Here is a 56,118-nt window from a genome sequence, read left to right as displayed (position 1 = left end):
TCCGGCGGCTCTACGCCTTCCTGCCGGTCACCTGGAACGCCAGGTTCGCCCGGCACTTCCACGCGGTGATCGAGGCGTACGACAGGGAATTCCACAACCGCACCCGCGGAATCGTGCCCGGCGTCGAGGACTACCTCGAACTGCGCCGGCTCACCTTCGCGCACTGGATCTGGACCGACCTGCTGGAGCCGAGTTCGGGCTGCGAACTCCCCGACGCCGTCCGGAAACACCCGGCATATCGCCGGGCGGCGCTGCTGAGTCAGGAATTCGCCGCCTGGTACAACGACCTCTGCTCGCTGCCGAAGGAAATAGCGGGTGACGAGGTCCACAATCTCGGCATCAGTCTCATCACCCACCATTCACTCACGCTGGAAGAAGCCATCACAGAAGTCCGGCGGCGCGTCGAGGAATGCATCACCGAATTCCTGGCGGCGGAGCGGGAGGCGTTACGTTTCGCCGACTCGCTCGCCGACGGAACCGTACGCGGAAAGGAACTGAGCGGCGCCGTGCGGGCCAACGTCGGCAATATGCGGAACTGGTTCAGTTCCGTCTACTGGTTCCACCACGAGTCCGGCCGCTACATGGTCGACAGCTGGGACGACCGGTCCACGCCCCCGTACGTCAACAACGAAGCGGCAGGTGAGAAATGACCGTCGAGTCCGTCAATCCCGCAACCGGCGCACCGGAGGCACCGGAGCTGCGTGAACCGCCCGTCGCGGGCGGCGGCGTGCCACTGCTCGGCCACGGCTGGCGGCTGGCCCGCGATCCGCTGGCCTTCATGTCCCAGCTGCGCGACCACGGCGACATCGTGCGCATCAAGCTCGGCCCCAAGACCGTCTACGCGGTCACGAACCCGGAGCTGACCGGCGCCCTCGCCCTGAACCCCGACTACCACATCGCCGGTCCGCTGTGGGAGTCGCTGGAGGGCCTGCTCGGCAAGGAGGGCGTGGCCACCGCCAACGGCCCGCTCCACCGCCGCCAGCGGCGCACCATCCAGCCGGCGTTCCGGCTCGACGCCATCCCGGCCTACGGGCCGATCATGGAGGAGGAGGCGCACGCGCTCACCGAGCGCTGGCAGCCGGGGCGGACCGTCGACGCCACCTCCGAGTCCTTCCGGGTCGCCGTGCGCGTCGCGGCCCGCTGCCTGCTGCGCGGGCAGTACATGGACGAGCGGGCCGAGCGGCTGTGCGTCGCGCTCGCCACCGTCTTCCGGGGCATGTACCGGCGCATGGTGGTCCCGCTCGGACCCCTGTACCGGCTGCCGCTTCCGGCCAACCGCCAATTCAACAACGCGTTGGCCGATCTGCATCTGCTGGTCGACGAGATCATCGCCGAGCGCCGCGCATCCGGTCAAAAGCCGGACGATTTGCTCACGGCATTGCTGGAGGCGAAGGACGACAATGGCGACCCGATCGGGGAACAGGAGATCCACGACCAGGTCGTCGCGATACTCACCCCCGGCAGTGAAACCATCGCGTCCACGATCATGTGGTTGCTCCAGGCACTTGCCGACCATCCGGAACATGCCGACCGCATACGCGACGAAGTCGAAGCGGTCACCGGCGGGCGCCCCGTGGCATTCGAGGACGTGCGCGGGCTCACACACACCGGCAATGTCATCATGGAAGCCATGCGTTTGCGCCCAGCCGTATGGGTATTGACGCGGCGCGCGGTGGCCGAGAGCGAACTCGGTGGCTATCGCATTCCGGCCGGTGCGGACATCATCTACAGTCCGTACGCAATCCAACGCGATCCGAAGTCGTACGACGACAACCTGGAGTTCGATCCGGACCGATGGCTCCCGGAACGCGCGAAGAATGTGCCGAAATACGCCATGAAACCGTTCAGTGCGGGCAAGCGGAAGTGCCCCAGCGACCACTTCTCGATGGCCCAGCTCACGCTGATCACGGCCGCGCTCGCCACCAAGTACCGCTTCGAGCAGGTGGCGGGCTCCAACGACGCGGTCCGGGTCGGCATCACGCTGCGCCCGCACGACCTGCTGGTCAGGCCCGTGGCGCGGTGACGACCCGGACGGGTCAGGCGGCGGCCTCCGGGCCCCGGAAGGTGCGCCGGTAGGCGTGCGGGGTGGTGCCCAGGGCCCTGGTGAACTGGTGCCTCAGGGCCGCCGCCGTGCCGAAGCCGGCGCGCCAGGCGATGGTGTCCATCGTCTCGTCCGTCGCCTCCAGCAGCCGCTGGGCCAGCAGCACCCGCTGGCGCAGGACCCAGCGGTAGGGAGTCGTACCCGTCTCCTGCTGGAAGCGGCGGGCGAAGGTGCGCGGGGACATGTGCGCCCGGGCCGCGAGCTGTTCGACGGTGACCTCCTCGTCGAGGTGCTGCTCCATCCAGGCCAGCACCTCGCCGACGGTGTCGCAGGAGGAGCGCGGCAGCGGCCGCTCGATGTACTGGGCCTGCCCGCCGTCCCGGTGCGGGGGCACCACCATGCGCCGGGCGATCCGGTTGGCGACCTCCGGTCCCTGCTCCTTGCGCACGATGTGCAGGCAGGCGTCGATGCCGGCGGCGGTCCCGGCGGAGGTGATCACCGGGTCCTCGTCGACGTAGAGCACGTCCGGCGCGACCTCGGCCCGCGGATACTGCCGGCTCAGCTCGGCCGCGTGGTGCCAGTGCACCGCGCATCGCCGCCCGTCCAGCAGTCCGGCGGCGCCCAGCACGAAGGCGCCGGAGCACACGCTCAGCACGCGTGTGCCCCGGTCCGTCGCCCTGCGCAGGGCATCAAGCAGCTCGGGCGGGTACTCCCGGCGGACGAAGTCGCTGCCCGCCGGCACCGCGATCAGGTCGGCCTCCTCCAGCCGCTCGAGACCGTACGGCGTGGAGACGGTCAGCCCACCGACGTGCGTGCCCAGCGTGGGGCCCTCCGCGGAGACCACCGCGAAGTCGTACCCCGGCAGGCCCTCGTCGCTCCGGTCGATGCCGAAGACCTCGCAGATCACGCCGAGTTCGAAGGGATGCGCGCCGTCCAGCAGGACGGCGGCCACGTTGCGCAACATGCCGCCAGTGTGCCTTGCCGGTGGCAGGAAATCGAGGTCTTACGGCAGTCCTGCCACTCCCGGTAAGGAGTATCCGGCGTGACAGTGGTGTCATGACCGGAAACCAGATTGAAGGCCTTGTCGGAATGCTCGCGACCTTCGGACTCCTCGTCCTCATGGTCCTCCCCTCGGTGATCGGCATCGTGCGCGACCGGCGCATCGACCGCCAGATCAGGGAGGCCCAGGAGGGGAGGGGCCGTGGAAAGGAGACTCAGGAGGCTGCGGGGACTCAGAAGTCCTCGGACAGGTCGACGGTGCCCTCCACCGCCACCTGGTACGCCGAGGGGCGCCGCTCGAAGAAGTTGGTCAACTCCTGAACGCCCTGCAGCTCCATGAAGGAGAAGGGGTTCTCGGAGCCGTACACCGGGGCGAAGCCGAGCCGGGTCAGACGCTGGTCGGCCACGCACTCCAGGTACTGCCGCATCGAGTCGGTGTTCATGCCCGGGAGGCCGTCACCGCACAGGTCGCGCGCGAACTGCAGCTCGGCCTCGACGGCCTCCCGCAGCATGTCGGTGACCTGCTCCTGGAGCCGGTCGTCGAACAGCTCCGGCTCCTCCTTGCGCACGGTGTCGACGACGTCGAACGCGAAGGACATGTGCATGGTCTCGTCCCGGAACACCCAGTTGGTGCCGGTGGCCAGACCGTGCAGCAGGCCCCGGCTGCGGAACCAGTAGACGTAGGCGAAGGCGCCGTAGAAGAACAGGCCCTCGATGCACGCGGCGAAGCAGACGAGGTTCAGCAGGAACCGGCGCCGGTCGGCCTTGGACTCCAGCCGGTCGATCGACTCGACCGAGTCCATCCACTTGAAGCAGAACTCGGCCTTCTCCCGGATGGACGGGATGTTCTCCACGGCCGCGAAGGCGGCGGCGCGGTCCTCCGGGTCCGGCAGGTAGGTGTCCAGCAGCGTCAGATAGAACTGGACGTGGACGGCCTCCTCGAAGAGCTGGCGGGACAGGTACAGCCGCGCCTCGGGGGAGTTGATGTGCTTGTAGAGCGTCAGCACCAGGTTGTTCGCGACGATCGAGTCACCGGTGGCGAAGAACGCCACGAGCCGGCCGATCAGGTGCTGCTCCATGGGGCTGAGCTTCGCCAGGTCGGCGACGTCCGAGTGGAGGTCGACCTCCTCCACGTGCCAGGTGTTCTTGATGGCGTCCCGGTAGCGCTCGTAGAAGTCGGGGTAGCGCATGGGGCGCAGGGTCAGCTCGAAGCCGGGGTCGAGCAGGTTCTTCGTGGTCGGGTTCGCCGGGGTCTCGGTGGTCATTACTGGCAGGCCTCGCAGGACTCGGGGTTTTCCAGGGAGCAGGCGACCGCTTCGGGGTCCGGGGTGGCCTGCACGGGGACGGTGGTGGCTCGGCCCGCGGCGCGGGCGATCCGGGTCGCCGGGCGCGAGCGCAGGTAGTACGTGGTCTTCAGGCCCTGCTTCCAGGCGTACGCGTACATCGAGGAGAGCTTCCCGATGGTCGGCGTCTCCAGGAACAGGTTCAGCGACTGGGCCTGGTCGAGGTACGGGGTGCGGGCCGCGGCCATGTCGATCAGGCCGCGCTGCGGGATCTCCCAGGCGGTGCGGTACAGCGCGCGCACGTCCTCGGGGATCCAGGAGAAGCCCTGCACCGAGCCGTTGGCCTCGCGCAGCGCCTCACGGGTGCGCGCGTCCCACACGCCGAGCCGCTTGAGGTCGTCCACCAGGTACGAGTTGACCTGCAGGAACTCACCCGACAGCGTCTCGCGCTTGAAGAGGTTGGACACCTGCGGCTCGATGCACTCGTAGACACCGGCGATCGAGGCGATGGTCGCGGTCGGCGCGATGGCCAGGAGCAGGGAGTTGCGCAGGCCGGTCGTCGCCATGCGCTCGCGCAGTGCGGCCCAGCGCTCCGGCCAGGCGGGCTCGACGCCGTAGTGGTCCGGGTGCAGCACTCCCTTGGCCGTGCGGGTCTTCTCCCAGGCCGGCAGCGGGCCGTTGCGCTCGGCGAGGCCGGCGGAGGTCTCGTACGCGGCGAGCATGATCCGCTCGGCGATGCGGGTGGACAGGGCCTTCGCCTCGGGCGAGTCGAAGGGCAGGCGCAGCTGGAAGAAGACGTCCTGGAGGCCCATCGCGCCGAGGCCGACCGGGCGCCAGCGGGCGTTGGAGCGGCCCGCCTGCTCGGTCGGGTAGAAGTTGACGTCGACGACCCGGTCCAGGAAGGTGACGGCGGTGCGGACGGTGGCGTCCAGGCGCTCCCAGTCCATGTCGTCCCTCGCGGGGTCGACGAACGCGCCGAGGTTGACCGAGCCCAGGTTGCAGACCGCCGTCTCCCCGTCGTCGGTGACCTCCAGGATCTCCGTGCAGAGGTTGGAGGAGTGGACGACGTGACCGGGGACCGCGGTCTGGTTCGCCGTGCGGTTGGCGGTGTCCTTGAAGGTCATCCAGCCGTTGCCGGTCTGCGCGAGGGTGCGCATCATCCGGCCGTACAGCTCGCGGGCGGGCAGCGACTTGCGGGCGAGCCCCGCCTCCTCCGCCCTGCGGTAGGCGGCGTCGAACTCCTCGCCCCACAGGTCGGTCAGCTCCGGGACGTCGGCGGGGGAGAACAGCGACCAGGTCCCGTCGGCGTCCACGCGGCGCATGAACTCGTCCGGGATCCAGTGCGCGAGGTTCAGGTTGTGGGTACGGCGGGCGTCCTCACCGGTGTTGTCCCGCAGCTCCAGGAACTCCTCGACGTCCGCGTGCCAGGTCTCCAGGTAGACCGCCGCCGCGCCCTTGCGCCGGCCGCCCTGGTTCACGGCGGCGACCGAGGCGTCCAGCGTCTTCAGGAACGGGACGATGCCGTTGGAGTGCCCGTTGGTGCCGCGGATCAGGGAGCCGCGGGAGCGGACGCGGGAGTAGGCGATGCCGATGCCGCCGGCGTGCTTGGACAGGCGGGCGACCTGGTGGAGGCGGTCGTAGAGGGAGTCCAGCTCGTCCTTGGGGGAGTCCAGGAGGTAGCAGGAGGACATCTGGGCGTGCCGGGTGCCGGAGTTGAAGAGGGTGGGGGAGGAGGGCAGGTAGTCCAGGCGGCTCATCAGGCCGTACAGGGCGGCAACCTCCTCCGCCGCGCGGACCGTGTCGTCCTCGGCGAGTCCGGCGGCGACGCGCAGCATGAAGTGCTGGGGCGTCTCGACGACCTTCCGGGTGATCGGGTGGCGCAGCAGGTAACGGCTGTACAGGGTGCGCAGCCCGAAGTAGCCGAAGCGGTCGTCGGCGTCCGGGTCGACCAGCGCGTCGAGCCGGACCGCGTGCAGCCGTACGAAGGCGGCGGTGCGGTCGGCGATCAGGCCCTCGCGGTGACCGGTGGCGACGGAGTCGGTGAAGGCGACGACGCCCTGGGAGGCGGCCTCGGCGCGGATGCCGCTGGTCAGGAGCCGGGCGGCCAGCCGGGAGTAGACCGGGTCCTCGGAGATCAGGCCGGCGGCCGCCTCCGTGGCCAGCTCGCGCAGCTCGGCCTCGTCGGCGTGGGCGGACCGGCCGCGCAGTGCGGCGGCGGCCACCCGGCCGGCGTCGGCGCCGGGGAGGTCGGCGGTCAGTCCGGTCAGGGTCCGCAGCAGGGCGGCACCGGGGCCGTCGGGTTCCCCGGTCGCCGTCACCCGGGTCGCTGAAGCCGGATCTGCTGGCGCGATGGTCACGTGGAGCACTCCCTCGCTCGGCACGGGGCCTGGCGGAGGGCAGGGGGGCTCACGAGCGCGCACGGCGTCGCGTCCACCGGCCCACTCCACGAGGCCCGGACGTCATGGCACCCGGACCGGGACGGCCGGGCGCACTGTCGGCAGGTCCTCGGACTGGACAGGCGTGCGCGCACGTGCGAAAACGTGCGGACACACGCAAGTACACCGTTGCGGGACAGTTCCGGATTCGCACCGGATTCCCCTGCGGGCGACAGCGAGCACGAGCATACATCTAGTGCCGGGTGGCGGGAGCACCCCCACATCTTGTGTTGCCGTCGTGTCGTGCCGGTGTCAGAGCGTCAGTTCGTAGGTGAGCAGAGTGATGTCGTCCAGCTCCGGCAGCGGGTTCCAGTCGCGGTCGGGCGTGCGGACGAAGCCCAGACGCTCGTAGAGGCGGTGGGCGGTGACCATGGTGCGCTGGGTGGACAGCACCACGCTCACGCAGCCCGGCACGGCCCGGGCGCGGTCGACGCAGGCCCGCACGAGGGCCTCGCCGGCCCCGCGGCCGCGAGCCTCCCGGGCGACGGCGAGCATGCGTATCTCGGCCTCGCCGGGGCGCGCGATGTCCGCCATGGGGCCGCCGGACGGCACGAAGGTCACGCCGCCGAGCACCGGGCCGTCGGCCGCGGCGACCAGCACCTCGGCGTCCGCCGCCCGCTTGCCCACGTCGCGCAGCTCGTCCAGGTACGCGTCGCTCTCCCCGAAGTCGAGGAGGCCGTCGCGCAGATAGGCCTGCGCGGTGATCTCGCCGAGGGTGTCGTACTCCTCGGCCGTCGCCCGCCGGATCACGAAGTCCATGACGCCGAGTGTGCCCCACGGGTACGACAACGGGCCGCCGGATTTCTCCGACGGCCCGCTGAACAGGACCGCTAGTGCGAGCTGCCCGCCGTGGCCGGCGGCAGTTCCACCTGGACGCCGGGGTCGCCGGCGTCCGCCGTGTAGTCGCTCGGCCGGGTCTCGTCGACGCCGTCGGGCGCCTTGACCGCCTTCAGGACGAAGGTCAGGACCACGGTGACCAGGACGTTCAGCACGAAGGCGGTGAGGCCGATGTAGCCGATCTCGCCGATGCCGGGGATCTCGTCGGAGGAGCCGCCGAAGTGCGCCTGCGTCGGCGAGGCGACACCGTAGGCGGCGACCGTGCCGTAGACCATGCCGACCGCCCAGCCGCCGAGCAGCGCCCAGCGGTGGAACCAGCGGGTGAACAGGCCGCCGACCAGGGCCGGGAAGGTCTGCAGGATCCAGATGCCGCCCAGCAGCTGGAAGTTGATCGCGACGGTCTTGTCCATGCCCAGGACGAAGATCAGCGCGCCCACCTTCACCAGCAGCGACACCAGCTTGGAGACCTTGGTCTCCTGCTGCGGCGTGGCGTCCGGCTTGATGAAGTCCTTGTAGATGTTGCGGGTGAAGAGGTTCGCGGCGGCGATCGACATGATCGCCGCCGGGACCAGGGCGCCGATGCCGATGGCCGCGAAGGCGACGCCCGCGAACCAGTCCGGGAACATGTTCTCGAACAGCTGGGGGATGGCCAGCTGGCCGTTCTTGACCTGGATCCCGGCGGCGATCGCCATGAAGCCGAGCAGCGCCAGCAGGCCCAGCATCAGCGAGTACAGCGGCAGGATCGTGGTGTTGCGGCGGATCACCTCACGGCTGCGCGAGGACAGCGTGGCGGTGATCGAGTGCGGGTACATGAAGAGCGCCAGGGCCGAGCCGAGCGCGAGGGTCGCGTACGTCCACTGGCCCCCCGCTGCCGGTACCACCCCGCCCGCACCCGCCTCGGTGAACTTGTCGTTCGCCGCCGCGAAGATGTCGTCGAAGCCGCCCAGCTTGATCGGGATGTAGATGATCGCCACCGCGATGACGATGTAGATGAGCGCGTCCTTCACGAACGCGATCAGCGCGGGCGCGCGCAGCCCCGACGAGTAGGTGTACGCCGCCAGCACGCCGAAGGCGATCAGCAGCGGCAGGTCCTTGACGAACCAGTTGGTGTCCTCGCCGCCGCCGACGCCCATCACGTCGAGGACGGCCTGGATGCCGACCAACTGGAGCGCGATGTACGGCATGGTCGCCAGGATGCCGGTGACGGCCACCGCCAGCGACAGGCCCTTGGAGCCGAACCGGCCGCGCACGAAGTCCGAGGTCGTCACGTACCCGTGCTTGTGCGAGACCGACCACAGGCGGGGCAGGAAGGTGAAGATCAGCGGGTAGACCAGGATCGTGTACGGCACCGCGAAGAACCCGGACGCGCCCGCCGCGTAGATCGCCGCCGGGACGGCCACGAAGGTGTACGCGGTGTACAGGTCGCCGCCCAGCAGGAACCAGGTGACCCAGGTGCCGAACGAGCGGCCGCCGAGGCCCCACTCGTCGAGGCTGTGCTCGTTCTCGGCCTTGCGCCAGCGGGCGGCCAGGAAGCCCATGGCGGTGACGAGGACGAAGAAGAAGATGAAGACGGCGAGTGCGACGCCGTTCACGCCGTCGTTCATCGCGACTCACCGCCCTTCGCGGTGGAGTGGGCGGCGGCGGAGTGGGCGGCGCGTCCGCGCTGGTCGCGCTGCCACAGCTTGTACGCGGTCACCGTCAGCAGGGTGGAGATCAGCACCCAGGCCATCTGGTACCAGTAGAAGAACGGGATGCCGATGAAGGTCGGGTCCGTCTTCGTGTACGAACCGACCCACAGCATGGCGACGAACGGTGCGACGAGACAGAGCCCGATGACGACGCGCACCGGCGTCACCACCGGCTCTCTGCTCACTTCTGTGTCTTCCGACATGCGCGGCTCCGTCCCCTCGCTGATCACCTCGTGCAGTGCGCACGAAATGTAGGTGACGGTGTCAAGACAGCGGAAGACCTCGTCCGTATATCGGTCCTCAACTGCAACTTCGCGCCCGCGCGCGGGGAGGTATGCCGGGTATGTACTAGTCCTGGGGGCGCTTGAGGCGGGCCACGAACTTGTAGCGGTCACCCCGGTAGACCGAGCGCACCCACTCCACCGGCTCACCGGTGCGGTCCTGCGAGTGCCGGGAGAGCATCAGCATCGGCAGGCCCACGTCGGTGCCGAGCAGACCGGCCTCGCGCGGGGTGGCCAGGGAGGTCTCGATGGTCTCCTCGGCCTCGGCGAGGTGGACGTCGTACACCTCGGCGAGCGCGGTGTAGAGGGACGTGTACTTCACCAGGGAGCGGCGCAGTGCCGGGAAGCGCTTCGCGCTGAGGTGGGTGGTCTCGATGGCCATCGGCTCGCCGTTGGCCATGCGCAGCCGCTCGATGCGCAGCACCCGGCCGCCGGCCGTGATGTCCAGCAGTCCGGCGAGCCGGTCGTCGGCGGTGATGTAGCCGATGTCCAGCAGCTGCGAGGTGGGTTCGAGGCCCTGGGCCCGCATGTCCTCGGTGTACGAGGTGAGTTGCAGCGCCTGCGAGACCTTGGGCTTGGCGACGAAGGTGCCCTTGCCCTGGATGCGCTCCAGGCGGCCCTCGACGACCAGCTCCTGCAGGGCCTGGCGCACCGTCGTGCGCGAGGTGTCGAACTCGGCGGCCAGGGTGCGCTCGGGCGGGACCGGCGTGCCCGGCGTCTGGGTCCGGGTCATGTCGAGCAGATGCTTCTTCAGGCGGTAGTACTTGGGCACGCGCGCGGTACGGACGGTCGCCCCACCCTCGTTCTCCGCACTGCTGACGTCGGTGCTCATGCTCTGCCTTCCCGGCTCCGGGTGCCGAAGCGACCGCTTCCCTGTCGGCCACGGCTCACATCGTGGCACGGCTTCGCGCCGGGATGGCCCCCGCACGCTCCGTGATCCCTTCTGTATACCCGCGGGAACACCCTTGGTCTAGTCCACAGGGCGGTCGGACGTCGCTGGTACGCGCGTTCGGCGCCCTGTCGGCACGTCATTCGGTGGGGGGTGGTACACCCGGTCCCGGTCCGCCCGTTCTGTCGCTTGCGCAATGAAAGGTCCCTGCATATCTCGGTCCCATCACGGACGGACTGACGGAGTTTGAACACCCTTGACAGGCCTATTGGTCTGGGCCAAGCTCCCCGTACTGGTCTACACCATTGGTCCAGGTCCCGGCCCCGAGGGCGGTCCGCGTCGACGAGCAACCGCGGGGAGGCAGGGGGGTTGTGTGGCATCCCTGAGGAGGGTTGGCGTGAAGCGCAAGCTTATAGCCGCGATCGGTATCGCGGGCATGATGGTCTCGATCGCCGCATGCGGGGGCGACAGCGGTGACGACGACAAGAAGGCCGGGGCCGACGGGTACGCCGGCGAGACGCTCACCGTGTGGGTGATGGACGGCTCCTCGCCGGACGACTGGCAGGCCGACCTCGCCAAGGAGTTCGAGGCGAAGACCAAGGCCAAGGTCAAGTTCGAGATCCAGAAGTGGAACGGTATCCAGCAGAAGCTGACCACCGCTCTCTCCGAGGAGAACCCGCCCGACGTCTTCGAGATCGGCAACACCCAGACCCCGGCCTACGCCAAGACCGGCGGCCTCGCCGACCTGAGCGACCTCAAGGGCGAGATCGGCACCGACTGGTCCGAGTCCCTCAACAAGTCCGCCGTTTTCGACGGCAAGCAGTACGCGGCCCCGTGGTTCGTGGTCAACCGCGTCGTCGTCTACAACAAGAAGATCTGGGCGGACGCGGGCATCAAGGAACTGCCCAAGACCCGCGACGAGTTCTACAACGACCTCAAGACGATCGGCGAGAAGACCGACGCCGAGCCGATCTACCTGCCCGGCCAGAACTGGTACCACTTCGTGGGCCTGGTCATCGGCGAGGGCGGCGAGCTGGTCAAGAAGGACGGCGACAAGTACGTCTCCAACCTGTCCGACCCGAAGGTCGCCGCGGCCACCGAGACCTACAAGAAGTTCCAGGCCCTCTCCAAGGCCCCCAAGGACAAGGACGAGGCCACCCCGCAGCAGGGCGAGATCTTCGCCAAGGGCAAGACCGGCTCCTTCATCGGCATGGGCTGGGAGGGTGCCACGGCGATCACCACCAACCCGGCGATCGAGAAGGACCTCGGCTACTTCACCATTCCGGGTGCCGCGGCGGACAAGCCCGAGGGCGTCTTCCTCGGCGGCTCCAACCTGGCCGTCGCCGCGGGCAGCAAGAAGCAGGAGCTCGCCAGGGAGTTCCTGAAGCTCGCGCTCTCCGACAAGTTCGAGGGCGGGCTGGCCAAGGCCAACGGCGTCATCCCGAACAAGGAGGCGCTGCAGGGCAACCTGAAGGGCAACGCCGCCGCCGAGGCCGCCGCGCCGGCCGCCGGTACCGGTGACACCACGCCGCTGATCCCGGAGTGGGCCGCGGTCGAGAACGACCCGAACCCGATCAAGACGTACCTGACGGCCGTCATGAAGGGCAAGTCCCCGGCCGAGGCCGCCAAGCAGGTCGAGGGCGAGTTCAACAAGCGCCTGGCGCAGCAGCAGTAGCACTGGGCGAGCCGGGGCGGGGGCTGAGACACGACGGCCCCCGCCCCGGCATCGAGGTGAACAGGTCGAGAAGAGAGAGACCGCGAGCATGACCGTGCAGACCGAACGGCCGCCCTCAGGCCCGTCGGACGTCCGCAAGGCGGACGGTGGGGGAACCGGCGGGCCGAGAGCGAGAGCCGCGTCGCGCGCCGGCGCGCTGGCCCCGTATCTGCTGCTGCTGCCCGCCGCCGCGGCCACCGTGCTGCTGCTCGGCTGGCCGCTGGTGAAGGACGGACTGCTGTCCTTCCAGAACCTCAACATGGCGCAGCTGATCCAGCACGTCACCGAGTGGACCGGCTTCGACAACTACAAGGAGGTCCTCACCGGCGAGGACTTCTGGCGCGTCACCGTCCGTTCCATCGTCTTCACCGCGGTCAACGTCGTCCTCACCATGGTGGTGGGCGGTCTGATCGGCCTGCTGCTCGCCCGCCTCGGCAGGACGATGCGGTTCGTGCTGATGATGGGCCTGGTGCTGGCGTGGGCCATGCCGGTCGTCGCCGCGACCACCGTCTACCAGTGGCTCTTCGCCCAGCGCTTCGGCGTCGTCAACTGGGTGCTCGACAAGCTCGGCTGGCACTCCATGGCCGACTACAGCTGGACCGGCAGCCAGTTCTCGACCTTCTTCGTCGTCACCGTGCTGATCGTCTGGATGTCCGTCCCGTTCGTCGCGATCAACCTGTACGCGGCGACCACCACGATCCCGGGCGAGCTGTACGAGGCCGCCGCCCTCGACGGAGCCGGCGTGTGGCGCAGCTTCACCTCGGTCACCATGCCGTTCCTGCGCCCGTTCCTCTACGCGACGACGTTCCTGGAGGTCATCTGGATCTTCAAGGCCTTCGTCCAGGTCTACACGTTCAACGGCGGCGGACCGGACCGTCTCACCGAGATCCTGCCCGTCTACGCCTACATCGAGGGCGTCGGCAACCAGCACTACGGCATGGGTGCGGCGATCGCGGTCCTGACCATCCTGATCCTGCTCGGCCTCACCGCCTACTACCTCAGGATCGTGCTCAAGCAAGAGGAGGACGAGCTGTGAAGCGCTCGCTCTACGGCCGCCTGTGGCCCAACGTCACGGCCGTCGTCCTGTTCGTCGGCCTCGTCTTCCCCGTCTACTGGATGTTCTCCACGGCCTTCAAGCCGACCGGCGACATCATCTCGGAGAACCCGGTCTGGTTCCCGACCGACGTCACCTTCCAGCACTTCAAGACCGCGACCGAAGCCGACCACTTCTGGACGTACGTCGGCAACTCGTTCATCGTCACCGTCTGCGCGGTCGTCTTCTCGCTGATCATCGCCCTGGCCGGGTCCTTCGCCCTGGCGCGGATGCGGTTCAAGGGGCGGCGCGGCTTCATCGTCGGCTTCATGCTCGCCCAGATGGCCCCCTGGGAGGTCATGGTCATCGCGATCTACATGATCGTGCGCGACGCGTCGATGCTGAACAGCCTGGTGCCGCTCACCCTCTTCTACATGATGATGATCCTGCCCTTCACCATCCTGACGCTGCGCGGCTTCGTCGCCGCCGTGCCGAAGGAGCTGGAGGAGTCGGCGATGGTCGACGGCTGCACCCGCATCCAGGCCTTCCGCCGCGTCATCCTGCCGCTGCTCGCCCCGGGCCTGATGTCCACCTCGATGTTCGGCTTCATCACCGCCTGGAACGAGCTGCCGCTCGTCCTGGTCGTCAACAAGGAGGCGGAGTCCCAGACCCTGCCGCTGTGGCTGACCAGCTTCCAGACCGTCTTCGGCGACGACTGGGGCGCGACCATGGCCGCCTCCTCCCTGTTCGCCGTCCCGATCCTGATCCTCTTCGTCTACCTCCAGCGCAAGGCCGTCAGTGGCCTGACCGCCGGCGCCGTGAAGGGATGACGCCACCCATGACGACCATCGCCAAGGCCACCGACACCCTCACGCGCGACGCGCTCACCGTCCTCCAGCCCGGCTTCGCCGGCACCACCGCACCCGACTGGCTGCTGCGCCGACTCGGCGAAGGGCTGGCCTCCGTCGCCCTCTTCGGGCGCAACGTCACCTCGCCCGAGCAGGTGGCGGCCCTGACCGCGCAGCTGCGCGCCGAGCGCGAGGACGTGCTGGTCGCGATCGACGAGGAGGGCGGCGACGTCACCCGCCTGGAGGTGCGCACCGGCTCCTCCTTCCCCGGCAACCACGCCCTCGGCGCGGTGGACGACGTCGGGCTCACCCGGGCGGTGGCCGCGGAACTGGGCCGCCGGCTCGCCGCCGCGGGCGTCGACTTCAACTGGGCGCCGTCCGCCGACGTGAACTCCAACCCGGACAACCCGGTCATCGGCGTGCGGGCCTTCGGCGCCGACACCGACCTGGTCGCCCGGCACACCGCGGCCTACGTCACCGGGATGCAGTCGGCCGGCGTGGCCACCTGCACCAAGCACTTCCCGGGCCACGGCGACACGGGCATCGACTCACACCACGCCATGCCGCGCATCGACGTGGACGCCGGCGTGCTGGCCGAGCGCGATCTGGTCCCGTTCCGCGCGGCCGTCGCCGCCGGCACCCGTGCGGTGATGAGCGCCCACATCCTGGTCCCGGCCCTGGACCCGGACCGTCCGGCAACGTTGTCCCGCCGCATCCTGACCGACCTGCTCCGGGGCGAACTGGGCTACGACGGGCTCATCGTCACCGACGGCATCGAGATGAAGGCCATCGCCGGCACCTACGGCATCGAACGCGGCACCGCCATGGCCATCGCGGCCGGTGCCGACGCGATCTGCGTGGGCGGCGGCCTCTGCGACGAGGGCACCGTACGGCGGCTGAGCGACGCGCTGGTCGAGGCCGTGCGGGCGGGCGAGCTGCCCGAGGAGCGCCTGGCAGACGCGGCGGAGCGGGTCAGGGCACTGGCCCGCTGGACCGCGGCGAACCGGCCGGGCGACGGGGCCTCGGACACCGCGGACGGCGATGTCGGCCTGCGTGCGGCCCGCCGCGCGCTGCGGGTCACCGTCGCGGGGGAGTCCGCGCCGCTCACCGAGCCGCCGTACGTCGCCGCGCTCACCCCGGTGGCGAACATCGCGGTCGGCGACGAGACCCCCTGGGGCGTGGCCGCCGAGCTGGGCCGCCTGCTCCCGGGGACGGAGACCGGCAGCTTCAACGGGGCCGACGCGGGCCGCGAGGCGCTGGCCGCGGCGGGCTCCCGGCGTATCGTCGCCGTCGTCCGCGACGAGCACCGCCACCCGTGGATGGCGGCCGCCCTCGACGTCCTGCTGGCGGCCCGGCCCGACACGATCGTCGTCGAGATGGGCGTCCCGCGCGCGGAGCCGCGCGGCGCCCTGCACCTGGCCACCCACGGCGCGGCCCGCGTCTGCGGCCGGGCGGCGGCGGAGGCCGTCGCGGGCGTCTGACACACACTGCCGCCACACCGAAGGCGCCGGTCCCGTGACGGGCCGGCGCCCTCGGCATGCCGGGCGGCGCAGAGGCGCGGCACGGTCCGTGCGGTTGTGGGCGCGGCACCGGACAGACGAAGGCGCCGGGTCCCGCAAGGGATCCGGCGCCGTTGACGCGCAAGTGTCCGTCCCGCGGGGCTCCGCGGGACGGGACCGGTCAGATGCCCTGCCAGTCCGGCTTGTGGGCGAAGGTGTGCCGGAAGTAGTCGGCGAGCTTCAGCTTGGACGCGGCGGCCTCGTCGACGACCACCGTGGCGTGCGGATGCAGCTGCAGCGCCGAGGCCGGGCACACCGCCGCGACCGGGCCCTCGACGCTGGCGGCGACCGCGTCGGCCTTGCCCTCGCCGGTGGCGAGCAGCACCACGTGCCGCGCCTCCAGGATGGTGCCGATGCCCTGCGTGATGACGTGGTGCGGCACCTGCTCGATGTCACCGTCGAAGAAGCGCGCGTTGTCGACGCGGGTCTGCTCGGTCAGGGTCTTGATCCGCGTCCGCGAGGCCAGCGAAGAGCACGGCTCGTTGAAGCCGATGTGCCCGTCGGTGCCGATGCCCAGCAGCTGGAGGTCGACCCCGCCGGCCCCGCTCAGCGCCCGGTCGTAGGCCTCGCACGCGCCCTGCACGTCCGTGGCCGTCCCGTCGGGGCCCATGAAGGCGTCCATGCCGATGCCCAGCGGCTCGAGCACCTCGCGCCGCAGCACCGAGCGGTACGACTCCGGGTGCTTCGCGGGCAGCCCCACGTACTCGTCGAGCTGGGCGATCCGTGCCCGCGCGGTCTCCACGGCACCCGAACGCACCTTGGCCGCCAGCGCCTCGTACACGGGCAGCGGCGTCGAGCCGGTGGCCACCCCGAGCAGGGCGTCGGGCTTGCGCCGGAGCAGCTGCGCCATGGCTTCGGCTATGAGTTCGCCGCCCGCCTTGGCATCGGGAACGATGACAACTTCCACGCTGGCCTGCCGTTTCGAAGAGAGGACTCACCCGGGGCCCGGGACTGGCTATGTGGTTTAGACCAATCTAACAGAGCGGGTCCCCGAGGGCGCGGCGAATCGGTCGGGCGGGTGGCACCGTCGCGTCGGTGGTGTCAGGTCAGTGAACCTCCCGTGGCGTCCACCCAGCTTCCCGTGACCCACCGGCCCCCGTGCGAGGCGAGGAACGCGACCACGTCGGCCACCTCGGCCGGCGCCCCCACCCCGCCCAGCGCCGAGAACGCCGCCGCCTGCTCCCAGCCGTCCGGCCTGCCGTGCAGCAGCGCGGCCGTGTTGTCCGTGTCGATGATGCCGGGCGCAACCGAGTTCACCGTGATGCCGCGGGCACCCAGCACCTTGGAGAGGTCGCGTGAGAAGACGTCGAGTGCGCCCTTCGTCATCGCGTACGCCATGTTGTCCGGCATCACGGCCGTGCGGGCCAGGCCCGACGAGATGTTGACGACCCGGCCGCCGTCGCGCAGCCGGCCCATGCCGTGCTTGAGGATGAAGAACGGCGCCTTCACGTTGACCGTGAAGACCGCGTCGTACTCCGCCTCCCCTGTCTCCCCGATGGGGCGGGTGCTGCCGATCCCCGCGTTGTTGACCAGGATGTCCAGCCCGTCGGCGTGTCTGTCGAACTCCTCCCACAGTGCCTCGGCGGCGCCGGGTGCGCCCAGGTCCGCCCGGATGGTGAACGCCGATCCGCCCGCCGCCTCGATAGCGGCGGCCGTGTCCTTCGCCGCCGCCCCGTTGCTCCCGTAGTGCACCGCGACCCGGGCGCCGTCTCGGCCCAGTCGCTCCGCGATGCCCCGCCCGATGCCCCTGCTCGCTCCCGTGACGAGTGCCGTCCTGCCCGCAAGCACGCCCATCCCGGCGCCCCCTTCTAGTTTGCTAGCGGTCGCTACAGAAATGACCGTACAACAGGCCGGAGACTTTTATCTAGTGGCCGCTATAAAATGCACTCCATGGTGAGCGGCGAGAAGACCGAGCAGTCCGAAGTCCCTGCCCGGGGCGGAGCGGCCAGGACCCGCGGACGCCCGCGCTCCTTCGACCGGGCGACGGCGCTGGAGGCTGCGCTCCTGGCGTTCTGGGAGCACGGGTACGAGGCCACCTCCGTCTCCGACCTGACGCGGGTCATGGACATCGGCGCCCCGAGCCTCTACGCCGCCTTCGGCGACAAGCGCTCGCTGTTCGAGGAGGTCGTCCGGGAGTACGGAGTGCGGTACGGCTCGTTCGGCGACCGCGCACTCGCCGAGGAGCCGACCGCGCGCGCCGGCATAGAGCGGATGCTGCGCGAGGCCGCCGCCGAGTACACGGCCCCCGGCCGGCCGCACGGATGCCTCGTCGTCCACGCGGCCGCCAACTGCTCGACCGCCGAGGTCGGGGAGTCCCTGCGGGAGCGGCGCAACGCCAACATCGCCGCCATCGAGAGCCGGATCGAGGCCGACGTGGACCAGGGCGTGCTGCCGCCGGACACCGACGCCGCCGCCCTCGCCCGGTACACCGGCGCGATGATCCAGGGCATGTCCCAGCAGGCGCGCGACGGCGCGAGCCGGGCGGAACTGGAGGCGCTCGCGGAAATTGCCCTGGCGGTCTGGCCCCGAGGCTGAGCCAACAGGGTTAGGCTTCTGGCGGCTGCCGGACGGGGGTGCAGCCGGCGCCGGCCGCCAACAACAAAGGACGTCCACCGCATGGACACGGTTAGTGGTCTAGTCCACAATGGACGCTGAGGCACCGACGGTGTCGCTCACGCAAGGTGATCGCCAGGCTTCCGTCCTCCCCGCACAGGAGGACGGACCGAGGAACCGGAGCTCTCTGCCCTGACTGCCCCGGCTCCTCATCCTTCGGCCGACCGGGACCGCACACCCCACGGCCGATGTTGCTCCGGGCTGCGGTGCCGGGAGGGTTGAGGGTCCCTCTCAGGCGCCGCGGCCCGCGGGTGTTTCCGGGGTCCGTCCGGTCCGCGTCGGGGACGGGGGAGCAGTGGCCGGCGGCTGGTTTCGATCGCTGTCCGTACCGCCAGGTACGCTCAGCCCCGTGCCCTCCATGAACGAACTCGTACGCCAGCACACCGCGCTCGACGACTCCGACCTCGAGTGGCTCCATCTGCTGGTCTCGGAGTGGCAGCTGCTGTCCGACCTCTCCTTCGCCGACCTGGTCCTGTGGGTCCCCACCCGCGACGGCACGCGCTATGTCTCCGTCGCCCAGATGCGCCCCAACACCGGCCCCACCTCGTACCAGGACGACATGGTCGGCCACCTCGTCCCGCGCGGCCGGCGCCCCATGCTGGACGCCGCCCTGGACGAGGGCCGCATCGTGCGCGAGGGCGACCCCGAGTGGCGCGAGGAGGTCCCGGTCCGCGTCGAGTCCATTCCGGTACGCCGTCAGGGACGCGTCCTCGGGGTCATCGCCCGCAACACCAACCTGCTCACGGTGCGTACACCGAGCCGCCTCGAACTCACCTACCTGCAAAGCGCGTCCGACCTCGCCCAGATGATCGCGGCCGGCGCCTTCCCGTTCGAGAACCAGCAGGTCGACATGGACGCCTCGCCCCGTGTCGGCGACGGCCTGATCCGGGTCGACGGGGACGGCATCGTCCAGTACGCCTCCCCGAACGCGCTGTCGGCCTATCACCGCATGGGTCTGGCCGCCGACCTGGTCGGCCATCACCTGGGCCGGACCACCGCCGAACTCGCCCCGTCCCGCGGGCCGGTGGACGAAGCGCTCGCCAAGGTGGCCAGCGGCTGGGCACCGCGCGAGTTCGAGATCGAGGCGCACGACGGGGTGATCCAGTTCCGCGCCATCCCGCTCAAGCCCAAGGGGACCCGCATCGGTTCACTGGTGCTCCTGCGCGACGTGACGGAACTGCGTCGTCGCGAGCGCGAGTTGATCACCAAGGACGCCACCATCCGGGAGATCCACCACCGGGTGAAGAACAACCTCCAGACGGTGGCGGCCCTGCTGCGCCTGCAGGCCCGGCGCATCGAGTCCGACCGGGGCCGCGAGGCGCTGGAGGAGGCCGTGCGCCGGGTTGGTTCGATCGCGATCGTGCACGAGACGCTCTCCCAGAACCTGGACGAGCGCGTGGAGTTCGACGAGATCGCCGACCGTGTGCTGGCGATGGTGGCCGAGATCTCCCCGGGCAGGGTCACCGGCCGGCGCACCGGACGCTTCGGCATCCTCGACGCCGAGGTCGCCACCCCGCTGTCCATGGTGCTGACCGAGGTGCTGCAGAACGCCCTGGAGCACGGCTTCCGGGACAGCGACACCGGCACGGTCGAGGTCTCGGCGGTCCGTGGCGGCACGACCAAGGAGGCCCGGCTGCTGGTCACCGTCCAGGACGACGGCGTCGGCCTGCCCGACGACTTCGACCCGCACCGCTCCGGCAACCTGGGGCTCCAGATCGTCCGCACCCTCGTGGAGGGTGAACTGGGCGGCACCTTCGACATGGTTCCCGCCGCGGAGCAGGGTTGCCGGGTGATCCTCGACATTCCGGTGCCCGCCGGGAAGTAGCAGCCGTCGGGTGGTGGGCACAGCAAAAAGCCCCGGACCGGTGAAGGTCCGAGGCCTGTGCTCGTGCGCTACATCGTCCGATGCGCATCGGGGGTACTGCGCGCTGCGGCTCGGGAGCGGGGGATGCGTACTCGCTGTACGCGCCGCCAAGCTGAGGCTGTCAGTAGGGGTGGGTTGTCAGGCGGAGGCCTGACGAGCCCGGTTGCGGGCGGCACGGCGCTTCATTGCGCGGCGCTCGTCCTCGCTGAGACCACCCCAGACGCCGGAGTCCTGGCCGGACTCGAGCGCCCACTGCAGGCACTGCTCCATGACGGGGCAGCGACGGCAGACGGCCTTGGCTTCCTCGATCTGCAGCAGCGCGGGACCGGTGTTGCCGATGGGGAAGAAGAGCTCGGGGTCTTCCTCGCGGCAAACGGCGCGGTGACGCCAGTCCATGGCTGCTACCTCTCCTTGGTATTACATGCTGGGATGCTTGTGAATGTGAACGCTTTCACGAATCCCTCAACAAGGGAAGGGCCTAGCGCCAGGTTCCCTGGCGTGGTCCTGTGGTTTGAAGAGGGGTTCCGGTGATCTGTGGATGCCGGTCCTGCGGGCTGTCCCGATCGCCAAGAAGAGACTCGCAAACCTCGGCGGCGGATACAACCCCTTCCGGAAAGTTTTTTTTGATTCTTCGGTGTCGACTAGGTCACAGCCGTACTTCCATGGGGTGGATCCTGGTCTAAACGTTCGAGTGAAAGGACTTTCGCCCCTTCTGCTCACACAATCACACGCAGTGCACGGCGTACGCCTGTGAACGCGACGCTGGTGCGCAACCCCAGGTGGTCACCGTCCATCTGAAGGGGCAGGGGCACCTTCGAATGCAAGGTGAAGTCCGTCAGATCGTGCAGGGCGACCGCGTGCCGGCCGCGCGGTCCGCGCTCGGGGGACGAAGTGAGCAACTGGGTGCCATACCGGGCAACCGCGGCCGTCGACAGCCGGCTGAGGCCGAAGACGTCGAGCGCGGTGTCGAACGACGCCTGGGGAGAGGCGTAGATCGGACGGTTGCCGAGGAACGTCCAGGGACAGGTGTTCGAGACTATGGACAGCACCAGATCCGTGACCGGATCCTCGCCCGCCCGCTCCAGAGTGATCGTCCCGCTGCGGCGGTGCGGTTCGCCGATGAGCTGGCGAACCACCTGGCGGACATAGAGGGCGTGCGTCGACTTCCTGCCGCGCTCGCGGTGCTGCTCGACACGGCCGACCACGCCGGCGTCGAAGCCCAGGCCGGCGTTGAAGGTGAACCAGCGGGCCGGGACCGCCTCGTCCTCCGAACCCGGGGTACCGGACGCCAGTCCGAGGCCGACGGTCCGCTCGCTGCCCTCGCGCAGGGCGTCCAGCAGGGCCCCGGTGGCCTCCACCGCGTGGTTGGGCAGGCCCAGGGCGCGGGCGAAGACGTTGGTCGAACCACCGGGGACCACCGCGAGACCGGGCAGGTGCTCCGGGTCGGGGCCCGCGTGCAGGAGGCCGTTGACGACCTCGTTCACCGTGCCGTCGCCGCCGAGGGCCACCACCAGGTCGATGTCGTCGCTCTGTGCCGCCTGCCGGCCCAGGTCGCGCGCATGGCCGCGGTACTCGGTGGTGACCGCCTCCAGCTTCATCTCGCTCGCGAGCGCGTGGATCAGCACGTCGCGCGTACGCGCGCTCGTGGTGGTTGCCGCCGGATTGACCACGAGAAGTGCACGCATGGTGTGCAGGGTACCTACTGGGCGGTACTCGGCCCAGACCGATGTGAAGATCCCCACCGGGGACCCGCATCGCGTGATACGCCCGACACCCGGGCGGCCGGGGGCGCGGACGCGCCGAGGGCTACCCTGCAGGGGTGAGCAGTGAGCAGACCCCCGACCCCGCCTCCTCAGTCGCCGAAGAGGCAGAGCCGCGTCCCGCACGAGTGACCGCCGCGGCCGCGATCGCCGCGCTGGAGGGCCTGGCGCTCGTCGTCGGCGGCGCCTGGATGCTCGTGGGGGGCCTCACCGGGCACCCCGACGACCGGACCTCGGCCGTCACCGGCGGCATCACCCTGATCGTCCTCGCCCTGCTGCCGCTGCTCGCCGCCCGCGGACTGATCCGGCTGCGGGGCTGGAGCCGGGGCCCGGCCGTGATCACGCAGATCATGGCGCTGCCCGTCGCCTACAACATGGCGGGGGCCGACGGCCTGGCCGTCCCGGCGGGCGTCGTGCTCGGCGTCCTGGCGCTCACCGCTCTGTACCTGCTCATCAATCCCGAGACCACCCTGGCCCTCGGGATCCGGGGACCGGGCAACGCCCGGAAGTAGCCGGGAGACGCCCCGCCCGCTGCCGGGCGAGCTCGCGCTACTCCTCGACGAGCAGCTTCTCCCGCAGCTGCGCCAGCGTGCGGGCGAGCAGCCGGGAGACGTGCATCTGCGAGATCCCGACCTCCTGCGCGATCTGGGACTGGGTCATGTTGCCGAAGAAGCGCAGCAGCAGGATGCGCTTCTCCCGCGGCGGCAGGTCCTCGAGGAGCGGCTTGAGCGATTCCCGGTACTCGACCCCTTCGAGGGCCTCGTCCTCGGCGCCGAGGGTGTCGGCGACCGCGGGGGACTCGTCGTCGGTGTCCGGGACGTCCAGGGACAGCGTGGAGTACGCGTTGGCCGACTCCAGGCCCTCCAGGACCTCCTCCTCCGAGATCGCCAGCTTCTCGGCGAGCTCGTGGACCGTGGGGGAGCGGCCGTGCAGCTGGGAGAGCTCCGCCGTGGCCGTCGTCAGGGCCAGCCGCAGCTCCTGGAGCCGGCGCGGGACGCGCACCGCCCAGCCCTTGTCCCGGAAGTGCCGCTTGATCTCACCGACGACCGTGGGCGTCGCGTACGTGGAGAACTCCACCCCGCGGTCCGGGTCGAAGCGGTCCACCGACTTGATCAGGCCGATGGTGGCGACCTGGGTGAGGTCGTCCAGGGGCTCGCCGCGGTTGCGGAAGCGGCGCGCGAGGTGCTCCACGAGCGGCAGGTGCATGCGGACCAGCCGGTTGCGCAACTCCGCGTACTCCGGGCCGTCCTTCGCCAGCGTGCGCAGCTCGGCGAACAGGAGGCGCGCACCGCTGCGGTCCTGCGGGTCGTGCCGTGTGCCCTGCGTGCCCCGTGCACCCGGCGCGTGGTCGTCGGAGTGTCGCCCGTGCTCGCTCATCGTCCCGTCCGTCGCCCTTTCCCGAGCCCGCGCCTCCGCTCGGACGGGCGGGACGGGGGTGTCCCCGGTCCGCTGCCCGTCGCCCGGAGCGACGGCCTCGGGTGAGGTCTCGTCCTCCGGATGCGGCCGGGCCTGCTCGGGGATGCCGTCGATGCCGTCCGCCGTGCGTCGCGCCTCGTTCGGAGAACGTGTGCCCTCGGCCGGCAGCTCCCGTGTACCGCGCTCTTCGTCCCGCACCGGCCCGTCCCCGTCCCTCACGTCGGCCCGGGTCCCGCGCCGCGCTGTTTGTAGAGGCTGATCGAAACGGTTTTGTCCTCGTCCACGGCGGAGGAGACCTTGCCCGCGAGGGCGGAGAGCACCGTCCAGGCGAAGGTGTCCCGCGAGGGGGCGTGGCCGTCCGTGGTCGGCGCCGAGACGGTGACCTCGAGCGAGTCGTCGACGAGGCGGAAGACGCAACTGAGCACCGAGCCGGGCACGGCCTGCTGAAGCAGGATCGCGCAGGCCTCGTCGACTGCGATGCGCAGGTCCTCGATCTCGTCGAGGGTGAAGTCCAAACGAGCTGCGAGGCCGGCCGTCGCCGTACGCAGCACCGACAGGTAGGCACCCGCGGCCGGCAGCCGGACTTCGACGAAGTCCTGGGTCGCGGGCTCGCCTGCGATCTGGGACACCCTCACCTCCAAGGTGGTACAAGCGTTACAGGGCCGAGGGGGGCGCCCCTCGGGACAACGCGATACATGGTTCAGCGGTGACGTTATCGCGCTCCGAAGTTTCCTGTCCCCGAGACCCCAACCCCGTGCTGTCACTCATAGTAAACACACGAACACGTACAGTGGCTAGGGGGTCGGCGGGCTCAAATCGGAAGAGCGCGCGCCGGGTTGACGTACCCAGACGTCAGACGTTCGAACCGTCCCGGGCAGAGGTCACACGAGGACGTGGTCGACGAAGCACCAGCGCCAGCTCTCCCCGGGTTCGAAGGTCCGCATCACCGGGTGACCGGTCTCCTTGTGATGCGCCGTCGCGTGCTGCCTCGGCGAGGAGTCGCAGCAGCCGACGTGACCGCAGCTGAGGCACAGCCTCAGCTGCACCGGGTCCGTGCCCTCGGCCAGGCACTCCGGGCAGGTCTCGCCGCACGGCTCGGGTTCCGGGTGCGGCAGCGCGTCGGCGTGCGTGCACTGTTTCATGATTGCCAGGTTACGACGGGTGCGCGGACGACCGCGCGGGAAAACGAGGGCGGGCGAGGCCGATGGACGTGATGCCGCTGCTGTTGCTGGTGGCGGGCAGTGCCGCGGTCGCCGCGGCGGGACGGCGCGTGCCGGTACCGGTGCCGCTGCTGCTGGTCGCGGCGGGCTTGGCGGTGAGCTATGTCCCCGGCGTGCCCGACTACACCCTCGACCCGCACATCGTCCTGCCCCTGCTGCTGCCCCCGCTGCTCTACACGGCGGCCACCGACAGCTCCTACCTGGACCTGCGGGCGCAGGCCCGGCCCGTGGCGCTGCTGTCCGTGGGCTACGTCCTGTTCGCCACCTTCGTCGTCGGCTGCGCGGCGTACCTCGTCGTGCCGGGCCTGCCGCTGACCGCGGCCCTGGTGCTCGGCGCGGTCGTGGCACCGCCGGACGCTGTCGCGGCCACGGCGGTCGCCCGCCGCGTGGGGCTGCCCTCCCGGGTCACCACGATCCTCCAGGGCGAGTCCCTGGTGAACGACGCCACGGCGATCACCGCCTTCAAGGTGGCGCTCGCGGCGGCCGTCGGCGAGGGCGCCACCTGGGCCGGCGGGATCGGCGAGTTCCTGATCGCCGCGGTGGGCGGTGTCGGTGTCGGGCTGGTCCTGATGGTGCCGCTGCACTGGCTGCGCACCCACCTGACGGAGGCGCTGCTGCAGAACACGCTCTCCCTGCTGATCCCGTTCGTCGCGTACGCGGTGGCCGAGCAGATGCACGCCTCCGGGGTGCTCGCGGTGGTCGTCGTCGCGCTCTACCTGGGCCACCGCGCGTGGGAGGTCGATTTCGCCACCCGGCTCCAGGAGGAGGCGGTGTGGAAGATGGTCGCGTTCGTCCTGGAGTCGGCCGTGTTCGCCCTCATCGGACTCCAGTTGCCCGTCGTTCTCAAGGGACTGGGCGAGTACAAGGGTGCCGACGCCGCCTGGTACGCCCTCGCCGTCTTCCTGGTGGTCGCCGTGGCGCGGTTCGTGTGGGTGTACCCGGCGACCTTCCTGCCCCGGCTGTCGGCACGCGTACGCGCGCGTGAGGGCGACCTCTCCTGGAAGGGGCCGTTCGTGATCGGCTGGGCCGCGATGCGCGGCGTGGTCTCCCTGGCCATCGCCTTCTCCATCCCGCTCACCGTGCACGGGGGCGAGCCCTTTCCCGAGCGCAACCTCATCCTCTTCCTGACCTTCACGACGGTCATCGGCACGCTGGTCGTCCAGGGCGTCAGCCTGCCGCCGCTGATCCGCCTGCTGAAGTTCCCGGCGCACGACGCGCAGGCCGAGACATTGGCGGAGGCGAACGCCCAGGCGCAGGCCTCGCGGGTCGCGGAGCAGCGCCTGGAGGATCTGCTGGCCGACGAGCGCAACACGCTGCCGGTGCCCCTCGCCGACCGTCTCCGTACGGTCCTGGAGCGCCGCCGCAACGCCGTCTGGGAGCGGCTGGGCCAGGTCAACCCCGTCACCGGCGAGACCGTCGACGACACCTACCGGCGGCTCTCCCGGGAGATGATCAGCGCCGAGCGCGAGGTCTTCGTCCGGTTGCGGGACGGCCGCTACATCGACGACGAGATGCTCCGGACGCTGCTGCGCCGACTGGACCTGGAGGAGGCGGCGGCCTACCGGGAGACCACCTGAGCGGGCGCACGGGCGCGGCGGCGGGGGCCGCTCGGGGTCAGGGGAAGGGCCGGCCGGTCACGACAGCCGCCAGGGTCGTCCCGCGAGGGAAGGCGCCCTCCTCGGCCAGCGCGAGCAGGGCGTACAGCATCTTGGCGACGTAGACGCGCTCCACGGGCAGGCCGTGGCGACGTTCGAAGTCCTCGGCGAAGGCGTCGAGGCCGGGTGTCGTGCGGGCGTAGCCGCCGTGGTGGAAGCGCTCGTCCAGGCTCCAGACGCCGCGCGGCCCGCCGAACGCACGCTGCTGGAGCCGCCGTATGTCGCCCTCAAGGAAACCGCCCTTGAGTACGGGTATGCCGAGGGCCCGCCGCCCCGGAGGGAGACCGGCGGCCAGCCCGGCCAGCGTGCCACCGGTGCCGCAGGCGACGGCGGTCACGTCGGCGTGTTCGCCCAGCTCCCCGCCCAGCGCGCGGCAGCCGCGGACGGCCCGGGCGTTGCTGCCGCCCTCGGGGACGACGACGGCGTCCTCGGCGTCCACCGCGCGCAGCAGGGCGGCAAGGATCTCCGGTTCGGTCTTGCGGCGGTATGTCGAGCGGTCGACGAAGTGCAGCCGCATGCCGTCGGCGGCACACCGGGCCAGCGAGGGGTTGAGCGGCATGTCCGCCAGTTCCTGACCGCGGACGACGCCCACCGTGGGCAGCCCGAGCAGCCGGCCCGCGGCGGCCGCGGCCCGCAGGTGGTTGGAGTACGCGCCGCCGAACGTGACGACCGGACGTCCGTTCGCCGTGGCCAGATTCGGCGCCAGTTTCCGCCATTTGTTGCCGACCAGCTCGGGGTGGATCAGATCGTCCCGCTTGAGCAGCAGCCGGACACCGTGCCGCTCGAAGCGTTCGTCGGCCGCCTCCTGCAGGGGAGAGGGCAGACGGGGCCGCAGGGCGGCGGCGAGGTCGGGGGTGTCGGTGCCGGTCACTCCGCCATTGTCACGCCGTCGCCCGCGGCGGACACCTCGCCTCGGCCGGTCACCGGGTGGTCCCGGCCCGGTCGGTCCCCGGGGCGCTGCGGCCGGTCCGGGATCACTTCAGCCGGTCGCGGATCCGCTCCCGCATCGAGGCCATCGTGAATCCGCGCGGATCCACCTTCCCCGGCTGCCACTCCAGGTGACCGAGGACGGACCGCTCGTTCCAGCCGTGGTGGCGGCACACGGCCGCGGCGGCCCGCTCGATCGCCTCCAGCTGCGCCGCCGGCCAGGGATCGTCGCCGTCGCCGAGGTTCTCGCACTCGAAGCCGTAGAAGTGCCGGTTGCCGTCGGTGTCGGCCTCGTTGTCCGGGGGTGGGGCCTTCTCCGCGATCACCGCGCGCAGGACGTCGTCGTCGCCGAGACCGGCGTGGTTGGCGCGGCCGTAGCCGACCAGATGGACCTTGCCGTCCTTGGTGATGACGCCGTGGCACAGCGGGCCGGGCAGGTCCGCGTGGCCCTCGCGGCAGATCTCCACCGTCCGCGCGCTGCCCTTGGTGACCGTGTGGTGGAGCAGCACACCGTGCACGGGCCCCCAGGGTCCCTTGTGATTGCGGTTGTGGTCCCGCCAGTCGCCCACCTCGACGACGGTGAGGCCCTCCGCCTTGAGGGCCTTGAGAAAACTGCTCGCGGACATGGGTGAAGCCACGGCCGGCTCCTTCACGCTGCGCGACGACCGCCCGACGCGACCGCCTCGTACGGAGCTTGTACCGAAACGGAGCGCCTTCTATTACTTGTTCGGTCCGTGTGCGAGCCGTTTCGGACAATCTCCTCCCGGCCGATGGTGTCGGACCCAGGACGGCCGGAGTCGGACATGTCGCCAAGACGCCGAACAAGCCCCCATGTCTGCCCCGGCCGCGTGTGATCCATTCCCGCTCTTTCGTGTAATAGCACCAGCACGCTCGGTGAGGAAGGCTGGTCCACGCACATCGATGCCGGGCGCAGTCGTCCGGCATGACCGGGAGGGCAATTCCTTATGTCGGTAGGCGAAGAGGTCCGCACCGAGCAGACCAGGCCGCAGCAGAGCCTCGGCACGGCGGCCGCGCGGAACCTGGCCACCACCACCAAGTCCGTTCCTCAGATGCAGGAGATCAGCTCGCGCTGGCTGCTGCGCACGCTCCCCTGGGTGGACATTCAGGGCGGCACGTACCGGGTGAACCGGCGTATGACCTTCGCCGTCGGCGACGGCCGCGTGACGTTCGTGAAGACCGGAGACCGGGTCGAGGTCATCCCCGCGGAGCTGGGCGAGCTGCCGGCCCTGCGCTCGTACGAGGACGACGAGGTCCTGTCGGAGCTCGCGCAGCGCTGTGAGCAGCGGGAGTTCGGCCCCGGCGAGGTGATCGCCTCGTTCGGCGGCCGGGCCGACGAGGTCTATCTGCTGGCGCACGGCAAGATCGAGAAGATCGGCACCGGTCCCTACGGCGACGACGCGGTGCTCGGCGTCCTCGCCGACGGCGCCTACTTCGGCGACCAGGCGCTCCTGGACGGGGACGCCATCTGGGAGTACACCGCCCGTACGGTCACCGCCTGCACGGTGCTGGTGCTGCCCCGCCAGGAGGTGGAGCAGGTCGCGGAGCGGGCGGACTCCCTGCGCGCCCACCTGGAGCAGCGACGCGCCGTACCGGAGCAGCGCACCAACAAGCACGGTGAGAAGGAGATCGACCTCGCCGCCGGCCACAGCGGCGAGCCGGACATCCCGCACACCTTCGTCGACTACGAGGCCCGGCCCCGTGAGTACGAACTGAGCGTCGCCCAGACCGTGCTGCGCATCCACTCGCGCGTGGCCGACCTGTACAACCAGCCGATGAACCAGACCGAGCAGCAGATCCGGCTGACGGTCGAGGCGCTGAAGGAGCGTCAGGAGCACGAACTCGTCAACAACCGTGAGTTCGGCCTGCTGCACAACTGCGAGTACGACCAGCGCATCCAGCCGCACGACGGCGTGCCCGGTCCGGACGACCTCGACGAACTGCTGAGCCGCCGACGCGGCACCAAGCTGCTGCTCGCCCACCCGCGGGCCATCGCCGCCATCGGCCGCGAGTTCAACAAGCGCGGACTCGTCCCCGAGACGATCGACGTCGCGGGCAACCGGATCCCGACCTGGCGCGGTGTGCCGATCTACCCGTGCAACAAGATCCCGGTCACCGAGGCCCGTACGACCTCGATCATCGCGATGCGTACCGGGGAGCAGGACCAGGGAGTCATCGGCCTGCGGGCCACCGGCATCCCCGACGAGATCGAGCCGAGTCTGTCGGTGCGCTTCATGGGCATCAACGAACAGGCCGTCATCAAGTACCTGGTCACGGCCTACTACTCGGCCGCGGTCCTCGTGCCGGACGCGCTCGGCGTCCTGGAGAACGTCGAGATCGGCCGCTGGCGGTGACGTCACTGTCCCGGACGCCGTGTTCCCGCCCTCCCGGGCGGGTACACCCCCGGGGTACGGACGGGCCCAGGGGGAAGGTGAGTCCATGACGGAGATCCGGCGCGGCGCCACCGCGACGCGCCGTTCCACCGGAACGCCGGAGAGGCGCGGGCCCATCGGCACACAGCGGGACAAGGAGCCGGGGGAGTCGTCCGGGGGACAGGGGCCGGTGATGACCGAAGGGCACGAGGCGGTCACGCTCCTGAGGGAGTCCCGGGCGTCGGTCGACCCCGAACTGCGCTCCGCCCTCGCATCGCTGCCCGATTCGATGCGCCGGGTCGCGCTCTACCACTTCGGCTGGCAGCACGCGGACGGTACGCCCGCGGCGGGCAACGCGGGCAAGGCGATCCGCCCCGCGCTCGTCCTCACGGCGGCGACCGCGCTCGGCGGGCCGGCGGCCCGTGCCGCGGCCGGCCGAGCCGCGGCGGCGGTGGAACTGGCCCACAACTTCACCCTGCTGCACGACGACGTGATGGACCGGGACGCCACCCGGCGTCATCGGCCCACCGCGTGGACCGTGTTCGGTGACGCCGACGCGATCCTCGCCGGGGACGCCCTCCAGGCGCTCGCCCTGCGGCTGCTCGCGGCGGACCCGCACCCGGCGTCCGCGGCGGCGGCCGCCCGGCTCTCCGACTGCGTCATGGAGCTGTGCGAGGGCCAGCACGCGGACACGGCCATGGAGGGGCGCCCGCCGGGGGAGGTCACCCTCGACGAGACGCTCGCCATGGCCGAGGCCAAGACGGGTGCGCTGCTGGGCTGTGCCTGTGCCCTCGGCGCCCTGTACGCGGGCGCCGCCGCGGAGGACGTCGAGGCCCTGGACGCCTTCGGCCGTGAGGCGGGGATGGCCTTCCAGCTCATCGACGACGTGATCGGCATATGGGGCGACCCGCGCCACACCGGCAAGCCGGCCGGTGCGGACCTGGCCGCCCGCAAGAAGTCGCTGCCGGTGGTCGCCGCCCTCACCTCCGGCACCCCTGCCGCCGCCGAACTCGCCGAGCTGTACGCGGCACCGTACGACGAGGACAAGGAGGACCTGGAGCGCACCGCCCTGGCGGTGGAGCGGGCCGGCGGCCGGGACTGGGCGCAGGCCCAGGCGGCCGACCGGATGGCGAGAGCCATGCAGGAGCTGGCCCGTGCCGTGCCCGACCCGGAGGCGGCGGGCGGCCTGCTCGCGCTGGCCGAGTTCGTGACCCGGCGCAGCACCTGACGGCCACCCCGGCGCACCGGCCGTCCCGTACCCGGTCACTCCGCCCGGCCCGGCGGGCGAGAACCGACGGGACGGGCGCGCAAGACCCCGGAGCACGTGCAGGGCCGTACGGCACCTGACCGACGTACGGCCGCACCGCCGACGGCTCCGGTCCGGCGGGTCCCGCACTTCCCCACGGTGTGCGGGGCCCGCCTCCCTGTCTCCCTCGCCGGGCGCGCGGACCCACCGGCTAGGCTCAACCGCCTTACACACGAGCGATGTTGAGGCGAGGAGCGAGGCATGGGCGTGGTGATCCGGACGGCGGGGGCGGACGACCGGGATCTGGTGGTCCGGCTGCTGGACGAGGCCTTCCAGGACGATCCGGTGAGCAGTTGGGTCTTCCCCGGCACGGACTACCGGCGACGCACGCACCACCGGCTCATGGCCGCGTTCGCCGACGCCGTCCTCGCCGACGGACGCATCGACCTCACCGAGGACGGCGCCGCCTGCGCGCTGTGGCTGCCCGTCCCCGCGGCCGAGCCCGGCGGCCCGGAGCCGGACGGCGGGTCCGGGGGGAGCACCAGGGACGCCCCCGCCCGGATCCGCGAGGCCGTCGACCCGGACAACGAGCGCGTGGAGGCGATAGCCCGCCTCACGGACGGCATCCACCCCACGGACCGAGCCCACGAGTACCTGTGGATGATCGGAGTGGTCCCCGGGCGGCAGGGCGAGGGCCTGGGCACCGCGCTGATCGAGAGCGTCCTCGACCGCTGCGACCGCGAGGGGCTGCCCGCCTGCCTGGAGGCGAGCAGCGCCCGGGGCAAGGTGCTGTACGAGCGCCTCGGCTTCGAGTTCACCGGGCGGGCCCTGGATCTGCCGGACGGCCCCCGGATGTGGCCCATGTGGCGCGAGCCGCGGACCCGCTGACCTAGAAAACCACTCCCTCAAACAACTACACATGAAGTACTGTGGTCGTAGTGGTCAACGACACCGACCTGCAGGGGGAACCGGTTTGCGCAAGCTCACGTATTTCGTCGCCTGTTCGATCGACGGCTTCATCGGCGGTCCGGGCGGCGACGCGTCGTTCATGTACCCGTTCGTGGACGAGGAGTTCCTCGACTTCCTGAAGGCGGAGTACCCGGAGACGATCGCCACCCAGGGCCGCCGGGCGCTCGGCCTCGACGATCTGCCCCACAAGCGGTTCGACACGGTCGTCCAGGGGAGGGCCAGCTACGACCTGGCCCTCAAGGAGGGCATCACCAGTCCGTACGCACACCTGCGTGAGTACGTCGCCTCGCGCACGCTCACCGAGTCGCCCGACCCCAACGTCGAGATCGTCTCGACGGACCTGGCCGGCCGGGTCCGGGAGCTCAAGGCGGAGGACGGCGCCCTGGACATCTACCTGTGCGGCGGGTCGGTCGTCGCCGGGGAGCTGGTCGACGAGGTCGACGAACTGGTCATCAAGACCTACCCGGTGGTCCTCGGCACCGGCATGCCGATGTTCGCCTCCGGGTTCGAGGTCTCCGAGTTCGCCACGGACTCGGTGCGGGCCTTCGGCAACGGCGTGGTGGTGCGCACGTACCACCGCAAGCGCTGAGCCGCCGACCGCTCTAACCTGGGAGCATGGACAGCGACACGTACGTCTGTCCCGTGTGCGGACAGCCAGTCGAATCGGTTGCCCGGCGCCACAAGACGCTGGGCGCGTGGGTCCCGGCCCGGGGACCCGGCCCGTGCCGCAACCCGGAGTGCGCGGCAGGTCCCGAGCCGGACGCCCGCACCGCCGGCCCCGGTACGAAGCGCGAGACGGAGCAGCCCCGTAGAGGGGCGACCGCGGAGAACCCCTGACCACGGCAACGCCGAAGGGGCCCGGCCAGGATGGCGGCCGGGCCCCTTCGGGCTGTCCTGCGGCCTGCGATGGTGCACCGATCGCCGGCCCCGGGGCACTGACCTTCGTCAGGCCTTCTTGGTCTCCCAGAAGATCTTGTCGATCTGGGCGATGTAGTCCAGGGCCTTCTGTCCGGTGGCCGGGTCCTTCGAGCCCTTGGCGGCCGACAGGGCCTTCAGGGTGTCGTTGACCAGCTGGTGCAGCTCCGGGTACTTCTCGAAGTGCGGGGGCTTGAAGTAGTCGCTCCACAGCACGGAGACGTGGTGCTTCGCGAGCTCGGCGCGCTGCTCCTTGATGACCGTGGCGCGCGTCTGGAAGTGCGGGTCGTCGTTGCCGGCCATCTTCTCCTGGACGGCCTTCACCGACTCCGCCTCGATGCGGGCCTGGGCAGGGTCGTACACGCCGCAGGGCAGGTCGCAGTGGGCGCTGACCGTGACCTTGGGGGCAAACAGGCGGGAAAGCATGGAGCATTCCTTCCTCGTGATCGTCTTCTCAGGGGGGACATTACTCCCTGGGAGACCCGATTTCCCGGGTGCCCCCGTGGGCTTAGGACAAAAGTCCGGGGTGAGACTGAGACTGGTGGAGGAAAGACCGGGGAGGTGCCGGGTGATGCCGGAGCAACTGTCGCAGGAGACCGAGCGCGCGAGAGGGGCGCTGCCCTTTGGGCCGGCCGAGGTGACCGGGCCCTCGATGGTGCCCACGCTGCACCACGGTGACGTGCTGCTCGTGCACTGGGGGGCGCGGGTCCGGCCAGGTGACGTGGTCGTGCTGCGGCATCCCTTCCAGCAGGACCTGCTCGTGGTCAAGCGGGCGGCCGAACGGCGCGGGTCCGGCTGGTGGGTACTCGGGGACAACGCGTTCGCGGGCGGGGACAGCACCGACTACGGCGTCGTCCCGCAGGACCTGGTCCTGGGCCGGGTCCGGTTCCGGTACCGGCCGCGGGCGGGTCAGCGTTCGCCGTTCGCCGTGGTCCGCTGGGTGCTGTCGGCGGTCAGGCCGGTGCCGGCCGACCGGTCCGCCTCCAGGCGCTTGCGGGCCCGGTAGGCCGCCACGTTGGCGCGGGTGGCGCAGCGGTCCGAGCAGTAGCGTCGGGAGCGGTTGGTGGAGGTGTCCAGGTAGGCGTTGCGGCAGGGGGCCGCCTCGCACAGGCCCAGCCGGTCGACGCCGTACTCGGTGAGGTGGAAGGCCAGGCCCATCGCCGCGATGGCCGCGAAACCGGCGGTCGCGTTGGAGGGGTGGTCCGCCAGGTGCATGTGCCACAGCGGGCTGCCGTCCTCCGCGCGGTGGTCGTGGCCGGAGATCTGCGGGCTCACCGGGAACTCCAGGAGGAGCGAGTTCAGCAGGTCCACCGCCAGGGTCTCGTCGCCGCCGTCGGCCGCCTCGAAGACCGCACGCAGCCGCCCACGGACCGAGCGGAACCGCGTCACGTCGGCGTCGGACGCGCGCCGGGCCGCCGACTGGTTGGCGCCGAAGAGCTCGCGGACGGCCTCCACCGAGGTCAGCGCATCCTGGCCCCGTGACGGTTCCTCGGTGTTGACGAGACGCACGGCGTAGTCCGAGTAATAGGCCAGTTCCACTTGTAGTCCTTACGAAGGGGCTCTAGGGTCGTGCCTGCGGTCAGTAATGGCTGACTGTCGTTCCAGGGTATTACAGTGACGCAGGCACGGAGGGGCACGATGACGGACGCGGACGCCACCACGACGACGAGCAGCACGACCGCCACGACCACCGCGGCGGGAGCCGACTGGCAGGCGTGGCAGCAGAGCTGGGACCGGCAGCAGGAGTGGTACATGCCGGACCGCGAGGAACGGTTCCGGATCATGCTCGACATGGTCGAGGCGCTCGTCGGTCCGGCGCCGCGGGTGCTCGACCTGGCCTGCGGCACCGGCACCATCACGGCCCGGCTGCTCGCGCGGTTCCCGGAGGCGGCCAGCACCGGCGTGGACCTCGACCCCGCGCTCCTCGCCATCGCCGAGGGCACCTTCGCCGGTGACGACCGGGTCTCCTTCGTCACCGCCGACCTCAAGGACCCCGGCTGGCCGGCGCAGTTGCCGTACGACACGTACGACGCCGTGCTGACCGCCACGGCCCTGCACTGGCTCCACGCCGAACCCCTCGCGGATCTCTACGGCCGGGTCGCGGAGCTGGTCCGCGACGGTGGTCTCTTCATGAACGCGGACCACATGATCGACGACACGACGCCCCGGATCAACGCGGCCGAGCGCGCGCAGCGGCACGCGCGGATGGACGCGGCCAAGGGCCGGGGCGCGCTGGACTGGTCGGAGTGGTGGCAGCTCGCCGCCAAGGACCCGGTGCTCGCCGGGCCCACCGCACGTCGTTTCGAGATCTACGGCGAACACGCCGACGGCGACATGCCCTCGGCGGCGTGGCACGCGCGCGTACTGCGCGAAAAGGGCTTCGGCGAGGCGCGGCCGGTGTGGTGCTCGCCGTCGGACACCCTGCTCCTGGCCGTGAAGTGAGCCGGTGACGGCGAGGACGACGGCGAACAGGGGCGGTACGGGAGATCCGTACCGCCCCTGTTCGCCGTCGTGGCCTCAGAGGACCTTGGAGAGGAACGCCTTCGTCCGGTCGTGCTGCGGATCGGTCAGGACGTCGCGCGGGTTGCCCGACTCGACGACCACGCCGTTGTCCATGAAGACCAGGCTGTCGCCGACCTCGCGGGCGAAGCCCATCTCGTGGGTGACGACGACCATCGTCATGCCGGACTCGGCGAGGTCGCGCATGACGTCGAGGACGTCGCCGACCAGCTCGGGGTCGAGCGCCGAGGTCGGCTCGTCGAACAGCATCAGCTTCGGGTCCATCGCCAGGGCCCGCGCGATGGCGACGCGCTGCTGCTGGCCGCCGGAGAGCTGCGAGGGGTAGTTGCCGGCCTTGTCGCCCAGGCCCACGCGCTCCAGGAGACCGCGCGCGCGGTCCCTGGCCTGGGCCCTGCTCATGCCCTTGACCTGGACCGGCGCCTCCATGACGTTCTCCAGGGCCGTCATGTGCGGGAACAGGTTGAAGCGCTGGAAGACCATGCCGATGTCCCGGCGCTTGAGGGCGACCTCGCTGTCCTTCAGCTCGTAGAGCTTGTCACCCTTCTGGCGGTAGCCGACCAACTCGCCGTCGACGTAGAGACGCCCGGCGTTGATCTTCTCCAGGTGGTTGATGCAGCGCAGGAACGTCGACTTGCCGGAGCCGGAGGGGCCGATGAGGCAGAACACCTCGCCCTGCTTGACCTCCAGGTCGATGCCCTTGAGGACCTCGACGGCGCCGAAGGACTTGTGAACGCCCTCCGCCTTCACCATGGGGACCCCGGAGTCCCGCACGCGGGCGCCGTCCGTCTCGGCGATCTTCTCGATCTTGCCGGTCTTCTCGGTCATGCCATGCCTCCCTTCGGGCGGCCGAGGGAGAGCATGTTCGCCCTGACCTTCTGCCACGGCGTCGGCGGCAGCTGACGGCTGGAGCCGCGGGCGTAGTGCCGCTCCAGGTAGTACTGCCCGATGCTGAAGACCGAGGTCAGCAGCAGGTACCAGGCGGCCGCCAGGAAGAGCATCTCGGCCGGGGCGCCGGAGGTCTGGCCGATGTCCTGGGCGACCCGGAACAACTCGGCGTACTGGACGACCGACACCAGTGAGGTCGTCTTCAGCATGTTGATGACCTCGTTGCCCGTCGGCGGCACGATGACGCGCATCGCCTGCGGGACCACGATCCGGCGCAGCGTCTTGGCGTGGCTCATGCCGAGCGCGTGCGCCGCCTCGGTCTGGCCCTCGTCGACCGCCAGCAGACCGGCGCGGCAGATCTCCGCCATGTACGCGGCCTCGTTCAGACCGAGGCCGAGCAGCGCCGTCAGGAACGGCGTCATGAAGTCGGACCACTCGTCGCGGTAGAACGGGCCGAGGTTGATGTACTCGAAGACCAGGCCCAGGTTGAACCAGACGACCAGCTGCACCAGGACCGGCGTGCCGCGGAAGAACCAGATGTAGAACCACGCGATGGTCGAGGTCACCGGGTTCTTCGACAGCCGCATCACGGCGAGCAGGATGCCGCCGACGACACCGATCAGCATCGCGAGGACGGTGATCAGGAGCGTCTTGCCCATGCCGGTCAGGACACGGTCGTCGAAGAAGTAGTCCGGGATCGCACCCCAGTTGATCTTGCCCTGGGAGAACGCGTACACGACCGCGGCCAGCAGCGCGATCGCGACGACCGCGGAGACGTACCGCCCGTAGTGCCGGACCGGGATGGCCTTGATGGCCTCCGGGTGGACCGGCGGGGTGTCGGCCGGGCCGCCCGCCGTCTTGTCGATGTCAACAGTCACGGATGTTGCCTTTCAGCGCCCGCCGCGCGGTCACTTGCCGCCGTTGACGGCGGCCTCGGTGACGGCGCCTTCCGCCACGCCCCACTTGTCCATGATCTTCTTGTACTCGCCGTTGGCGATCACCGCGTCCAGCGCAGCCTTCAGTGCGTCGCGCAGCTGCGTGTTGTCCTTGGCGACCGCGATGCCGTACGGCGCCGCCTCGACCTGCTCGCCGACGAGCTCGAAGTCCTTGCCGCCGCCCGAGGTCTTCACCGCGTACGCCGCGACCGGGAAGTCGGAGGAGCCGGCGTCCGCACCGCCCGCGCGCAGGCGGGTCTGGGCCTGCTGGTCGTTGTCGAAGGCCTCCATGGAGATCTTCTTGCCGGCCGGACACTTCTGGTTCTCGGCCTTGGCGAGATCCTCGGAGACCGTGCCGCGCTGGAGCACGAGCTTCTTGCCGCACAGGTCGGACCAGGTCTTGATGCCCTGGTCGGCGCCCTTCTTGGTGTAGATCGAGACACCGGCGGTGAAGTAGTCGACGAAGTCGACGCCCTGGCCGACCTTCTTGCCGGTGTCGGCGTCGATGCCCTCCTGGCGGTCCTTGGTGTCGGTCATCGCGGACATGGCGATGTCGTACCGCTTGGAGCGCAGGCCGGTGACCAGGGTGTCGAAGGTGCCGTTCTCGAACTCGAACTTCACGCCGAGCTGCTTGCCCAGGGCGTCCGCGAGGTCGGGGTCGATACCGACCGTCTTGCCGGAGTCGTCCTTGAACTCGACCGGCGCGTAGGCGATGTCGGAGCCGACCTTGACGGTGCCCTTGTCGCGAATGGACTGGGGCAGCTTGTCGGCCAGCGGAGCGCCGCTCGAGGACTGGTCGTCGCTGCTGCCGGAGCCGCTGTTCTCGGTCTGGTCACCGCATCCGGTGAGCAGCAGGGCGCCTGCGACCGCGATCGCACCGACCGCTGCTAGCCGGGAGTGCGCGGCGGTCGTACGACGGGTGGAGCGTGCGGTCATGGTGGTTCCTCCGGCGGATGAGGGAGTAGCCGATGGGGACGGTGGAGTTCCGGTGGGACGGACGCCGGCCGGGGGCCGGACGGCGCCGAGGGTCGACGAGAGCACACACCTTCGAGTGCCGCGACCTCGTGTGATTACGGCATCTTGCCATTCGGACTCGGCCATTCAGGGGGGCCGTCATGTCAAAATCGGATAACGGGTCACCCCCCGAACCGCACCAGGTCGGTACATCACGACCGAACCTTTGCGGGAATCTGCCCTTCCGGCCGGAAGATCTACGGAATTTCTCGTTATCCGAACATGGATCGCGGGTGAGTCGGGCCGTCGAAGGCGGAGTCCGCAGGTCTGTCAAGGGGGCCCGGGAGGTTGTCCGGAACCCCGGCTATGAGTCATGTCACCGACATGCGGGGTTCGAGGTCCGGCATGTGAGCTTGCGCTTATCGGACTCGTCGCGGGGGCCGTCCGTCGGGTAAGAAGGTTCTTTACACCCCTCATCAGGGGCTCAGGGCGCGTGTGCGGCGCGCCCGTCGCGCAGGGGCCTCGTGGCCCAGACAGCCATCTCCCTGTGCGGTGCCCGCCCATTCCTCACCAGGAGTGGACAAACCCTCAATCCATGAACTCTTAAGGGGTAAGACAAAGTGGCAGCGGAGATCGTCAATCCTCGCAGCGACAGCGACGCCAGTGCGGAGCAGGAGGCGGGCGGCGAACCGCTCGACTCCTTCGACCCCGCGTTCGCGCTGCACCGCGGCGGCAAGATGGCCGTGCAGGCCACCGTGCCGGTCCGCGACAAGGAAGACCTGTCCCTGGCGTACACGCCCGGCGTCGCGAAAGTGTGCAGCGCGATCGCCGAGCAGCCCGACCTCGTCCACGACTACACCTGGAAGTCGTCGGTCGTCGCGGTCGTGACGGACGGTACGGCGGTGCTGGGACTCGGGGACATCGGGCCCGAGGCCTCCCTCCCCGTGATGGAGGGCAAGGCCATCCTCTTCAAGCAGTTCGGCGGCGTGGACGCGGTCCCGATCGCCCTGAACTGCACGGACGCCGACGACATCGTCGAGACCGTGGTCCGGCTCGCGCCCTCGTTCGGCGGCGTCAATCTGGAGGACATCTCGGCGCCGCGGTGCTTCGAGATCGAGCGCAAGCTCCAGGAGCGCCTGGACATCCCGGTCTTCCACGACGACCAGCACGGTACGGCCGTCGTGACGCTGGCGGCACTGCGGAACGCGGCGCGGCTGAGCGGGCGGACGCTGGGTGAGCTGCGGGCGGTGATCTCGGGCGCGGGCGCGGCCGGGGTCGCCATCGCCAAGATGCTGGTGGAGGCCGGCATCGGGGACGTCGCGGTCGCCGACCGCAAGGGCGTCGTCTCGGCCGACCGGGACGACCTGACGCCGGTGAAGCAGGAGCTGGCCTCCTTCACCAACAAGGCCGGACTGTCGGGCTCGCTGGACGCGGCCCTCGCCGGCGCCGACGTCTTCATCGGCGTCTCCGGCGGTACGGTGCCGGAGCCGGCGGTGGCCTCGATGGCGAAGGGCGCGTTCGTCTTCGCGATGGCCAACCCGAACCCCGAGGTGCACCCCGAGGTCGCCCACAAGTACGCGGCGGTCGTGGCGACGGGGCGCTCGGACTTCCCGAACCAGATCAACAACGTGCTGGCGTTCCCGGGCATCTTCGCGGGCGCTCTCCAGGTGCGGGCGTCGCGGATCACCGAGGGCATGAAGCTCGCGGCGGCCGAGGCGCTGGCCTCCGTGGTGGGGGACGAACTCGCCGCCGACTACGTCATCCCGTCCCCGTTCGACGAGCGGGTGGCGCCGGCCGTTACGGCGGCGGTGGCCGCGGCGGCTCGGGCGGAGGGGGTTGCGCGCCGGTGACGGTGTGAGCCTTTGCGGTGTGGTGAGCGGCCTCGTCCCTGGCGGACGGGGCCGCTTGTCGTTTGGGTGCGGGTGCGATGGTGCTGGGCGGGGGTGGGTGCGGTGACCGGCGCCGGCCGGGTGCCGCTGCGCCCACCCGTGCCGCCCCAGCGGCACGACTGCCCGCAGTTGGGGGGCGGCTTGTGGATGCCCGCAGGTGGGGGCGGTGGGTGCAAGAGGGGGTGTGTCACACGGGGGTGTGGTTCCGGTTGGGGGGTGGGGAACCTATCGTCGAGGTCATGTTCGCTGTCTACGCCGCCCGAATCGACCGCGACCAGCCGCTGACCGGTCTGGAGTCGGGAGAGCTTCCGGCTCCCGACGCCCGGCCCGGCTGGAGTGTCGTCGATGTCAGGGCCGCCTCCCTCAACCACCACGACCTGTGGTCCCTGCGCGGCGTCGGCCTCCCCGAGGACCGGCTGCCGATGATCCTCGGCTGCGACGCCGCCGGGGTCGACGCGGACGGCAACGAGGTCGTCCTGCACTCCGTGATCGGCCAGACCGGCCACGGGGTCGGTCCCGAGGAGCCCCGCTCCATCCTCACCGAGCGCTACCCGGGGACGTTCGCCGAGCAGGTCGCCGTGCCGACCTGGAACATCCTGCCCAAGCCCAGGGAGCTCTCCTTCGAGGAGGCCGCCTGTCTGCCGACCGCCTGGCTGACGGCGTACCGGATGCTGTTCACCAACGCCGGGGTGCGGCCAGGTGACTCCGTGCTGGTGCAGGGCGCCGGCGGCGGTGTCGCCACGGCCGCGATCGTGCTCGGCAAGGCGGCCGGGCTGCGGGTCTTCGCCACCAGCCGGGACGAGGCCAAGCGCAAGCGGGCCCTGGAGCTGGGTGCCGTGGAGGCGGTCGAGACCGGGGCGCGGCTGCCGCAGCGGGTCGACGCCGTCATCGAGACCGTGGGTGCCGCCACCTGGTCGCACTCCATCAAGTCGCTGCGGCCCGGGGGCACTCTGGTCATCTCCGGTGCCACCAGCGGCGACCGGCCCTCGCACGCCGAACTGACCCGGATCTTCTTCCTGGAGCTCAAGGTCGTCGGCTCCACGATGGGTTCCAAGGACGAACTGGAGGACCTGCTGTCCTTCTGTGCCGCCACCGGTGTGCGCCCCGTCATCGACGAGGTGCTTCCGATGGACCGGGCCCGTGAGGGGTTCGAGCGCATGGCCTCCGGGGGGCAGTTCGGCAAGATCGTGCTCAGCAATTCCTGAGTCTTCCCGTTGCCTTCGTTGTCCTCATTTCTGACAAGCTTCTCGCGTGCGACGGGTCCGGTTCTCCGGGCCCGCCGCACGCGTTCGCCATCCGCCCCCTGCATGTCAACTGGGGTTGACATGGGCGGTGATGTCAACCTAAGTTGACATCATGAGTGAAGCTACGGATCTCGCCACACGTGCGGGTGACCGTGATCCCCGCATCGGACTGCGGGCCGTCTCCGCCCTCCGCAAGCTGGTGGAGCGACTGGAGGCGGTGCAGGTGCGCAGCGCGCGCAGCCAGGGGTGGTCGTGGCAGGAGATCGCCACGGAACTCGGGGTCAGCAGGCAGGCCGTGCACAAGAAGTACGGGAGGCATTGATGTTCGAGCGATTCACGAAGGATGCCCGAGCGGTCGTACAGGGCGCCGTCGAGCACGCCGAAGAGGCGCGGGCGGACAGCGTCGGGCCCGAGCATCTGCTGCTCGCCCTGCTGGACCGGGAGGGCAGCCGTGCCTCCTTCGCCCTGGCGGCACTCGGCGCCGGCGAGCGGCGGGACGCGGTACGTCAGGCGCTGCGGGACGCGCGGCGGCGTGCCGGGCTGTCGCAGGCCGAGACCGAGGCCCTGGCCGGACTGGGGGTCGACGTCGGGGAGATCGTCGCCCGGGTGGAGGAGGCCCATGGCGTGGGCGCGATGACCGCCGACGACCGGAAGGGCAGGCGCCCGTGGTCGGGGCGCCGCGGCTTCAGCCGGGGGGCCAAGGAGGTACTGGAGAAGGCGCTGCGGGTCGCCGTCGCCCGGCGTGAGCGGCACATCGGGGACGAGCACGTCCTCCTTGCCCTGGTCCTCCGCCCCGGTGTGCCGGCCGAGGTGCTCGCCGACCACGGGGTGACCCACGAGTCGCTGACCAGGGTGCTGGGCGACGGACCCGGGGAAGCCTGCGCCTGACCGGCGCCCACCCCCGCCCGACCGGGGCTGGGCAGCTGCCGGTGCGCGACGCCCCCGAGGGAGTGGGGGCGCCACGCCGTACCGGGATCAGCCCTTCGGCGTCCGCAGAATTGCCCCGATGTGTGCCGCGGCCTCCGACAGGCGGCGGCGGGTGTCGCGCAACTGATCGGCCGTCACGCCGTGGTCCCTGGCGGCGTCGCGGATGTCGTCCCGGAAGCGGTCGAGCAGCCGGTCCAGGTCGCGGGCCGGGTCGCCGGTGGACTCCGCCGCGTCCTCGTGGGCCCAGCTCGGGGCATATCCGGCGGGGAAGTCCTCGGGCGTGACGGAGTACTCGGCGCCGCGGGAGCGGTCGGTCCGCGGGGCGGTGCCACCGGTGTCCGTGCGGCCGAAGCCCCAGTCCTTGCCGAACTCCTTCCCGAAGTCCTTTCCGAAGTCACCGACCTCCTTGGCCAGTTCGCTCAGGCCCTCACGCAGCCCGGTCGGCCAGTCGCCCCGCGAGAAGTGGTCCTGCACCTGCTCCTGCACACGCTGGGCGATACGCTGGACCTCCTCCTGCGCCTGGGCCCTGGCCCGCTCCTGGGCCTCCTTGGCCTGGCGCCGGGCCCGCTGCGCCTCGTCACGGGCGCGGCGGCTCTCGTCCTTCGCCCGGCGGGCCTGCTCCTTCCACTCCTGCTTGACCCGCCGCATCTCCTCCTTGGCGGCCCGCCACGCCTCCTTCTCGTCGGTGTCCCCGGCGCCGTCCGCGGCACCGCTCCACTCGTCGTGCGCCCCGGAGCCGGTGCCCCGGCGGGCCGCGGTCGCCGCGGCCCGCATCTCCCGCCGCAGATCCCCGGCCGCGCCCCGCACGTCGGCCCGGATCTCGGCGGCCAGCTCGGCGACCGACTCCCGGATCTCCAGCTCCAGGTCGGCCAGCTCCCCGCTGCGGTCGGCCAGCTCGGCGCGGCCCGCGTCGGTGATGGCGTACACCTTGCGGCCGCCCTCGGTGGTGTGGGTGACCAGGCCCTCCGCCTCCAGCTTGGCCAGGCGCGGGTACACCGTGCCCGCGGACGGGGCGTAGAGGCCCTGGAAGCGCTCTTCGAGGAGCCGGATCACCTCGTAACCGTGGCGCGGGGCCTCGTCCAGGAGCTTGAGGAGGTAGAGACGGAGGCGGCCGTGGGCGAAGACGGGGGGCATGTCAGAGCACCTTCTTGTCGGTCGTGCCGTCGGAAGGGGTGCCGGTGGCGCCCTGGTCCCGGACGGAAGCGGAATTGTCCCCCGAGTCGGCCTGGGCGTGGTCCGCCGGGCCGGTGTCCTGCGGCTCCCGCTCCCATGGTGTGCCCTCCGCGGCCGGGCGGCGGAGCAGGGCGATCGAGCCGGAGACCGTGGTGGCCTTCAAGCTGCCGTTGCCCGCGCCGAGCCGGCCGGTGATGCGCTTGGCCCCCCACTGGCCGGCCACCCGGAGGTCCTCGAAGGCGCTGCTGACCGTGCCGCTGGCCGTGTTCGCCTCGACCCGGGCGTCGGCCGGCTGGGGCAGCCGGATGGCGATCTCGCCCGAGACGCTGTTCAGGGTGATGTCGGTGGGTCCGCCGGCCGGGTCCAGGTCGACGATCATCGACCCGCTCACCGAGTCGGCCCGCACGGAGGAGCCCGCCTCCACCACGGTCAGATCGCCGGAGACGGAGTTGAAGCGCAGGTCGCCGCTGAGGGCCTGCGCCTCCACGCTCCCCGAGACGGTGTCGGCGCGGACCGGGCCCGCGAGGCTCACCAGCGTGGTGTCCCCGGAGACGCCCTTCACCTCGGCGGGACCGTCGAGACCGGAGACCACGGCCGCGGCGCTGACCGCGCCGACCTCCACACGGGTCCCGGCCGGCACCGCCAGGGAGACCACCGCGCTGCGCCGCCAGCCCTTGCGGTCCAGCCACTTGAGGAAGCCCTTCCAGGGAAGGTCCTCGTACGCCACCGTGAGCACGCCGTCCCGGTGGGTCACGATCAGTGGGGGCCCCTCGATCTCGGAGACCTCCAGACGGGCGGAACCTTCGTCGGTGCCCACCACGTTCACCGTTCCACCGACGACGCGTACGTGGAGCCGGCTGACGGACTCGTCGAAGGTGAGCTTCCTGGGCTCCGCGACGGACCACTCGGACATGGTGACGACCTCCTCGACCGAACGCGCCATATCGCGTCCTCCGTGAATCACGATATATCGCGGGCACGGAAAGTCAAGACACCCGTTCCGGTGGTCAATGCCCGGCCGGCCCGAGCGGCGTGCCCTAGTTTGTCCCTATGTCGACAGAAGAGTCCGTGCCCGCCATCGCTCCGGCGCCCGGGGCCCTGCTGCTCTGCCGCGCCGAGCCGGACTCCGTAGCCGCCGTCGCCCCGCTGCTGGGCGAACGGATGCCGTTGGCCGGGGCGGGCGGGGGGTGGAGCGTGCTGGTGCCCGAGGGCGGGCCGTGGCGGCGCGACGGCGAACCGGTCGACCGCGTGGTCACGGGCTGGGCCGCGGCGCTCGCCGTCGGCGCCCCCTGGCCCGTACTCGCCCTGTGGTGGGACGCGGACCGGGCCGGTTACACCCTCGCCTCGGGCTTCCGCCGCCCCGTCGGCTACGTGTGGCTCGCGGACGGCACCCCGGCGGGCGAGGACGAGGCCATGCGCACCTTCGCCGCCCGCATCGGTCTCGACCCCGTTCTGGACGTCCAGTCCCTGGACCGGCTGACCCGGCCGGACCCGGACGCCGGACGCGGTGCCGGTGCCGATGCGTCCGCCCGGCTGCGGGGACTGCTGGCGGTGCTCACGCGCGCGGGGATCACCCTCCCCGCCGGACTGGCCCCCGGCGCGGACGCCGACCGCCTCGGTGCGGCCGCCCGGACCCTGCCCGGCGTGCTGTGGACGGAGGCCGCCGGGCGTCGCCCGACCGCCGACGAGAGCCGCCTCGCCGCCTGGATGCCCTGGGTGGGCGGCCCCGGAGCCCGCGCGCTCGCCCTGGCCCAGACGGCGGCCGGCCTCTCGCTCACCGCCTGGGGGCTGCGGCGGCACAGCGGCGGCTGGACGGCGGCGGGCGCACTGCTGATCGCGCACGGCGCGCTCGGGACGGCGTACGGCCTCTCCAGGCGCACCTGACGAGTGCCGCGGGCGCACCCGACGAGTGCTTCAGACGTGCCTGACGGGCTGCTTCGAAACCGCCCGAGCGTCCCGTCCGCGAGGACCTACTCGTCCTCGTTCTCGTCGTCCAGCCGTGCCAGCCACGTCGCCAGGCGCTCCACCGGCACCTCGAAGTCAGGGTTCAGGTCGACGAAGGTCCGCAGCTGCTCGGCGAGCCACTCGAAGGTGACCTCCTCCTCGCCGCGCCGCTTCTCCAGTTCCTCGATGCCTCGGTCGGTGAAGTACAACTCATGCTCCTGATGCGGGTGGGACGGGCCCACGGCGTACCCGTCCAGGGTAGTCCGTGCGCCCCGCCCGCTCCTCCCCGCTCGCGGGTGGGGGTCGCGGCGTGCCGGACTGGGTATTAGCCTCGGCGAGGTCAAGTGACCGGTGCCCGTGCCCGGTTGGGGCGGGGCGGGCTCGACGGGGGAGCGGAATGAGCCACATCCAGGACGTGCTGCTGCCGGACGGGACGGTGGTCACCGCCCGGATCAGCGAGGCGGACGGCTACGACGACCAGGAGGACGTCGGTTTCACCGAGGCCGCCGTCGCCAAGGTCGAGCGGCTCCAGGAGCTGATCACCGGGGTCGGTGCCTCGGTGCTCAGCGCGGCTCGCGCGGCCGGGCCCAGCGAGGCCGCCATCACCTTCGGGGTGGAGCTGACCGCCAAGGAGGGACTGGCCCTGGCCGTGCTTGCCCGGGGCGAGACCAAGGCGTCGCTCGAGGTCACGCTCACCTGGCAGTTCGACCGGCCCGACGGGCAGGCCGGCGCGCGGGTGCCGGCCCCGCACGAGTGACGGGCATGAGCGAGGGGAACGACCGCCTCTACGAACTCGCCCGCGCCGCCACCGTCCACCTGCTGCCCGCCCGGGGAGAGGGCGCGCCGCTGTGGGGGAGCGGCTTCTTCGTCGCGCCGGGCCGGGTCCTCACCGCCGCCCACGTGCTGCGCCCGCACCTCGCGGCGGACCCCGGCACCGTTTTCAGGGTGCGCGGCGAGGGCGTCGACGCCGAGGCCGGCCTGGAGCAGTGGCTGCTGACCGACCCGCGCCGCCAGACCGTGCCGCTGGAGGAGGACCTGGCCCTGGTGCGGCTGGCCGGGGAGCCCGAGGAGCACCAGCACGAGTGCGTGTGGCTCGCCGACCGGGCCGTGCTCCACTCCGGCGCCCTCAAGGTGTGCGGCTACCACCCGGGACCGCCGGAGACGCACTTCCGGATCGTCGACGCCGAGATCAACGGGCACGAGGACCGGTACGGGCTGATCATCAAGCCGGACATCGACTTCCCCGGCGGGGTCTCCGGCGGCCCGCTCCTCGACCCGGAGACGGGAGCCGTGATTGGGCTGGTCAAGTCGCGCCGCAAGCAGCAGGACGGCGGCAAGGCCGTCGCCGTCTCGGCCCTGCGGCGCTTCGGAGCGGCGTACCGCACCCTGCTGGCCGCGCACGACCGCTGGCACGGCGACGAGCCGCAGTCCCCGGCCGGGGACAACTGGATAGACCTCCAGGGCGGGCCCCCGGTCGGCGCCGGCGAGCAGTGGACCCCCGCCGACCGCCGGGAGGCGCTGCGTCTGCTCGCCGAACTGCCCCCGCCGCCGGACGCGCCCACCGTCGAACTGCTTGCCAAGAAGGCACGCAGCCGCAACATCTGGCCGGGTCCCACCCCCGAGCTGCTCACCTGGCGGGACGGCACGGGACTGCTCTACGAGGGCGCCCGCCCGCTGCCGGCACTGACCTTCCTGCGCTACCTGAGGTTCGTCGAGCTGTACACGGACTCACGGGGAGGCGACGCGGCCGCCCTCCGCCGGTGGATCGAGCGGCGGCTGCGCCGCGAACCGAGCCGGCACCTGCACGACCTCGTCCACGACGCCGGCCTCCCGGAAGGACTGCGCCCGGCCCCCGGCACCGTGCCGGACCGCGTCGTGATCTCCTACCCGGGGCCCGGCGAGGGGGCGACCGTGGCCGTCCTGCTCGACCCGGTGATAGGCGCGCGGCCCACCCGGTTCTTCTGGCAGATCTGGTACGACGACGGCCACGGCGAGCCCGAACTCCACGAGGTGGACGGCTCCGTCCACGGGCACGACCCCGCCGACCTCGTCCAGGCCCTGCGCGCGCCGCTGGGCCGGCTGCTGCGGGCCAGGGACCAGGAGGACCGGCCGGTGCCGCTCGAAGTCGCCCTCCCGGCCGAGTACTTCGACACCGCGGTGCACCGCTGGCGGTTCGACGACATAGCCGAACTCCACGACGCCGGTCACCTGGGGGCGCGTCGCCGGGTGGTGCTGCGCGCCCTCGAACGCCGGGGAGATCCGGACAAACTCTGGACCGAGCGCTGGCAGGCCATGGCCGCCCAGCCGCGCTTCGGCGGCTGGCGCACCCCGGGGCAGGGCGGCTTCCCCGGCGCCCACGGCTACCGCGACGCCGCCTTCGACCTCATACCTGTCATGTGCCGCCCGGCCGGCCGCGGCCCCGGCCGCACCGCCATGCGGCTCGCCCTGGAGAGCGGCCACGGCGTCGCCCTGTGGCACGTCGACGGCCACTCCTCCGGGGTCTGCCCCGAGTCGTGCGACACCCTCTACGCCAGGGCGGAGGAACTCCTCGCCACGCTCGGCTCCCTCGCCGAACTGCCGGACCGGATACGCCACGTCCGCCAGGAGATCAGCGAGCTGCGGGACGACCTCGCCTGGGCAGAGCCGATGGCCCTCCTGTACGACGACCCGCGCCGCCCCCTGCCCTCCGAAGAGGGCGGGACGCTGGACGCGCCCCTGTGAACGCCGTACACGCACCCCGGTGCACGTGCCGCGGGCGCCGCGCGGAAGGCCGTGACTGGCCGGAACGCGCTGGTTCCGGGGCGGTGGACGGGTACATTCCCAGGGGCCCGTTGTGGGTGCACGACGCCCTCGTCGGCCAGGCCGTGGACAACCGCCGACCGTCGACGAGGAGCACCGCATGAGCGAGTGGTTCATCTACCGGGGCACCGGGCAGCCGGATCCCGAGCGGATCGGGCAGCTGCCCGCCCCGCCCCCGTGGCGGGCCTTCGACACCCCGGCCGTGGACTACGACGTACCGGAACCCGGGTCCTCCACCCGGCGCAGGCTCGGCGCGCGCACCGTCCCGCTGCCCATCCAGGACCCCGGCACCCTCGAACTGGTCAACGCCTCCCTCTATCTGCGCCGGCCGCTGCTCGTCACCGGCGAACCGGGCGTCGGCAAGTCGACGCTCGCCCACTCCGTCGCCTACGAACTCGGTCTCGGCCGGGTCCTGGAGTGGCCGGTCGTCAGCCGCAGCGAACTGCGGGACGGGCTCTACACGTACGACGCCATCGGCCGCCTCCAGGACGCCCAGCTGCCCGACGGCCAGGGCGCCCCGGACATCGGCCGGTACATCAAGCTCGGTCCGCTCGGCACCGCGCTGCTCGCCGCCGACCGCCCCCGCGTGCTGCTCATCGACGAGCTGGACAAGAGCGACATCGACCTGCCCAACGACCTGCTGAACGTGCTGGAGGAAGGCGCGTTCGCCATCCCCGAGCTGGAGCGGATCGCCGACCGCACCCCGGTCGTCGAGGTCCTCACCGACGACGGCAGGCGGGTCGCCGTCAAGGAGGGCAGGGTGCGGTGCCGGGCCTTCCCCTTCGTCGTGATGACCAGCAACCGTGAGCGCGAGTTCCCCGCCCCGCTGCTGCGCCGCTGCATCCCGCTCGACCTCAGGGCCCCGCGCGACGAACGCCTCGCCGCCCTCGTGCAGGCCCACTTCGGCCAGGGGGCCTACGACGACAACCGCGACATCGTGGACCGGTTCGCCCGCGCGGAGACGGACGGAGCGCTGCGGCCCACCGACCAGTTGCTCAACGCGATCTTCCTCGCCCAGTACGCCGCCCGCGACGCCGCACACCGGCGCGAGGAGATCTCGGACCTCCTGATGCAGCCCCTGGACCGCGGGCCGCGGTAGCGATGGCCGCCCAGGACTCCCCGACCCCGGCCGACGGCGCGGCGCCCGTGCTCGCCGCGCTGGTCGCGCGCATGCGGGACGCGGGGATCGGGCCGGGCGTCGAGGAACTCGCGGACGCGCTGTGGCTGGCCCGCTGGCTGCCCGCCCCCTCCACAGCGGCGGCCGGGAGCGGCTCGCGCCCCGAAGGCGCCGCCCGGACGCCGTCCGGCGGTCCGTCCGCCGCGTCTCCGCCGTCTGCGGGGTCCGGACAGTCCGCGGAGCGTGGCGAGAGCGCCGCCGAGGGCGCCTGGTTGTTCGCCCCCGGCGAGGACGGCGCCCCGAGCGGCGCGGCCGGTACCGGCGACGGGCCGGCACCCGTGCGGGTCCCGGCCGCCCCCGTCCTGCCCGAACCCCTCGCCCTCCAGCGCGGCCTGCGCCCGCTGCAGCGATACCGCGCCCCCGTACGCCCGGTCCCGCGCACCCTGGACGAACGGGCCACCGCCGAACGGGCCGCGGAGTCCGGGCTGGTCCTGCCGGTGCTGCGCACCGACCGGCGCCGCGAGGCCCGGCTGCTGCTCCTGATGGACGTGTCGACCTCCACCGTGGTCTGGCAGCAGGCCCTGGACGAACTGCGCCAGGTCTGCGCCCGGGCCGGCGCGTTCCGCGAGCTGCAGGTGCAGTACCTGCACGAAGCCCCGGGCGGCCGGCCCGGCTGCTCCTCCCGCCCGGACCCGGGCGGCCCGCTGCACGCGCCGGAGCAGCTCAGCGATCCGACCGGCCGCCGCGTGACCCTGGTGCTCAGCGACTGCGCCGGACCGATGTGGCGCGGCGGCCGCATGCAGCGCCTGCTGCACCGCTGGGCGGCGTCGGCCCCCGTCGCCGTCGCCCAGCCCCTGCCGCAGCGGATGTGGGCCCGTACCCATCTGCCGGCCCGGCGCGGGACGCTGCACCGGCGCGAGGGCCCGGCCGGCGCGCTGGAGTTCCGCCCCGACCGGGGAGCGGCCGAGCCGGACGCCCTGCCCGTGCCCGTGCTGGCGCTGCGCCGCCCCTCGGTGGAGGGCTGGGCGCGGCTGGTGTCCGGTGCCACCGGGCAGTCCCTGGCCGCCGCCGCGGGCTGGGTGCGCGCCGACCACCCCGCCTCCTCGGCGCCCGTGCGCGCGGCCGAGGACGTCGGCGGGGCCGAGCGGGTGCGGGCCTTCCTGCGCCCCGCCTCCCCGGAGGCGCGCCGCCTGGCCGTGTACCTGTCGGCGGTGCCGCTCCAGCTGCCGGTGATGCAGCTGGTCCAGCACGCGATGCTCGCCGGGAGCGGGCCCGACGTCCTGTCCGAGGTGCTCCTCGGCGGGCTGCTGCGCCGCGAGTCGGACACGGACGACCCGCAGGCGGTGCGGTACCGCTTCCTGCCCGGCGTCGCCACGGAACTGCGGGCCCGGCTGACCGTCGAGGACGTGGAGCTGCTGTTCAAGCACTGCTCCGAGTACGTGGAGCGCCGCTTCGGACGCAGTGTGCGCAACTTCCCGGCCCTGGCGGGGGCGTTCCTGCGCGGCGCGGTCACCCCGGGAGAGCGGCTCGTTGCGGTGACCGGCCCGGCGACCGCGTACGCGACCGGCCCCGGCGCGGCCGAACCACCCGGCCTGCGCGCGTTCGCCGAGGTGTCGGCGGACGTGCTGCGCGAGCTCGGCTCCCGGATGCCGAGGACGGTCGTCGGCCCCGGGGCCGACGCGGCGGAGCTGCTGGAGCGGGGCCGCGAGGCGTACGCCCGCTTCCGCGCGGAGGGACTGACCCGCGAACTCGACGCGGCCGTCGACGGCCTGCGCCAGGCACTGGCGGTGGCCCGCACGGGCGAGCGGCGCGTGAGCGCGGCGGAGCTGCTGGCGGAGTGCCTGCTGGACCGGTGGCACGTGGGCGCGGACGGCGAGGACCTGCGGGAGGCGTGGGAGGCCGTCGCGGACACACGGGTGCTCACCGGGCAGGGCAGGTTCGTCCGCGGGACGGTCTGCTCGGCCCTGGCCTCCGCGGTGCGCGAGGAGGGCATCGGCTTCCCGGGGGCGCCCGACGACCTGCGGGACTGGGCGGCCGACGCCGCCCGCGACGGCCGGGACCCCGCGGAGTTCGCCCAGGCGGTCCTGCTGTACCTGGCCGACGAGGACTTCGCCGCCGTTCTCGGCTCGGAGAGCGAGGACGCCGTCCAGCGCCACCACGCCGGTCTCGCGCTGTCGAGCCTGCGGGGCCTCGTCGCGCTGGTGGGCGCCGACGCGCACGGGCCCGGCGGCCCCTACACCGCCGCCGGCAGCCCCGAGGAGTGGTACGTCGCCCACCTGCACCGCGCCCTCGACGCCGTGACCACCGCGGTCGAGCTGTCCGTCTCCGCCGAGGCCCGCACCGAGCGCGCCCGGCTCTGGCTGCAACTGGCCCGGCAGTCCGCCGGTCGGGGCCCCTTCACCTTCGCCGCCGACGACCCGGACCGGGCGCGTGACGCGGCCACCTCGGCCACCGAGGACTTCATGGCCGTACTGAGCGAGGCGAACGACCTGCCGGACACCGAGCGCTGCCGCATCTGGCTGGACGTGGCGTCCGCCGTGGACATCGCCGGGCCCGGTACCGGGAGCACCGGCGAACCCGACCTGCTGCTCCACGCGCTCCAGCGGGCCCAGGAGGCCGCCGGGGACGACGGGGAACTGCGCGTCGAGTGCCGCACCCGCGCCGCGAGCGCCCACTGGGAGAGCTACGAACGCACCGGAGACCGGGCCTCGCTGGACCTGGCCGCCGACACCTGGGAGACGGTCGTACGGCTGCTGCGCGAGGACGATCCCCGGCTGCCCGCCGTCCTGACGGACTGGGGCGGGGCGCTGTGCGAGCGGGCCGGGCGGCACGACTCGGCGCAGGACACCCACCGGGCCGTCGACCTGCTGCGGCGAGCCGTCGACGGCACCCTGCCCGACGACCCCGAACTGCCCTACCGCCGCTCCCTGCTCGCCGACGCGTACATCGGACGCTTCCAGCGCGAGCACGTGCTGTCCGACCTGTACGAGGCCGACTGGCTGCTGGGCGAGGCGGTCCGCGGCTCCGCCGAGCAGCCGCGGTTCCAGGCGATGTACCTGCTGCGGCGCGGCACCGTGGCCGTGCACCTGTACACACGGCTGGGCACCACCGGCCACGCCGACAAGGCCGTGGAGTACTACACGCGGGGCCTGGAGCTCGCCCGGGAGGCCGGACCGGGTGCCCGCGCGGTGCTGCCGCCGGCCCTGCGCGGCCGGGGCGACGTCCGGGAACGGGCCGGCCGCCACCGCAGCGCCCTCGCCGACTACCGCGAGGCCCTCCGCCTGACCACCGATCCCGCGCTCGCCGAGCGGCTCCGCGCGGACATCGCCCGCCTCACCTCCGGAACGGCCGACGCGTGACCCACCCCACCGACGAGGCGGAGACACCCCTGCCCGAACTCCACCGGCCCGTCCGCTCCGACCACCCGGTGCTCGCCGCGGTCCTCGCCGAACTCCGCGCCCGCGACGGCGAGACCACCGTCGTCGCCTACTACGAGGACGCCCCGTGACGGCCCGCCCCCGGCCGCCCGCGTGCCGCCACGCGACGCGCCCCGGCGCCGGCCGGGGCGGGGAGCACCTGCCCACGCCCCTGCGCCAGTTCGTGCTCAAGATCCACGGCCGCTGCAACCTCGACTGCACCTACTGCTACCTCTACCGCGGCCAGGACGACGGCTGGCGGGACCGCCCGGCCCGCGTCGGCGCCCCCGTCGTGGAACACACCGCGGCCCGTGTCGCCGAGCACGTCACCGCCCACGGCCTCGACCACATCCGGGTCGAACTGCACGGCGGCGAACCGCTCCTGGCCGGCCCCGCGCCCGTGCGGGACTACGTCCGCGCCGTCCGCCGGGCCGTCCCCGACGGCTGCCGGATCACCGCCACCGTGCAGACCAACGGCACCCGCCTCACCGACCGCGGCCTGGAGCAGCTCACCGAGGACGGCATACGGGTGGGCCTCAGCCTCGACGGCGGACGCGCGGCCCACAACGCGCGCCGGGTCGACCACGCGGGCCGCCCCGCCTGGCCCGCCGCCCTCGCGGCCGCCCGCCGGCTCGCCGCGCACCCGGAGGCGTACGCCGGGATCCTGTGCACCGTCGACCTCGCCGCCGATCCGCTGGACGTCTACCACTCCCTGCTGGAGCTGGCCCCGCCCCGCCTGGACCTCCTGCTGCCGCACGCCAACTGGGGAAGCCCGCCACCGGGCCTGCGCGGCGGGCCGCCCGGCCGGCGCCGGCCCGGAGCCACGCCCTACGGGGACTGGCTGGCCGGCGTCTTCGACGCCTGGTGGGACGCGGGACGGCTGCGCACCCGGGTGCGGCTCTTCCAGGAGATCGTCGCCCTGCTGCTGGGGTCGCCCAGCCGGGCCGAGGCCGTGGGGCTGTCGCCGGTGGCCGCCGTCGTCGTCGAGACGGACGGCGCGATCGAGCAGGTCGACTCGCTCAGAACGGCCTACCGGGGCGCCGCCGAGACCGGGCTCGACGTGTTCCGGCACTCCTTCGACACGGCCCTGCGCCACCCGGGCATCGCGGCCCGCCAGTCCGGCGAGCGGGCCCTGGGCGAGGAGTGCCGTGCCTGCCCGGTCGGCCGGATCTGCGGGGGCGGCAACTACGTGCACCGGTACGCGCCCGGCTCGGGGTTCGGCCACCCCAGCGTGTACTGCGCCGACCTGGAGCGGCTGATCCGGCATGTGGCACACCGCCTTGAAGACACCGTCCGTATCGCCACGTGAGCCGAACGTCACGTCCAACACGGCGCGAACCAGGCCGCTTTGACGCACAATTGACTAACCTGTGCTCAGTCGTGACCAGGTCGGCCGAGGGGACAGCGAGATGGTGACGGAGCCGGTACACGTCACGGTGGTCTTCGCCGGGCAGAGCGAGTCATGGGCCAAGTGGATCGACCACCAGGTCCGCGCCGCCGGCCGCACCACCACCCTGGTGCGGTGGAACCCGCTGCGCCGGCCGCCCGCCGCGCACGCCCTGACCGATCTGCTCGGCGCACCGGGCCGCATCCTGCTCGTCATCGACGACTGGTACGAGCGGCTGGGAGCCGAACGGTTCGAGGCCTGGGCGGCGGTGCTGCGCGAGGTGCTGCCCTCCTTCCGCGAACGCATCGCCGCCGTGAGCGTCACCGCGCAGCCGATGCCCGAAGAGGTCGCCCCGCTCGCGCCGGTCGAACTGCGCGGCCTGCGCCCCGAGGTGGCCCGCGCCCGCGTCCTGGAGTGCGCGGCGGTCCCGGCCCCCGGCGTCCTGATCGACCTGCGCCGCGGCCCGCGCTTCCCCGACGACCCCCCGGAGGTCTGGCGCGTCCCGCGCCGCAACCGCCGGTTCATCGGCCGCACCGAGCTCCTGGAGCAGATGTACGCGGCGCTCGCCGGCGCCGGGTCCGACGGGGCGACCCTGTCCCTGCGCGGGCCCGGAGGCGTGGGCAAGACGCAGCTGGCGCTGGAGTACGCCCACCGGTTCGCCGGCGAGTACGACGTCGTCTGGTGGATCACCGCCGCGCAGCGCGTCACCGCCCGCCAGCACTTCGCCGACCTGGCGCCCGAACTGGGCCTCAGGGACGGCGGGGACCTGGCGGCCACCATCAAGGCCGTACGCCAGGAACTCGGCGGCACGGTCCGTCCCTGGCTGCTGGTGCTGGACGGCGCGGGCGACCCGGACAAGGTGATCGACCTGATCCCCGACGAGGGACGCGGACACGTCCTGGTCACCACGCACCGCGGCGAATGGGCGGCGCAGGGGGAGATCCTCCCGGTCGCGGGCTTCGCCCGCCGGGAGAGCGTCGCGTTCGTCGGCCGGCGCACCGAGCGGCTCGACGCCGGCCAGGCCGACCGGCTCGCCGACGCCGTCGAGGACATGCCGCTGCTCCTCGACCAGACGGCCGCATGGCTCGACACCAACCCGGCCATGTCCGTCGACGAGTACGTGCGGGACATCCGCGACGGCCGTCCCGACCGGTTCGGCGTGATGCCGTCCCGGGAATACCCGGAGAGCTTCCAGGTCGCCTGGGCCAAGCTCCTCAACACACTGCGCGAGGGCTCCGAGCCCGCCTGGCACCTGCTCAACCTGCTGGTCTGCTTCTCGCCCGAGGTGGTCCCGGTACGGCTGCTGCAGACCGCCCGGCACACCGACCTGCCGCCCGAGCTGGCGGACCTGGTCGCCGAGCCCAGCAGCTGGAACTCGGCGCTGCGCAAGCTCTCCGAGATCACCTCGATGCGTATCGAGTACGAACAGGGTCCCCGGCTGGACACCCAGACCGTCGGCACGCTGCGCATGCACCGGCTCTTCCACCGCTTCGTGCGCTACGTCCAGTCGCCCGAGGACGCCGCCCGCCACTTCGCCGCCGCCCGCCGGCTGCTGGTCTCCGCCGACCCCCGTGACTCCTCCACCCCGGGCAACTGGGCCCGCTACGCCGCGCTCATCCCGCACCTGGAGCCCTCCGGCGCCCTCGACTCGGACGACGAGGACGTCCGGGACCTCGTCCTCAACTGCATCGAGTACCTGCGGATGCGCGGCGAGTACGACGAGGGCCGGCGACTGAGCCGGCACGCCGTCGACCGCTGGCGCCGTACCTCCGCGGACACCGACCGGGCCGTCCTGGTCGCCGTCCACCAGCTCGCCAACATGCAGCGCAGGCTGGGCCGGTACACCGAGGCGGAGGCGACCGGACGCGAGACGGTCCGGCGGCTGAGGGCCGCGGCCGGCGTACGTCCCATCGAGATGATCCGCGCCAAGGACGGGCTGGGCGGCACGCTCATGGCCCTCGGCCGGTACGCGGAGGCCCGCGCCCTGTTCGAGGAGGCGGCCGGGACCGCGGCCGTCGAGCTCGGCGGCGAACAGGTCCCGCGCACCCTCACCGTCCGCAGCAACCTGGCCATGGCCCTCGGCCTCCAGGGCCACTACGCCGAGTCGCTCGCCCTGCACCGAAGGATCTTCGAGGCCCGGGTGGAACTCCTCGGCGGCAAGGACGCGCTCACGCTCAACTCGGCCCTGCGCACCGCCTGGATGCTGCGCCTGCTCGGCAACTACCGCGAGGCGCTGGAGATCCAGGGCCACAACTCCCGGCTGCACAGCCAGGTCCTCGACCGCAACCACAGCCAGACCCTGCACGCGGAACACAACCTCGCCCTGTGCTCCCGCCGGGTCGGCGA

At 71.7% G+C, this 56,118-nt stretch carries 52 protein-coding genes and 1 riboswitch (2 of these 53 only partly in view); of the genes, 28 read left to right on the top strand and 24 right to left on the bottom strand.

Features of this window, described 5'->3' with window-relative positions:
* Both cyc1 and ACIQFU_RS16415 read left to right on the top strand, forming a co-directional pair.
* A protein-coding gene (gene cyc1 / locus ACIQFU_RS16420) for an epi-isozizaene synthase (protein ID WP_402552084.1) crosses the window boundary here: on the top strand, positions 1–650 show its 3' portion. The gene continues 436 nt to the left of window position 1, outside the view; the window shows 650 of its 1,086 coding nt (coding positions 437–1,086); its start codon lies off the left edge, out of view; it ends in the stop codon at positions 648–650.
* Entirely contained in the window at positions 647–2,023 is a 1,377-nt protein-coding gene (locus ACIQFU_RS16415) for a cytochrome P450 (protein WP_402552082.1), read from the top strand. Before cyc1 ends, ACIQFU_RS16415 begins: the two co-directional genes overlap by 4 nt.
* A gap of 13 nt (positions 2,024–2,036) precedes the next feature.
* Here ACIQFU_RS16415 and ACIQFU_RS16410 read toward each other — a convergent pair whose 3' ends face one another.
* The 7 genes from ACIQFU_RS16410 to ACIQFU_RS16380 all read right to left on the bottom strand — a co-directional run bounded on the left by ACIQFU_RS16410 (position 2,037) and on the right by ACIQFU_RS16380 (position 10,396).
* Positions 2,037–3,005: a GlxA family transcriptional regulator gene (locus tag ACIQFU_RS16410; RefSeq protein ID WP_402552081.1), complete on the bottom strand. Its 969-nt coding sequence runs from the start codon at positions 3,003–3,005 to the stop codon at positions 2,037–2,039.
* 268 nt (positions 3,006–3,273) lie between these two features.
* Positions 3,274–4,305: a ribonucleotide-diphosphate reductase subunit beta gene (locus tag ACIQFU_RS16405; protein ID WP_402552079.1), complete on the bottom strand. Its 1,032-nt coding sequence runs from the start codon at positions 4,303–4,305 to the stop codon at positions 3,274–3,276.
* Complete coding sequence (locus ACIQFU_RS16400; protein WP_402552077.1) at positions 4,305–6,680, bottom strand: ribonucleoside-diphosphate reductase subunit alpha; 2,376 nt, start codon at positions 6,678–6,680, stop codon at positions 4,305–4,307. The genes ACIQFU_RS16405 and ACIQFU_RS16400 overlap by 1 nt, the downstream gene beginning before the upstream one ends.
* A 121-nt stretch (positions 6,681–6,801) precedes the next feature.
* Positions 6,802–6,964, bottom strand: a riboswitch (cobalamin riboswitch).
* Between the two features lie 46 nt (positions 6,965–7,010).
* Positions 7,011–7,517 carry a GNAT family N-acetyltransferase gene (locus ACIQFU_RS16395; protein ID WP_402552075.1) on the bottom strand — a complete coding sequence of 169 codons (507 nt, stop codon included), beginning with the start codon at positions 7,515–7,517 and terminating at the stop codon, positions 7,011–7,013.
* A gap of 71 nt (positions 7,518–7,588) precedes the next feature.
* Complete coding sequence (gene mctP, locus ACIQFU_RS16390; protein ID WP_402552074.1) at positions 7,589–9,199, bottom strand: monocarboxylate uptake permease MctP; 1,611 nt, start codon at positions 9,197–9,199, stop codon at positions 7,589–7,591.
* A complete protein-coding gene (locus tag ACIQFU_RS16385; RefSeq protein WP_402552073.1) occupies positions 9,196–9,486 on the bottom strand; it encodes a DUF3311 domain-containing protein in 291 nt (96 codons plus the stop codon). Before ACIQFU_RS16385 ends, mctP begins: the two co-directional genes overlap by 4 nt.
* A gap of 145 nt (positions 9,487–9,631) precedes the next feature.
* Positions 9,632–10,396: a GntR family transcriptional regulator gene (locus tag ACIQFU_RS16380; protein ID WP_402552071.1), complete on the bottom strand. Its 765-nt coding sequence runs from the start codon at positions 10,394–10,396 to the stop codon at positions 9,632–9,634.
* 454 nt (positions 10,397–10,850) lie between these two features.
* On the opposite strand from ACIQFU_RS16380, the gene dasA reads away from it, so the two are divergent.
* The 4 genes from dasA (at position 10,851) to ACIQFU_RS16360 (ending at position 15,529) form a co-directional block, all read left to right on the top strand.
* Complete coding sequence (gene dasA, locus ACIQFU_RS16375) at positions 10,851–12,128, top strand: N,N'-diacetylchitobiose ABC transporter substrate-binding protein DasA (protein ID WP_402552069.1); 1,278 nt, start codon at positions 10,851–10,853, stop codon at positions 12,126–12,128.
* 88 nt (positions 12,129–12,216) lie between these two features.
* Complete coding sequence (locus tag ACIQFU_RS16370; protein WP_402552067.1) at positions 12,217–13,203, top strand: carbohydrate ABC transporter permease; 987 nt, start codon at positions 12,217–12,219, stop codon at positions 13,201–13,203.
* Positions 13,200–14,030: a carbohydrate ABC transporter permease gene (locus tag ACIQFU_RS16365; RefSeq protein WP_402552066.1), complete on the top strand. Its 831-nt coding sequence runs from the start codon at positions 13,200–13,202 to the stop codon at positions 14,028–14,030. The genes ACIQFU_RS16370 and ACIQFU_RS16365 overlap by 4 nt, the downstream gene beginning before the upstream one ends.
* 8 nt (positions 14,031–14,038) lie before the next feature.
* Positions 14,039–15,529, top strand: coding sequence for a glycoside hydrolase family 3 protein (locus ACIQFU_RS16360; protein WP_402552064.1), 1,491 nt, complete (start codon positions 14,039–14,041; stop codon positions 15,527–15,529).
* Between the two features lie 199 nt (positions 15,530–15,728).
* Here ACIQFU_RS16360 and nagB read toward each other — a convergent pair whose 3' ends face one another.
* Positions 15,729–16,514 carry a glucosamine-6-phosphate deaminase gene (gene nagB / locus ACIQFU_RS16355; protein WP_402552063.1) on the bottom strand — a complete coding sequence of 262 codons (786 nt, stop codon included), beginning with the start codon at positions 16,512–16,514 and terminating at the stop codon, positions 15,729–15,731.
* Between the two features lie 134 nt (positions 16,515–16,648).
* Entirely contained in the window at positions 16,649–17,401 is a 753-nt protein-coding gene (locus tag ACIQFU_RS16350; protein ID WP_402552061.1) for an SDR family oxidoreductase, read from the bottom strand.
* Between the two features lie 96 nt (positions 17,402–17,497).
* On the opposite strand from ACIQFU_RS16350, the gene ACIQFU_RS16345 reads away from it, so the two are divergent.
* Both ACIQFU_RS16345 and ACIQFU_RS16340 read left to right on the top strand, forming a co-directional pair.
* Complete coding sequence (locus ACIQFU_RS16345; RefSeq protein ID WP_402552060.1) at positions 17,498–18,142, top strand: TetR/AcrR family transcriptional regulator; 645 nt, start codon at positions 17,498–17,500, stop codon at positions 18,140–18,142.
* Positions 18,143–18,569: 427 nt separating this feature from the next.
* Positions 18,570–20,045: a sensor histidine kinase gene (locus ACIQFU_RS16340; RefSeq protein WP_402552058.1), complete on the top strand. Its 1,476-nt coding sequence runs from the start codon at positions 18,570–18,572 to the stop codon at positions 20,043–20,045.
* Between the two features lie 177 nt (positions 20,046–20,222).
* Here ACIQFU_RS16340 and ACIQFU_RS16335 read toward each other — a convergent pair whose 3' ends face one another.
* Positions 20,223–20,480 (bottom strand): WhiB family transcriptional regulator, encoded by a 258-nt coding sequence (locus tag ACIQFU_RS16335; protein WP_003973730.1) that lies wholly within the window; start codon positions 20,478–20,480, stop codon positions 20,223–20,225.
* A gap of 320 nt (positions 20,481–20,800) precedes the next feature.
* The gene (locus ACIQFU_RS16330; RefSeq protein ID WP_402552056.1) at positions 20,801–21,769 is read right to left on the bottom strand and encodes a diacylglycerol/lipid kinase family protein; all 969 of its coding nucleotides are present in this window, start codon (positions 21,767–21,769) and stop codon (positions 20,801–20,803) included.
* Between the two features lie 134 nt (positions 21,770–21,903).
* Here ACIQFU_RS16330 and ACIQFU_RS16325 point away from each other — a divergent pair, with 134 nt between their 5' ends.
* Positions 21,904–22,356, top strand: a complete 453-nt coding sequence (locus tag ACIQFU_RS16325; RefSeq protein WP_402552054.1) for a hypothetical protein — start codon at positions 21,904–21,906, stop codon at positions 22,354–22,356.
* Positions 22,357–22,393: 37 nt separating this feature from the next.
* Here ACIQFU_RS16325 and ACIQFU_RS16320 read toward each other — a convergent pair whose 3' ends face one another.
* The 3 genes from ACIQFU_RS16320 to ACIQFU_RS16310 all read right to left on the bottom strand — a co-directional run bounded on the left by ACIQFU_RS16320 (position 22,394) and on the right by ACIQFU_RS16310 (position 24,402).
* A complete protein-coding gene (locus tag ACIQFU_RS16320; RefSeq protein WP_402552053.1) occupies positions 22,394–23,479 on the bottom strand; it encodes an RNA polymerase sigma factor SigF in 1,086 nt (361 codons plus the stop codon).
* Complete coding sequence (locus ACIQFU_RS16315; protein WP_003973726.1) at positions 23,476–23,889, bottom strand: anti-sigma regulatory factor; 414 nt, start codon at positions 23,887–23,889, stop codon at positions 23,476–23,478. Before ACIQFU_RS16315 ends, ACIQFU_RS16320 begins: the two co-directional genes overlap by 4 nt.
* A gap of 252 nt (positions 23,890–24,141) precedes the next feature.
* Positions 24,142–24,402: a UBP-type zinc finger domain-containing protein gene (locus ACIQFU_RS16310; RefSeq protein WP_059300643.1), complete on the bottom strand. Its 261-nt coding sequence runs from the start codon at positions 24,400–24,402 to the stop codon at positions 24,142–24,144.
* A 62-nt stretch (positions 24,403–24,464) separates the two neighbouring features.
* Between ACIQFU_RS16310 and ACIQFU_RS16305 the strand changes: the two genes are divergently transcribed.
* Positions 24,465–26,057: a Na+/H+ antiporter gene (locus ACIQFU_RS16305; protein WP_402552051.1), complete on the top strand. Its 1,593-nt coding sequence runs from the start codon at positions 24,465–24,467 to the stop codon at positions 26,055–26,057.
* 37 nt (positions 26,058–26,094) lie between these two features.
* Here the strand turns inward: ACIQFU_RS16305 and ACIQFU_RS16300 are convergent, their stop codons facing one another.
* Together ACIQFU_RS16300 and ACIQFU_RS16295 are read right to left on the bottom strand one after the other, a co-directional pair.
* On the bottom strand, positions 26,095–27,006 hold the full coding sequence (locus ACIQFU_RS16300) for a 1-aminocyclopropane-1-carboxylate deaminase/D-cysteine desulfhydrase (protein WP_402552049.1): 912 nt from the start codon (positions 27,004–27,006) through the stop codon (positions 26,095–26,097).
* Positions 27,007–27,109: 103 nt separating this feature from the next.
* The gene (locus ACIQFU_RS16295; protein ID WP_402552332.1) at positions 27,110–27,688 is read right to left on the bottom strand and encodes an N-acetylmuramoyl-L-alanine amidase; all 579 of its coding nucleotides are present in this window, start codon (positions 27,686–27,688) and stop codon (positions 27,110–27,112) included.
* Positions 27,689–28,027: 339 nt separating this feature from the next.
* On the opposite strand from ACIQFU_RS16295, the gene ACIQFU_RS16290 reads away from it, so the two are divergent.
* The 4 genes from ACIQFU_RS16290 to ACIQFU_RS16275 all read left to right on the top strand — a co-directional run bounded on the left by ACIQFU_RS16290 (position 28,028) and on the right by ACIQFU_RS16275 (position 32,256).
* Positions 28,028–29,434 carry a family 2B encapsulin nanocompartment shell protein gene (locus tag ACIQFU_RS16290; protein ID WP_402552048.1) on the top strand — a complete coding sequence of 469 codons (1,407 nt, stop codon included), beginning with the start codon at positions 28,028–28,030 and terminating at the stop codon, positions 29,432–29,434.
* An 85-nt stretch (positions 29,435–29,519) separates the two neighbouring features.
* Positions 29,520–30,680: a family 2 encapsulin nanocompartment cargo protein polyprenyl transferase gene (locus tag ACIQFU_RS16285; RefSeq protein ID WP_402552047.1), complete on the top strand. Its 1,161-nt coding sequence runs from the start codon at positions 29,520–29,522 to the stop codon at positions 30,678–30,680.
* Positions 30,681–30,959: 279 nt separating this feature from the next.
* Positions 30,960–31,586 (top strand): GNAT family N-acetyltransferase, encoded by a 627-nt coding sequence (locus ACIQFU_RS16280; RefSeq protein WP_402552046.1) that lies wholly within the window; start codon positions 30,960–30,962, stop codon positions 31,584–31,586.
* A gap of 85 nt (positions 31,587–31,671) precedes the next feature.
* A complete protein-coding gene (locus ACIQFU_RS16275; RefSeq protein WP_402552044.1) occupies positions 31,672–32,256 on the top strand; it encodes a dihydrofolate reductase family protein in 585 nt (194 codons plus the stop codon).
* Between the two features lie 356 nt (positions 32,257–32,612).
* Here ACIQFU_RS16275 and sodN read toward each other — a convergent pair whose 3' ends face one another.
* A complete protein-coding gene (gene sodN / locus ACIQFU_RS16270) occupies positions 32,613–33,008 on the bottom strand; it encodes a superoxide dismutase, Ni (RefSeq protein WP_003973716.1) in 396 nt (131 codons plus the stop codon).
* A 145-nt stretch (positions 33,009–33,153) separates the two neighbouring features.
* Between sodN and sodX the strand changes: the two genes are divergently transcribed.
* Positions 33,154–33,588 (top strand): nickel-type superoxide dismutase maturation protease, encoded by a 435-nt coding sequence (sodX, locus tag ACIQFU_RS16265; RefSeq protein ID WP_402552042.1) that lies wholly within the window; start codon positions 33,154–33,156, stop codon positions 33,586–33,588.
* On the opposite strand, the gene ACIQFU_RS16260 is transcribed toward sodX, so the two are convergent.
* Positions 33,492–34,121 carry a CGNR zinc finger domain-containing protein gene (locus tag ACIQFU_RS16260; RefSeq protein WP_402552040.1) on the bottom strand — a complete coding sequence of 210 codons (630 nt, stop codon included), beginning with the start codon at positions 34,119–34,121 and terminating at the stop codon, positions 33,492–33,494. The genes sodX and ACIQFU_RS16260 overlap by 97 nt on opposite strands.
* Before the next feature lie 99 nt (positions 34,122–34,220).
* Between ACIQFU_RS16260 and ACIQFU_RS16255 the strand changes: the two genes are divergently transcribed.
* Positions 34,221–35,024, top strand: coding sequence for a class I SAM-dependent methyltransferase (locus tag ACIQFU_RS16255; protein ID WP_402552038.1), 804 nt, complete (start codon positions 34,221–34,223; stop codon positions 35,022–35,024).
* Between the two features lie 75 nt (positions 35,025–35,099).
* Here the strand turns inward: ACIQFU_RS16255 and ACIQFU_RS16250 are convergent, their stop codons facing one another.
* From ACIQFU_RS16250 to ACIQFU_RS16240, 3 genes are all read right to left on the bottom strand, one after another.
* Complete coding sequence (locus tag ACIQFU_RS16250) at positions 35,100–35,852, bottom strand: amino acid ABC transporter ATP-binding protein (protein WP_402552330.1); 753 nt, start codon at positions 35,850–35,852, stop codon at positions 35,100–35,102.
* A 71-nt stretch (positions 35,853–35,923) separates the two neighbouring features.
* Positions 35,924–36,865 (bottom strand): amino acid ABC transporter permease, encoded by a 942-nt coding sequence (locus tag ACIQFU_RS16245; protein WP_402552037.1) that lies wholly within the window; start codon positions 36,863–36,865, stop codon positions 35,924–35,926.
* A 30-nt stretch (positions 36,866–36,895) separates the two neighbouring features.
* Positions 36,896–38,023 carry an ABC transporter substrate-binding protein gene (locus tag ACIQFU_RS16240; protein ID WP_402552035.1) on the bottom strand — a complete coding sequence of 376 codons (1,128 nt, stop codon included), beginning with the start codon at positions 38,021–38,023 and terminating at the stop codon, positions 36,896–36,898.
* Between the two features lie 473 nt (positions 38,024–38,496).
* Here ACIQFU_RS16240 and ACIQFU_RS16235 point away from each other — a divergent pair, with 473 nt between their 5' ends.
* The 4 genes from ACIQFU_RS16235 (at position 38,497) to ACIQFU_RS16220 (ending at position 41,897) form a co-directional block, all read left to right on the top strand.
* Complete coding sequence (locus tag ACIQFU_RS16235) at positions 38,497–39,726, top strand: NADP-dependent malic enzyme (RefSeq protein ID WP_402552033.1); 1,230 nt, start codon at positions 38,497–38,499, stop codon at positions 39,724–39,726.
* Positions 39,727–40,004: 278 nt separating this feature from the next.
* A complete protein-coding gene (locus ACIQFU_RS16230) occupies positions 40,005–40,970 on the top strand; it encodes a zinc-binding dehydrogenase (protein ID WP_402552031.1) in 966 nt (321 codons plus the stop codon).
* A 151-nt stretch (positions 40,971–41,121) separates the two neighbouring features.
* Complete coding sequence (locus ACIQFU_RS16225; protein WP_402552030.1) at positions 41,122–41,331, top strand: helix-turn-helix domain-containing protein; 210 nt, start codon at positions 41,122–41,124, stop codon at positions 41,329–41,331.
* The gene (locus tag ACIQFU_RS16220) at positions 41,331–41,897 is read left to right on the top strand and encodes a Clp protease N-terminal domain-containing protein (RefSeq protein ID WP_402552028.1); all 567 of its coding nucleotides are present in this window, start codon (positions 41,331–41,333) and stop codon (positions 41,895–41,897) included. The genes ACIQFU_RS16225 and ACIQFU_RS16220 overlap by 1 nt, the downstream gene beginning before the upstream one ends.
* An 87-nt stretch (positions 41,898–41,984) precedes the next feature.
* Here the strand turns inward: ACIQFU_RS16220 and ACIQFU_RS16215 are convergent, their stop codons facing one another.
* Positions 41,985–43,070, bottom strand: a complete 1,086-nt coding sequence (locus tag ACIQFU_RS16215) for a helix-turn-helix transcriptional regulator (protein ID WP_402552026.1) — start codon at positions 43,068–43,070, stop codon at positions 41,985–41,987.
* Between the two features lies 1 nt (position 43,071).
* Positions 43,072–44,022: a DUF4097 family beta strand repeat-containing protein gene (locus ACIQFU_RS16210; RefSeq protein ID WP_402552328.1), complete on the bottom strand. Its 951-nt coding sequence runs from the start codon at positions 44,020–44,022 to the stop codon at positions 43,072–43,074.
* 137 nt (positions 44,023–44,159) lie between these two features.
* Between ACIQFU_RS16210 and ACIQFU_RS16205 the strand changes: the two genes are divergently transcribed.
* Positions 44,160–44,993 carry a hypothetical protein gene (locus tag ACIQFU_RS16205; RefSeq protein ID WP_402552024.1) on the top strand — a complete coding sequence of 278 codons (834 nt, stop codon included), beginning with the start codon at positions 44,160–44,162 and terminating at the stop codon, positions 44,991–44,993.
* 86 nt (positions 44,994–45,079) lie between these two features.
* Here ACIQFU_RS16205 and ACIQFU_RS16200 read toward each other — a convergent pair whose 3' ends face one another.
* Entirely contained in the window at positions 45,080–45,262 is a 183-nt protein-coding gene (locus ACIQFU_RS16200; RefSeq protein WP_200304581.1) for a DUF6104 family protein, read from the bottom strand.
* Between the two features lie 188 nt (positions 45,263–45,450).
* Between ACIQFU_RS16200 and ACIQFU_RS16195 the strand changes: the two genes are divergently transcribed.
* From ACIQFU_RS16195 to fxsT, 7 genes are all read left to right on the top strand, one after another.
* A complete protein-coding gene (locus ACIQFU_RS16195; RefSeq protein ID WP_402552022.1) occupies positions 45,451–45,810 on the top strand; it encodes a CU044_2847 family protein in 360 nt (119 codons plus the stop codon).
* Between the two features lie 5 nt (positions 45,811–45,815).
* Positions 45,816–47,774 carry a trypsin-like peptidase domain-containing protein gene (locus ACIQFU_RS16190; protein WP_402552020.1) on the top strand — a complete coding sequence of 653 codons (1,959 nt, stop codon included), beginning with the start codon at positions 45,816–45,818 and terminating at the stop codon, positions 47,772–47,774.
* Positions 47,775–47,952: 178 nt separating this feature from the next.
* Positions 47,953–48,951 carry an AAA family ATPase gene (locus ACIQFU_RS16185; protein WP_402552018.1) on the top strand — a complete coding sequence of 333 codons (999 nt, stop codon included), beginning with the start codon at positions 47,953–47,955 and terminating at the stop codon, positions 48,949–48,951.
* 2 nt (positions 48,952–48,953) lie between these two features.
* Positions 48,954–52,328, top strand: coding sequence for an SAV_2336 N-terminal domain-related protein (locus tag ACIQFU_RS16180; protein WP_402552016.1), 3,375 nt, complete (start codon positions 48,954–48,956; stop codon positions 52,326–52,328).
* Positions 52,325–52,477, top strand: coding sequence for a hypothetical protein (locus ACIQFU_RS16175; RefSeq protein ID WP_328562641.1), 153 nt, complete (start codon positions 52,325–52,327; stop codon positions 52,475–52,477). Before ACIQFU_RS16180 ends, ACIQFU_RS16175 begins: the two co-directional genes overlap by 4 nt.
* 68 nt (positions 52,478–52,545) lie before the next feature.
* Entirely contained in the window at positions 52,546–53,694 is a 1,149-nt protein-coding gene (locus tag ACIQFU_RS16170) for an FxsB family cyclophane-forming radical SAM/SPASM peptide maturase (protein ID WP_402552327.1), read from the top strand.
* 61 nt (positions 53,695–53,755) lie between these two features.
* On the top strand, positions 53,756–56,118 hold the 5' portion of the coding sequence (fxsT, locus tag ACIQFU_RS16165) for an FxSxx-COOH system tetratricopeptide repeat protein (protein ID WP_402552015.1). 640 nt of this gene lie beyond the right edge of the window; the window shows 2,363 of its 3,003 coding nt (coding positions 1–2,363); its start codon is at positions 53,756–53,758; its stop codon lies beyond the right edge, outside the window.

It is taken from the genome of Streptomyces sp. NPDC093065, assembly GCF_044754585.1.
Classification (GTDB): Bacteria; Actinomycetota; Actinomycetes; order Streptomycetales; family Streptomycetaceae; genus Streptomyces.
The sequence above is the reverse complement of the archived record's forward strand: the minus strand, read 5'-3'. Positions and strand labels throughout refer to the sequence as shown.

Excerpts from the sequence above, each read along its gene's own strand:
- ACIQFU_RS16415 (WP_402552082.1), top strand. The coding sequence starts at position 647 with ATGACCGTCGAGTCCGTCAATCCCGCAACCGGCGCACCGGAGGCACCG.
- ACIQFU_RS16410 (WP_402552081.1), bottom strand. The coding sequence starts at position 3,005 with ATGTTGCGCAACGTGGCCGCCGTCCTGCTGGACGGCGCGCATCCCTTC.
- ACIQFU_RS16405 (WP_402552079.1), bottom strand. The coding sequence starts at position 4,305 with ATGACCACCGAGACCCCGGCGAACCCGACCACGAAGAACCTGCTCGAC.
- ACIQFU_RS16395 (WP_402552075.1), bottom strand. The coding sequence starts at position 7,517 with ATGGACTTCGTGATCCGGCGGGCGACGGCCGAGGAGTACGACACCCTC.
- mctP (WP_402552074.1), bottom strand. The coding sequence starts at position 9,199 with ATGAACGACGGCGTGAACGGCGTCGCACTCGCCGTCTTCATCTTCTTC.
- ACIQFU_RS16385 (WP_402552073.1), bottom strand. The coding sequence starts at position 9,486 with ATGTCGGAAGACACAGAAGTGAGCAGAGAGCCGGTGGTGACGCCGGTG.
- ACIQFU_RS16380 (WP_402552071.1), bottom strand. The coding sequence starts at position 10,396 with ATGAGCACCGACGTCAGCAGTGCGGAGAACGAGGGTGGGGCGACCGTC.
- ACIQFU_RS16370 (WP_402552067.1), top strand. The coding sequence starts at position 12,217 with ATGACCGTGCAGACCGAACGGCCGCCCTCAGGCCCGTCGGACGTCCGC.
- ACIQFU_RS16360 (WP_402552064.1), top strand. The coding sequence starts at position 14,039 with ATGACGACCATCGCCAAGGCCACCGACACCCTCACGCGCGACGCGCTC.
- ACIQFU_RS16350 (WP_402552061.1), bottom strand. The coding sequence starts at position 17,401 with ATGGGCGTGCTTGCGGGCAGGACGGCACTCGTCACGGGAGCGAGCAGG.
- ACIQFU_RS16345 (WP_402552060.1), top strand. The coding sequence starts at position 17,498 with ATGGTGAGCGGCGAGAAGACCGAGCAGTCCGAAGTCCCTGCCCGGGGC.
- ACIQFU_RS16335 (WP_003973730.1), bottom strand. The coding sequence starts at position 20,480 with ATGGACTGGCGTCACCGCGCCGTTTGCCGCGAGGAAGACCCCGAGCTC.
- ACIQFU_RS16330 (WP_402552056.1), bottom strand. The coding sequence starts at position 21,769 with ATGCGTGCACTTCTCGTGGTCAATCCGGCGGCAACCACCACGAGCGCG.
- ACIQFU_RS16310 (WP_059300643.1), bottom strand. The coding sequence starts at position 24,402 with ATGAAACAGTGCACGCACGCCGACGCGCTGCCGCACCCGGAACCCGAG.
- ACIQFU_RS16305 (WP_402552051.1), top strand. The coding sequence starts at position 24,465 with ATGGACGTGATGCCGCTGCTGTTGCTGGTGGCGGGCAGTGCCGCGGTC.
- ACIQFU_RS16295 (WP_402552332.1), bottom strand. The coding sequence starts at position 27,688 with ATGTCCGCGAGCAGTTTTCTCAAGGCCCTCAAGGCGGAGGGCCTCACC.
- ACIQFU_RS16290 (WP_402552048.1), top strand. The coding sequence starts at position 28,028 with ATGTCGGTAGGCGAAGAGGTCCGCACCGAGCAGACCAGGCCGCAGCAG.
- ACIQFU_RS16285 (WP_402552047.1), top strand. The coding sequence starts at position 29,520 with ATGACGGAGATCCGGCGCGGCGCCACCGCGACGCGCCGTTCCACCGGA.
- ACIQFU_RS16280 (WP_402552046.1), top strand. The coding sequence starts at position 30,960 with ATGGGCGTGGTGATCCGGACGGCGGGGGCGGACGACCGGGATCTGGTG.
- sodN (WP_003973716.1), bottom strand. The coding sequence starts at position 33,008 with ATGCTTTCCCGCCTGTTTGCCCCCAAGGTCACGGTCAGCGCCCACTGC.
- sodX (WP_402552042.1), top strand. The coding sequence starts at position 33,154 with ATGCCGGAGCAACTGTCGCAGGAGACCGAGCGCGCGAGAGGGGCGCTG.
- ACIQFU_RS16255 (WP_402552038.1), top strand. The coding sequence starts at position 34,221 with ATGACGGACGCGGACGCCACCACGACGACGAGCAGCACGACCGCCACG.
- ACIQFU_RS16250 (WP_402552330.1), bottom strand. The coding sequence starts at position 35,852 with ATGGTGAAGGCGGAGGGCGTTCACAAGTCCTTCGGCGCCGTCGAGGTC.
- ACIQFU_RS16240 (WP_402552035.1), bottom strand. The coding sequence starts at position 38,023 with ATGGCCGAGTCCGAATGGCAAGATGCCGTAATCACACGAGGTCGCGGC.
- ACIQFU_RS16230 (WP_402552031.1), top strand. The coding sequence starts at position 40,005 with ATGTTCGCTGTCTACGCCGCCCGAATCGACCGCGACCAGCCGCTGACC.
- ACIQFU_RS16225 (WP_402552030.1), top strand. The coding sequence starts at position 41,122 with ATGAGTGAAGCTACGGATCTCGCCACACGTGCGGGTGACCGTGATCCC.
- ACIQFU_RS16220 (WP_402552028.1), top strand. The coding sequence starts at position 41,331 with ATGTTCGAGCGATTCACGAAGGATGCCCGAGCGGTCGTACAGGGCGCC.
- ACIQFU_RS16215 (WP_402552026.1), bottom strand. The coding sequence starts at position 43,070 with ATGCCCCCCGTCTTCGCCCACGGCCGCCTCCGTCTCTACCTCCTCAAG.
- ACIQFU_RS16210 (WP_402552328.1), bottom strand. The coding sequence starts at position 44,022 with ATGTCCGAGTGGTCCGTCGCGGAGCCCAGGAAGCTCACCTTCGACGAG.
- ACIQFU_RS16205 (WP_402552024.1), top strand. The coding sequence starts at position 44,160 with ATGTCGACAGAAGAGTCCGTGCCCGCCATCGCTCCGGCGCCCGGGGCC.
- ACIQFU_RS16195 (WP_402552022.1), top strand. The coding sequence starts at position 45,451 with ATGAGCCACATCCAGGACGTGCTGCTGCCGGACGGGACGGTGGTCACC.
- ACIQFU_RS16190 (WP_402552020.1), top strand. The coding sequence starts at position 45,816 with ATGAGCGAGGGGAACGACCGCCTCTACGAACTCGCCCGCGCCGCCACC.
- ACIQFU_RS16185 (WP_402552018.1), top strand. The coding sequence starts at position 47,953 with ATGAGCGAGTGGTTCATCTACCGGGGCACCGGGCAGCCGGATCCCGAG.
- ACIQFU_RS16180 (WP_402552016.1), top strand. The coding sequence starts at position 48,954 with ATGGCCGCCCAGGACTCCCCGACCCCGGCCGACGGCGCGGCGCCCGTG.